The organism is Streptomyces sp. NPDC036813 (assembly GCF_055609245.1).
Genome location: NZ_JBVJPV010000014.1, coordinates 134554 through 189518, shown reverse-complemented (window position 1 = coordinate 189518; position 54965 = coordinate 134554). Strand labels below are relative to the sequence as shown.

Annotated in this window: 54 protein-coding genes (2 of these 54 only partly in view); 30 read left to right on the top strand and 24 right to left on the bottom strand. The window is 73.1% G+C overall.

The genetic code is table 11. The features are described 5' to 3' along the window. Both ACZ67Q_RS27700 and ACZ67Q_RS27695 read right to left on the bottom strand, forming a co-directional pair. Positions 1 to 896: the 5' portion of a DUF6397 family protein gene (locus tag ACZ67Q_RS27700; protein WP_471187307.1), read on the bottom strand. The gene continues 151 nt to the left of window position 1, outside the view; the window shows 896 of its 1047 coding nt (coding positions 1–896); it begins with the start codon at positions 894 to 896; its stop codon lies off the left edge, out of view. A gap of 125 nt (positions 897 to 1021) precedes the next feature. Beyond that, positions 1022 to 1435, bottom strand: a complete 414-nt coding sequence (locus ACZ67Q_RS27695) for a roadblock/LC7 domain-containing protein (RefSeq protein WP_471187304.1) — start codon at positions 1433 to 1435, stop codon at positions 1022 to 1024. Positions 1436 to 1528: 93 nt separating this feature from the next. Here ACZ67Q_RS27695 and ACZ67Q_RS27690 point away from each other — a divergent pair, with 93 nt between their 5' ends. Continuing rightward, the gene (locus ACZ67Q_RS27690; protein WP_471187301.1) at positions 1529 to 1957 is read left to right on the top strand and encodes a PPOX class F420-dependent oxidoreductase; all 429 of its coding nucleotides are present in this window, start codon (positions 1529 to 1531) and stop codon (positions 1955 to 1957) included. Positions 1958 to 2018: 61 nt separating this feature from the next. Here the strand turns inward: ACZ67Q_RS27690 and ACZ67Q_RS27685 are convergent, their stop codons facing one another. From ACZ67Q_RS27685 to ACZ67Q_RS27665, 5 genes are all read right to left on the bottom strand, one after another. Continuing rightward, on the bottom strand, positions 2019 to 2618 hold the full coding sequence (locus ACZ67Q_RS27685) for a GTP-binding protein (protein ID WP_471187298.1): 600 nt from the start codon (positions 2616 to 2618) through the stop codon (positions 2019 to 2021). 64 nt (positions 2619 to 2682) lie between these two features. Then, entirely contained in the window at positions 2683 to 3093 is a 411-nt protein-coding gene (locus ACZ67Q_RS27680) for a DUF742 domain-containing protein (RefSeq protein WP_471187295.1), read from the bottom strand. A 22-nt stretch (positions 3094 to 3115) separates the two neighbouring features. Continuing rightward, positions 3116 to 3553 (bottom strand): roadblock/LC7 domain-containing protein, encoded by a 438-nt coding sequence (locus ACZ67Q_RS27675; protein ID WP_471187292.1) that lies wholly within the window; start codon positions 3551 to 3553, stop codon positions 3116 to 3118. Beyond that, a complete protein-coding gene (locus ACZ67Q_RS27670; RefSeq protein WP_471187289.1) occupies positions 3550 to 6096 on the bottom strand; it encodes a sensor histidine kinase in 2547 nt (848 codons plus the stop codon). The genes ACZ67Q_RS27675 and ACZ67Q_RS27670 overlap by 4 nt, the downstream gene beginning before the upstream one ends. Positions 6097 to 6159: 63 nt before the next feature. Next, positions 6160 to 6933 (bottom strand): MHYT domain-containing protein, encoded by a 774-nt coding sequence (locus ACZ67Q_RS27665; protein WP_471187286.1) that lies wholly within the window; start codon positions 6931 to 6933, stop codon positions 6160 to 6162. A 161-nt stretch (positions 6934 to 7094) separates the two neighbouring features. On the opposite strand from ACZ67Q_RS27665, the gene ACZ67Q_RS27660 reads away from it, so the two are divergent. Next, positions 7095 to 7694, top strand: coding sequence for a class I SAM-dependent methyltransferase (locus tag ACZ67Q_RS27660; protein WP_471187283.1), 600 nt, complete (start codon positions 7095 to 7097; stop codon positions 7692 to 7694). A 4-nt stretch (positions 7695 to 7698) separates the two neighbouring features. Here the strand turns inward: ACZ67Q_RS27660 and ACZ67Q_RS27655 are convergent, their stop codons facing one another. After that, entirely contained in the window at positions 7699 to 8454 is a 756-nt protein-coding gene (locus tag ACZ67Q_RS27655; protein WP_471187280.1) for an alpha/beta fold hydrolase, read from the bottom strand. Positions 8455 to 8573: 119 nt separating this feature from the next. Between ACZ67Q_RS27655 and ACZ67Q_RS27650 the strand changes: the two genes are divergently transcribed. Next, entirely contained in the window at positions 8574 to 9098 is a 525-nt protein-coding gene (locus tag ACZ67Q_RS27650) for a PadR family transcriptional regulator (RefSeq protein ID WP_471187276.1), read from the top strand. Here the strand turns inward: ACZ67Q_RS27650 and ACZ67Q_RS27645 are convergent. Next, on the bottom strand, positions 9084 to 9980 hold the full coding sequence (locus ACZ67Q_RS27645) for an oxygenase MpaB family protein (RefSeq protein WP_471187273.1): 897 nt from the start codon (positions 9978 to 9980) through the stop codon (positions 9084 to 9086). The two genes, ACZ67Q_RS27650 and ACZ67Q_RS27645, sit on opposite strands and share 15 nt — an antisense overlap. Positions 9981 to 10097: 117 nt before the next feature. Here ACZ67Q_RS27645 and ACZ67Q_RS27640 point away from each other — a divergent pair, with 117 nt between their 5' ends. The 3 genes from ACZ67Q_RS27640 to ACZ67Q_RS27630 all read left to right on the top strand — a co-directional run bounded on the left by ACZ67Q_RS27640 (position 10098) and on the right by ACZ67Q_RS27630 (position 13179). Continuing rightward, the gene (locus ACZ67Q_RS27640; protein WP_471187270.1) at positions 10098 to 10394 is read left to right on the top strand and encodes a hypothetical protein; all 297 of its coding nucleotides are present in this window, start codon (positions 10098 to 10100) and stop codon (positions 10392 to 10394) included. A 147-nt stretch (positions 10395 to 10541) separates the two neighbouring features. Beyond that, positions 10542 to 11486: a hypothetical protein gene (locus tag ACZ67Q_RS27635; RefSeq protein ID WP_471187267.1), complete on the top strand. Its 945-nt coding sequence runs from the start codon at positions 10542 to 10544 to the stop codon at positions 11484 to 11486. 307 nt (positions 11487 to 11793) lie between these two features. Beyond that, positions 11794 to 13179 (top strand): tannase/feruloyl esterase family alpha/beta hydrolase, encoded by a 1386-nt coding sequence (locus ACZ67Q_RS27630; protein ID WP_471187264.1) that lies wholly within the window; start codon positions 11794 to 11796, stop codon positions 13177 to 13179. 62 nt (positions 13180 to 13241) lie between these two features. Here the strand turns inward: ACZ67Q_RS27630 and ACZ67Q_RS27625 are convergent, their stop codons facing one another. Continuing rightward, the gene (locus ACZ67Q_RS27625; protein ID WP_266832363.1) at positions 13242 to 13424 is read right to left on the bottom strand and encodes a hypothetical protein; all 183 of its coding nucleotides are present in this window, start codon (positions 13422 to 13424) and stop codon (positions 13242 to 13244) included. Positions 13425 to 13664: 240 nt separating this feature from the next. Here ACZ67Q_RS27625 and ACZ67Q_RS27620 point away from each other — a divergent pair, with 240 nt between their 5' ends. From ACZ67Q_RS27620 to ACZ67Q_RS27610, 3 genes are all read left to right on the top strand, one after another. Further along, the gene (locus ACZ67Q_RS27620) at positions 13665 to 16643 is read left to right on the top strand and encodes a DEAD/DEAH box helicase (protein WP_471187260.1); all 2979 of its coding nucleotides are present in this window, start codon (positions 13665 to 13667) and stop codon (positions 16641 to 16643) included. Then, a complete protein-coding gene (locus tag ACZ67Q_RS27615; protein WP_471187256.1) occupies positions 16640 to 17860 on the top strand; it encodes an SWIM zinc finger family protein in 1221 nt (406 codons plus the stop codon). Before ACZ67Q_RS27620 ends, ACZ67Q_RS27615 begins: the two co-directional genes overlap by 4 nt. Positions 17861 to 18282: 422 nt before the next feature. Next, entirely contained in the window at positions 18283 to 19629 is a 1347-nt protein-coding gene (locus ACZ67Q_RS27610) for an esterase-like activity of phytase family protein (RefSeq protein WP_471187253.1), read from the top strand. Positions 19630 to 19855: 226 nt separating this feature from the next. Here the strand turns inward: ACZ67Q_RS27610 and xylA are convergent, their stop codons facing one another. Beyond that, entirely contained in the window at positions 19856 to 21022 is a 1167-nt protein-coding gene (gene xylA / locus ACZ67Q_RS27605) for a xylose isomerase (RefSeq protein WP_471187250.1), read from the bottom strand. Positions 21023 to 21173: 151 nt separating this feature from the next. On the opposite strand from xylA, the gene xylB reads away from it, so the two are divergent. From xylB to ACZ67Q_RS27590, 3 genes are all read left to right on the top strand, one after another. After that, positions 21174 to 22613, top strand: a complete 1440-nt coding sequence (xylB, locus tag ACZ67Q_RS27600; protein WP_471187247.1) for a xylulokinase — start codon at positions 21174 to 21176, stop codon at positions 22611 to 22613. 28 nt (positions 22614 to 22641) lie between these two features. Further along, a complete protein-coding gene (locus ACZ67Q_RS27595; RefSeq protein WP_471187245.1) occupies positions 22642 to 23850 on the top strand; it encodes an ROK family protein in 1209 nt (402 codons plus the stop codon). A 716-nt stretch (positions 23851 to 24566) separates the two neighbouring features. After that, positions 24567 to 25166, top strand: a complete 600-nt coding sequence (locus tag ACZ67Q_RS27590) for an N-acetylmuramoyl-L-alanine amidase (RefSeq protein ID WP_471187527.1) — start codon at positions 24567 to 24569, stop codon at positions 25164 to 25166. 60 nt (positions 25167 to 25226) lie between these two features. Here the strand turns inward: ACZ67Q_RS27590 and ACZ67Q_RS27585 are convergent, their stop codons facing one another. Continuing rightward, on the bottom strand, positions 25227 to 25652 hold the full coding sequence (locus tag ACZ67Q_RS27585) for a MarR family winged helix-turn-helix transcriptional regulator (protein ID WP_471187242.1): 426 nt from the start codon (positions 25650 to 25652) through the stop codon (positions 25227 to 25229). A gap of 69 nt (positions 25653 to 25721) precedes the next feature. Here ACZ67Q_RS27585 and ACZ67Q_RS27580 point away from each other — a divergent pair, with 69 nt between their 5' ends. Beyond that, entirely contained in the window at positions 25722 to 26144 is a 423-nt protein-coding gene (locus ACZ67Q_RS27580) for a PaaI family thioesterase (RefSeq protein ID WP_471187239.1), read from the top strand. 230 nt (positions 26145 to 26374) lie between these two features. Beyond that, positions 26375 to 27541, top strand: coding sequence for a phosphodiester glycosidase family protein (locus ACZ67Q_RS27575; RefSeq protein ID WP_471187524.1), 1167 nt, complete (start codon positions 26375 to 26377; stop codon positions 27539 to 27541). 12 nt (positions 27542 to 27553) lie between these two features. Here the strand turns inward: ACZ67Q_RS27575 and ACZ67Q_RS27570 are convergent, their stop codons facing one another. The 6 genes from ACZ67Q_RS27570 to ACZ67Q_RS27545 all read right to left on the bottom strand — a co-directional run bounded on the left by ACZ67Q_RS27570 (position 27554) and on the right by ACZ67Q_RS27545 (position 32811). Continuing rightward, on the bottom strand, positions 27554 to 27748 hold the full coding sequence (locus ACZ67Q_RS27570) for a hypothetical protein (RefSeq protein ID WP_366840100.1): 195 nt from the start codon (positions 27746 to 27748) through the stop codon (positions 27554 to 27556). Positions 27749 to 27887: 139 nt separating this feature from the next. After that, entirely contained in the window at positions 27888 to 28751 is an 864-nt protein-coding gene (locus ACZ67Q_RS27565; RefSeq protein WP_471187236.1) for a phosphatidylinositol-specific phospholipase C/glycerophosphodiester phosphodiesterase family protein, read from the bottom strand. Between the two features lie 180 nt (positions 28752 to 28931). Continuing rightward, positions 28932 to 30014, bottom strand: a complete 1083-nt coding sequence (locus ACZ67Q_RS27560) for an acyl-CoA dehydrogenase family protein (RefSeq protein ID WP_471187234.1) — start codon at positions 30012 to 30014, stop codon at positions 28932 to 28934. Continuing rightward, positions 30011 to 31192: an acyl-CoA dehydrogenase family protein gene (locus ACZ67Q_RS27555; RefSeq protein ID WP_471187231.1), complete on the bottom strand. Its 1182-nt coding sequence runs from the start codon at positions 31190 to 31192 to the stop codon at positions 30011 to 30013. The genes ACZ67Q_RS27560 and ACZ67Q_RS27555 overlap by 4 nt, the downstream gene beginning before the upstream one ends. Continuing rightward, the gene (locus ACZ67Q_RS27550; RefSeq protein WP_471187228.1) at positions 31189 to 32154 is read right to left on the bottom strand and encodes an NADPH:quinone oxidoreductase family protein; all 966 of its coding nucleotides are present in this window, start codon (positions 32152 to 32154) and stop codon (positions 31189 to 31191) included. The genes ACZ67Q_RS27555 and ACZ67Q_RS27550 overlap by 4 nt, the downstream gene beginning before the upstream one ends. A gap of 84 nt (positions 32155 to 32238) precedes the next feature. Then, on the bottom strand, positions 32239 to 32811 hold the full coding sequence (locus ACZ67Q_RS27545) for a helix-turn-helix domain-containing protein (protein WP_471187225.1): 573 nt from the start codon (positions 32809 to 32811) through the stop codon (positions 32239 to 32241). An 84-nt stretch (positions 32812 to 32895) separates the two neighbouring features. Here ACZ67Q_RS27545 and ACZ67Q_RS27540 point away from each other — a divergent pair, with 84 nt between their 5' ends. From ACZ67Q_RS27540 to ACZ67Q_RS27520, 5 genes are all read left to right on the top strand, one after another. Further along, positions 32896 to 33849, top strand: coding sequence for an NAD(P)/FAD-dependent oxidoreductase (locus ACZ67Q_RS27540; RefSeq protein ID WP_471187222.1), 954 nt, complete (start codon positions 32896 to 32898; stop codon positions 33847 to 33849). Between the two features lie 589 nt (positions 33850 to 34438). Then, the gene (locus ACZ67Q_RS27535) at positions 34439 to 35977 is read left to right on the top strand and encodes an ATP-dependent DNA ligase (protein WP_471187219.1); all 1539 of its coding nucleotides are present in this window, start codon (positions 34439 to 34441) and stop codon (positions 35975 to 35977) included. Between the two features lie 2 nt (positions 35978 to 35979). Then, on the top strand, positions 35980 to 36438 hold the full coding sequence (locus ACZ67Q_RS27530) for an NUDIX hydrolase (protein WP_471187521.1): 459 nt from the start codon (positions 35980 to 35982) through the stop codon (positions 36436 to 36438). Between the two features lie 75 nt (positions 36439 to 36513). Then, positions 36514 to 37908 carry an NADP-dependent succinic semialdehyde dehydrogenase gene (locus tag ACZ67Q_RS27525; protein WP_471187216.1) on the top strand — a complete coding sequence of 465 codons (1395 nt, stop codon included), beginning with the start codon at positions 36514 to 36516 and terminating at the stop codon, positions 37906 to 37908. A gap of 16 nt (positions 37909 to 37924) precedes the next feature. After that, the gene (locus ACZ67Q_RS27520; RefSeq protein ID WP_361626307.1) at positions 37925 to 38158 is read left to right on the top strand and encodes a DUF6213 family protein; all 234 of its coding nucleotides are present in this window, start codon (positions 37925 to 37927) and stop codon (positions 38156 to 38158) included. Positions 38159 to 38222: 64 nt separating this feature from the next. Here the strand turns inward: ACZ67Q_RS27520 and ACZ67Q_RS27515 are convergent, their stop codons facing one another. From ACZ67Q_RS27515 to ACZ67Q_RS27505, 3 genes are all read right to left on the bottom strand, one after another. Beyond that, positions 38223 to 38885 carry a thiaminase II/PqqC family protein gene (locus ACZ67Q_RS27515; protein ID WP_471187213.1) on the bottom strand — a complete coding sequence of 221 codons (663 nt, stop codon included), beginning with the start codon at positions 38883 to 38885 and terminating at the stop codon, positions 38223 to 38225. A gap of 34 nt (positions 38886 to 38919) precedes the next feature. After that, the gene (locus tag ACZ67Q_RS27510) at positions 38920 to 40023 is read right to left on the bottom strand and encodes a glycoside hydrolase family protein (protein WP_471187210.1); all 1104 of its coding nucleotides are present in this window, start codon (positions 40021 to 40023) and stop codon (positions 38920 to 38922) included. 164 nt (positions 40024 to 40187) lie between these two features. Then, complete coding sequence (locus tag ACZ67Q_RS27505; protein ID WP_471187207.1) at positions 40188 to 41441, bottom strand: acyl-CoA dehydrogenase family protein; 1254 nt, start codon at positions 41439 to 41441, stop codon at positions 40188 to 40190. A 172-nt stretch (positions 41442 to 41613) separates the two neighbouring features. Between ACZ67Q_RS27505 and ACZ67Q_RS27500 the strand changes: the two genes are divergently transcribed. Continuing rightward, positions 41614 to 42261, top strand: a complete 648-nt coding sequence (locus ACZ67Q_RS27500) for a TetR/AcrR family transcriptional regulator (protein ID WP_471187204.1) — start codon at positions 41614 to 41616, stop codon at positions 42259 to 42261. Positions 42262 to 42282: 21 nt separating this feature from the next. On the opposite strand, the gene def is transcribed toward ACZ67Q_RS27500, so the two are convergent. After that, the gene (gene def, locus ACZ67Q_RS27495; protein ID WP_471187201.1) at positions 42283 to 42822 is read right to left on the bottom strand and encodes a peptide deformylase; all 540 of its coding nucleotides are present in this window, start codon (positions 42820 to 42822) and stop codon (positions 42283 to 42285) included. Between the two features lie 162 nt (positions 42823 to 42984). On the opposite strand from def, the gene ACZ67Q_RS27490 reads away from it, so the two are divergent. From ACZ67Q_RS27490 to ACZ67Q_RS27445, 10 genes are all read left to right on the top strand, one after another. Continuing rightward, the gene (locus ACZ67Q_RS27490; protein ID WP_361626325.1) at positions 42985 to 44223 is read left to right on the top strand and encodes a MurT ligase domain-containing protein; all 1239 of its coding nucleotides are present in this window, start codon (positions 42985 to 42987) and stop codon (positions 44221 to 44223) included. A gap of 17 nt (positions 44224 to 44240) precedes the next feature. Next, positions 44241 to 44969: a type 1 glutamine amidotransferase gene (locus tag ACZ67Q_RS27485; protein WP_361626328.1), complete on the top strand. Its 729-nt coding sequence runs from the start codon at positions 44241 to 44243 to the stop codon at positions 44967 to 44969. A gap of 190 nt (positions 44970 to 45159) precedes the next feature. Then, a complete protein-coding gene (locus ACZ67Q_RS27480) occupies positions 45160 to 46185 on the top strand; it encodes a 6-phosphofructokinase (protein ID WP_471187197.1) in 1026 nt (341 codons plus the stop codon). 102 nt (positions 46186 to 46287) lie between these two features. Continuing rightward, the gene (locus ACZ67Q_RS27475) at positions 46288 to 47238 is read left to right on the top strand and encodes a cytochrome c oxidase assembly protein (RefSeq protein WP_471187194.1); all 951 of its coding nucleotides are present in this window, start codon (positions 46288 to 46290) and stop codon (positions 47236 to 47238) included. A gap of 103 nt (positions 47239 to 47341) precedes the next feature. Beyond that, positions 47342 to 47524 (top strand): hypothetical protein, encoded by a 183-nt coding sequence (locus tag ACZ67Q_RS27470; protein ID WP_361626337.1) that lies wholly within the window; start codon positions 47342 to 47344, stop codon positions 47522 to 47524. 56 nt (positions 47525 to 47580) lie between these two features. Further along, entirely contained in the window at positions 47581 to 48084 is a 504-nt protein-coding gene (locus ACZ67Q_RS27465; protein WP_361626340.1) for an Lrp/AsnC family transcriptional regulator, read from the top strand. Positions 48085 to 48208: 124 nt separating this feature from the next. Continuing rightward, a complete protein-coding gene (gene ddaH / locus ACZ67Q_RS27460) occupies positions 48209 to 49030 on the top strand; it encodes a dimethylargininase (RefSeq protein WP_471187190.1) in 822 nt (273 codons plus the stop codon). After that, positions 49027 to 50247, top strand: coding sequence for an ornithine--oxo-acid transaminase (gene rocD, locus ACZ67Q_RS27455; protein ID WP_471187187.1), 1221 nt, complete (start codon positions 49027 to 49029; stop codon positions 50245 to 50247). The genes ddaH and rocD overlap by 4 nt, the downstream gene beginning before the upstream one ends. Before the next feature lie 219 nt (positions 50248 to 50466). Beyond that, a complete protein-coding gene (locus tag ACZ67Q_RS27450) occupies positions 50467 to 52926 on the top strand; it encodes a SpoIIE family protein phosphatase (protein WP_471187184.1) in 2460 nt (819 codons plus the stop codon). Between the two features lies 1 nt (position 52927). Next, complete coding sequence (locus ACZ67Q_RS27445; protein ID WP_471187181.1) at positions 52928 to 54154, top strand: PP2C family protein-serine/threonine phosphatase; 1227 nt, start codon at positions 52928 to 52930, stop codon at positions 54152 to 54154. 43 nt (positions 54155 to 54197) lie between these two features. Here the strand turns inward: ACZ67Q_RS27445 and ACZ67Q_RS27440 are convergent, their stop codons facing one another. Further along, entirely contained in the window at positions 54198 to 54536 is a 339-nt protein-coding gene (locus tag ACZ67Q_RS27440) for an STAS domain-containing protein (RefSeq protein ID WP_471187178.1), read from the bottom strand. Next, on the bottom strand, positions 54533 to 54965 hold the 3' end of the coding sequence (locus ACZ67Q_RS27435; RefSeq protein WP_471187518.1) for a SpoIIE family protein phosphatase. The gene runs 857 nt beyond the window's last position; 433 of the gene's 1290 nt are visible here — the last part of the coding sequence; its start codon lies beyond the right edge, outside the window; it ends in the stop codon at positions 54533 to 54535. Before ACZ67Q_RS27435 ends, ACZ67Q_RS27440 begins: the two co-directional genes overlap by 4 nt.

Genomic DNA, 54965 nt, shown 5'->3' with positions numbered 1-54965 from the left:
TTCCGTGGCGCCGTGTTCCGTGGCGCCGTGTTCCGTGGCGCCTCCCCCGCTGGCGCATCGCCCGCCGCTGACGCCGCGTCTCGTGGCGCCGGGGCAGGCGGTACCTGGGCGGGGCGGGGTGCCGGACGGAGGTCGCGGGCTTCGTCCATCGCCACGTTCAGGTCGTACCGAAGCCAGCCGATCTCGTGCGGGTCGTCAGCGGTCATGAGGCGCTCCGCCAGCAGCACGGCGGGTGAACCCGGCGCTCCGTGCACGGGCGGATCCGGGCGGAAGCGGTACAGGTGGGCGCGCTCGTGGGGGTCCGGGACGATTTCCGCGATCTGCTCCGGATCGAGCAGGGCGGCCACCGCTCCGGCCCGCTCCCAGGAGTCGTCGCCGGCCTGACGCCGCAGGAAACCCCCGTACCGGCCCCGCCAGTTGCGGGCGCGCAGGTCGACGCCCTCCCTGAGCCGGGCGAGCAGGTCCGGGGGAAGCGTGCGTCCCTTCAGCAGTGTGGTGTTCCCCTCCTCCGTGGCGAACCGGCTCAGTTCGTCGGCGAGGTAGTGCCAGACGACGGCCCGGTAACGATTGAGATAGAAGCGCACGGGCACGAGCAGGCCCGCCCGCGCCAGGCGCGTGAACCGGGTGGGCGCGACGCCCATGAGGGCCGCGCCCTCCGAGGTGCCCACCGTCCGCACGGCCGCGGTGAGGGTGTCGGGAAAGCCCTCCTGGCCGCGAATCCGTTCGACCTCCTCGGCCGACACCCGTCGGCCCCCGCCTCCTTCGTCGGGCACGGTGCGGATGCGGCCGAGGTGCACCGCCAGGTCGAACTCGCTGCGCTTCATTCCCAGTTCCCGTGCGGCCCGGCCGATGGTCAGGCTCTGCCGGTCCGCCGTGGTCAGGGTGGTGCCGGTCATGGTCGTCTCCCCCGTGGAGTCGGTGGCTCACGCCCGGTGCGCTCGCCGTGGGAAAAACCGTAGCCGCCGGGACCGACTTTCCGGCGAGCCTGTGGATAACTCCGCGGCGTCAGAAAAACCGCAGGTCACAGCTCTGTGGCGGGCTTGCGTTCGGGTTGCCTGACGTCGACGTCGAGGTGTTCGCCGACCCGGTTGACGAGCAGGGTCATCTCGTAGGCGATCTGACCGAAGTCGGCCTCCGCGCCGCTGAGGACACACAGGCAGCTGCCGCTGCCGGCGGCGGTGACGAACAGCACCGCGTCGTCGAACTCGATCATCGTCTGACGTACCCCGCCCGCGCCGAAGTGGCGTCCCGAGCCCTTGGCGAGGCTGTGCAGGGCCGACGAGACGGCGGCCAGATGCTCCGCGTCCTCCCGCCGCAGCCCCGTGCTGGCCCCCGTGACCAGGCCGTCGTTGGACAGCACCAGCGCGTGACGCACATCGTCCACGCGCTCGGTCAGGTCGTCCAGCAGCCAGCCAAGTCCCTGGTTCTGCGCCATGTTCACTTCTCCCCGTGTGGTGTCTCCCCCTGGCTGGGGGATCTGCCCGCCAGCCTTCCCCAGGACCGGCCGCCCGGCAAGCAGGATGGGGTCATGGCACAGAAGATGACCGACGACGAGTGGCGGACGTTCGTCTCCCACGGCACCCGCACCGGAAAACTGGCCACCGTCCGAGCCGACGGCAGCCCGCACCTGACACCGGTCTGGTTTCTGCTGGACGGCGACGAGGTGGTGTTCAACACGCACCGGGACAGCGTGAAGGGTCGCAATCTGGCCCGGGACGGCCGGGTTTCGCTGTGTGTCGATGACGACCGTCCGCCGTACGACTTCGTGGTGCTGCAGGGCCGGGCCCGGCTGTCGGAGGACCTCGCCGAGGTGCGCGCCTGGGCGACCCGGCTCGCGGCCCGTTACATGGGCGAGGACCGTGCCGAGGAGTTCGGGGCGCGTAACGGCGTGCCGGGGGAACTCCTCGTACGGGTCAGCGTCGACAAGGTGCTGGCGCAGAAAGCCGTGGCCGGGTGAGACGCCAACGGGCGCGGAGGGCCATGGCCGGGTGAGACGAGACGCCTCCCACCGCTACCGCTCACCCCACGGAATCGAGCAGCCGGGCGGTGTGCATCCGCCCGGCGTACTCGACCAGCCGGATCAGCACCTCCTTGCCGGAGTCCCGCTCCCGGGCGTCGCACAGCACCACGGGAACGCCCCGGTCCAGGTCGAGAGCGCGCGAGACGTCGTCGCAGCCGTAGTTGCGCGCGCCGGTGAAGCAGTTGACGGCCACCACGAACGGGATGCCGCGGTGCTCGAAATAGTCCACGGCCGGGAAACAGTCCTCCAGCCGCCGGGTGTCCGCGAGGACCACGGCGCCGAGCGCTCCCTGGGACAGTTCGTCCCACAGGAACCAGAACCGGTTCTGGCCCGGGGTGCCGAAGAGATACAGCGACAGTCCCGAGCGGATGGTGATGCGGCCGAAGTCCATGGCGACGGTCGTGGTCACCTTGTGGTCCACGCCGTCGGTGTCGTCGACCGACTGTCCTGCCTCGCTGAGCAGTTCCTCGGTGCGCAGCGGCCTGATCTCGCTGACCGCGCCGACCAGGGTGGTCTTACCCACGCCGAATCCGCCGGCGACCAGGATCTTCAACGCCAGAGCGGACTCGTCGGCGGGATCGGGGTGTTCGGTGACCATCGATCACTTCTCTCGGGAGGACCGGCAACGGTCGACGTTCGGGGTGGGTGGTGAGGGACGACGGTTACAGCGCGCGCAGCCCTGCGATGACCTCGCGCAGAATCCGTTCGTCGGGCAGCTGCGCGGGCGGGACGGGGCGGTGCACGGTGACGCAGCCGAGTTCCAGCAGGTCGCCGAGGAGGACCCGGACGACGCCGACGGGCAGGTCGGCACCGGCGGCGAGTTCGGCGACGGACTGCGTCTCGATGCGGCACAGGTCGATCAGGGCACGGTGCTCGGGGCCGAGCGGGGAGTCGTCGACGCCCGGGCCGGCGGGATCCAGGGTGACGAGGGCGATCAGGTCGAAGCGCACCCCGCTGGGCCCGGGCCGGGTGCGGCCGCCGGTCATCGCGTACGGCCGTACGAGGGGTCCCGCCTCGTTGTCGTACCACTGGCTGCCCGGTTCCGCCGGGACGCCGTGCCTGTCCTCGCTCATGGGCGGCGGTCGCTTTCCGGTCTCATCCGGCGGCCGGCGGGCGTGCAGCGACGCGCGGCGCCGTGTAGAGGTGCTCGCCGACGCGTTTGACCAGCCGCGCCATCTCATAGGCGATCAGACCGATGTCGGCGGTCGCGGCGGTGAGGACGGCCAGGCAGGAGCCGTCGCCCGCGGCGGCCACGAACAGGAAGCCGTCGTCCATCTCCACCATCGTCTGGCGCACGCCGCCGGCGCCGAAGTGCCGGCCCGCGCCCTTGGCGAGGCTGTGGAAGCCGGACGACACGGCGGCCAGGTGCTCGGCGTCCTCACGGCTGAGGCCGCTGGAGGCGCCGACGGCCAGACCGTCGTTGGACAGCACCACGGCGTGCCGTACGTCGCCGGCGCGCATCACGAGATCGTCCAGCAGCCAGTCGAGTTCGCCGGAGTGCCGGCCGCTCGCCGTGGTCGGGTCCTGGATCATGCGTGGTCTCCTTCGCTGCTGTCGGTGCCCGGCGTACGGCCGGCCGGGCGGCCGGGTTGTCTTCCGCCGCCGCGCGCCCATCCGGCGCGGTAGGCGGCCATGCGGTCCCGGACGAGTTCGGGGGTGCGCCGCTCGTCCTGGGGCGGCTCCTCCCCCGGCGGGTCCTGGCGCGGTCGTTCGCGCAGTTGGGGCGCGAGGCTCGCCTGCCGTACCCGGCGCGGGAGGTCGTCGGCCGCGCCGGACTGCTCGGAGGTGTCCCGTGGGCGGTGCAGGCGCAAGGTGGTCACTCCCAACGGAGGGGTGTCGCCGGCGGTCTCGGTGGCGAGCGGTTCGGGCGCGGCCAGAGCGGGCCGGCCGGGCGGGGGGACCGCTTCGTGGTGTGCGCGCGGGGCGGTGTCGCTCACGCGCGCGTAGTCGCGTGCGGCGGGCTGCCCGGTGTGCGCGCCCTGTCCGGAGGAGTGTCCCGGCGTGGCGTCGTGCAGGAGGGCCTTCGGCAGCAGGACCACGGCGGTGGTGCCGCCGTAGGGGGAGGTCCGCAGGTGCACCTTGATGTCGTGCCGTGCGGCGAGGCGGCTGACGACGAACAAGCCGAGCCGGTCGCTGTCGAACAGGTCGAGGGCCTCGGACTGCGCGATGCGCCGGTTGGCGTCGGCGAGCGTCTCCTTGCCCATGCCCAGGCCGCGGTCCTCCACCTCGACGGCGTACCCGTTGCCGACGGGTTCGCCGGTGACGCGCACGCGCGTGTGGGGCGGCGAGAACTGGGTGGCGTTCTCGATGAGCTCGGCGAGCAGGTGGGTGAGGTCGGCGACGGCAGTGCCGGCGACGGACGTCTCGGGCAGGCGGCGTACCTCCACGCGCGCGTAGTCCTCGACTTCGGAGACGGCCGCCCGGACCACGTTGGTCAGCGAGACGGGCATCCGCCAGGCCCGGCCCGGTGCGGCGCCGGAGAGGATGATCAGGCTCTCCGCGTGGCGTCGCATCCGGGTGGTGAGGTGATCGAGCCGGAACAGGTCACCCAGTTCGGTCGGGTCCTCGGCCCGCCGTTCCATGCTGTCGAGGAGAGCGAGCTGACGGTGGACCAGGATCTGGCTGCGCCGGGCGAGGTTGACGAAGACGCCGGAGATGCCGCTGGCGAGTTCGGCGCGTTCCACGGCGGCCCGCAGGGCGGCACGGTGCACCGTGCCGAGCGCTTCGGCGACCTGCCCGACCTCGTCCTCGGCAGGGGGGCCGGGCGGGGCCTCGGCCCGGATGTCGATCTCCTCGCCGGCCCGTAGCCGGCGCATGGCTTCGGGGAGTTCGAGGCGGGCGATCCGCAGCGCGCCGTTGCGCAGACTGACCAGTTCGACGACGAGGCCGCGGCCGATGCGCACGGAGATGACCAGGGAGGCGATCACGGCGAGCAGCCCGAGCAGGACGGCGGCCCCGGCCGGGGTGAGCAGCCCGCGGGTGAACGGGTCGGCCCGGTCGGCGACCTCGCGGCCTGCCCGTGTCTCGAGGGCCTGCATGCCCTCCTGCACACGCGTGTGCGCGCTGTTCCAGGTGGCGGCCGGGGGCAGGCTGCCGGCACGGGCGCCGGGTTTCGCGGCGAGGATCCTCTCCTCGGCGGCGTCGAGGGCGGTGTAGGCGCTTCCCCCGGCGAGGGCGCGCCAGGCGGTGGCCTCGGAGCCGCGCAGGTCGCTCGCTGCGGCCTCGGTGAGGGTATGGCGGGTGGCGGCGGCGCCGGTGAAGAGCCGCAGCCGCTCCGCGTCGAGGCGGCCCGTGGTCCGGACCCCGGTGAGGACGGCGTCCTCCTGGGCCAGTGCCTCGCCCGCGCGGGCGAACTCCAGCAGCACGCGCGCGTCGGAGCCGAGATCGGCGTCCTGGAAGCCGGTCAGGGCGCCGTCCACGCCGAAGGCGGCGCTGATGGCGTCGGTGTACCGCCGGAAGGTGTCGGTCCAGCCGGCCCTGCCGTCGAGCACCTCGGTGCGCAACGAGTGCAGCCCTTCGGCGCCGCGGACGAAGACGTCGAGGCGGCGCGAGACACCCGCCGGGAGTTCCTGGCCGTCCGCGACGGTGTTGTGGTCGCCGAGCCTGAGCTGCGCCACGGCCAGATCGGTGCGGGCGGCGAGGTCCTTGAGGGTGGCGGCGTCGCCGGCCGCGGGGTCGGTCGCATAGCGCACGGCCGCGGTGCGCTCGGCCTGCAGAGCGGTGACCGCCGCGGTGACGGGGGCGCGGACCTGGGCGTCGACGCGTTGCAGCTGGCGGAGCCGGGAGACGTCCTGGGCGGTGCTGACGGTGGCGTACGCCCACAGGGCGAGCAGGGAGACCACCGGCACCATCAGGAGGCAGACGATCTTGGCGCGCACGGTGCGCGGCCGGATCAGCCGGCGCCCGCCCCGCGCGGGTGCGTCGACCGTGGCGGCGGCCGCCGGAGCGTCGGGCGTCGTGGCACCCGCGGGCGCGACGGTGCGCTCGTCGGCGGGTGGCCCGGCGTGCGCGCGGCGGCCGCGCGCCCGGGGCGGCGCGGCGGCGCCGGCCGTAAGGGTCCTACGGGGTGTACGCATGGCCTCCTCGTTCGGGAGTGGGTCGGGCCGGTGGCGCGGGGGTCGGGCCGGGCAGGGTCGTGGCTAGGGGGCGACGCTCGCGACCGGCCGCTGGGCGGAGGCGGATGCCTCGCGCTCCCCCGCTGTCGGGGACAGCGCGACGAAGGCGGAGGTGATGAAGAGGTAGGACCCGAGGCCGACGGCGAGGGGGAAGATGAACTGCATCGCCGTGGCCCCGGGCAGCGCGGTGTCGGAGGGCGTGACGTGCACGCTGACCGCGAACATCGCGGTGTAGTGCATGCTGGTGACGGCCGCGCCCATGACCAGGGATGCGACGGAGACCGCGAGGGGTGACTTGATGTTGAGTCCCGCCCACAGGGCCGCGGTCGCCGCGACGACGGCGATCAGTACGGAAAGGGCTACACGCAGCGGGTCGTAGTGCACCTCGCCGTGCAGCCGAACGGCGGCCATGCCCAGGTAGTGCATGCTCGCGACGCCCAGTCCGGTGGTGAGCCCGCCGAGCAGCAGGGCGCGGGTGCGGTCGCGGCTGTAACCGACGGCGAACACTCCGCCGCAGACGACGAGCATGGCGACGAGCAGGCTGAGCACGGTCAGCGGCACGTCGTAGCGGATGTCGGTGCCGCTGACGGCGAAGCCGAGCATGGCCACGAAGTGCATGGTCCAGATGCCGGTGCCGATGGCCGAGGCGGCGGTGACGAGCCAGTTGCGCCGGGCGCGCCCGGTGGCGCCGAGCGCGCGGACGGTGCAGCGCAGCCCGAGGGCGGCGCCGAGGCAGGCCATCACGTACGACAGCACGGGGGTAAGCCAGCCGAAGGCGGCGTGGTCCAGGTGTCCCATGGCCCCGGGACGCTAGGGGGACACGGGCGCACAAAGGGGGCGCATTTCGAAAGCTGCTGGAATATGACGCAGAAGTGTGCCGGAACGATCGCATCAGGCTCGAACATGCGCGCAGCTGCGTCATCCGTGTCGGTGAGGGGCGATGAGGAATCATGCGATGCATGAGCGATGACCACACGCGTGTTCAGGAGTTCTTCACCGCACGTGCGGCCGACTGGGACAGCCGCTTTCCCGACGACGGACCGGCCTACGCCGCAGGGGTCGCCTATCTCGGGCTGCGCCCGGGTGATCGGGTGCTCGACGCGGGGTGCGGCACCGGGCGCGCGCTGACCCCGCTGCGGGCCGCCGTGGGCCCGACGGGCGTCGTCGTGGGTGTCGATCTCACGCCGGCCATGCTGCGGGCCGCGGCGCAGGCGGGACGGGACCAGGACGGGCTGCTGCTCCTCGCCGACGTGTCCGCACTGCCGCTGCGCTCGGCGTCCTTCGACGCGGTGTTCGCCGCGGGACTCGTCGCCCACCTGCCGCGACCGGCCGACAATCTGCGGGAGCTGGCCCGCGTGGTGCGGCCCGGCGGCGTGCTGGCGTTGTTCCACCCGATCGGCCGGGCCGCACTGGCGGCCCGACAGGGACGGCAGATCACCCCGGACGATCTGCGTGCGGAGCCCAACCTGCGTGCGCTGCTGGCCGGTTCTGGCTGGCACATGACGTCCTACGTCGACCGGGACGACCGCTTCCTGGCCCTGGCGGTCAAGGAGGGCTGAGCGATCACAGCCGCCCGGCGACCGCGGCGGCGAAGGCGTCGGGGTTGTCGAACATGACGTTGTGGCCGGCGTCGGGCACGGTCACCACGCGGACGCCCGCGGCCTCCAGCCCGGCGGCGTCCTCCACCTCTCCACTGCGCTCGCCCTGGAGGTAGAGCCGCTCCATCGGCAGCTCCTCCAGGAGCGTGCGCATCACCGGGTCCGAGCCACGTCGCAGGCCGACGGCGCTGCGGTGCAGCGCACGCGGATCGGCCAGCCGCATCGTCGCGGCCCACACGGGTCCCACCGTCTCCAGCACGCGTGCGTGGCCGCCGTCGGCGAACGCGTCCTCGTCGTAGGAGGCGATGCCGCTGCTGCCGGCACTGGACGGCGGGTGGCGGTCGAGGTTGGCCTCGGTGAGGACCAGCCGGGAGACCAGGTCCGGGCGGCGGTGGGCGAGCACCAGGGCGACCGAGCCGCCCATGCTGTGGGCGATCAGCTCCGCACCGGTGACGTCCGCCGCGTCCAGGGCGGCGCCGAGCGCGCCCGCGTGCTCTTCGAGGGTGTACCCGAAGTGTTCAGGCCGATCGCTGATGCCGTGCCCGGGCAGGTCGACGAACAGGCTGCGGCGCCCCGCCAGTTCGGGCCGGGCCGCGATGTGCGCGTGGTAGACGGTCGACGCCGCGCCCAGCCCGTGCACATACACGCGCGCAGGGTCCGCACCCGGCGTCTCCGTCCAGCGGATGTGGCTGCCCCTGCCGTCGAACTCGGCCTGCTCCATCAAGTCCTCCCTCGATCGCCGGTGCTCGGCACACGTGGGACCATACATCGTCATCGAGGTATAGAGAAAGCGATGTACTGCTTCACCGAGGTACCACGTCCATGGGGGAGAATGCGGGCATGCTGGAGCTCGCCATCCTCGGATTCCTCTACGACGCCCCGCTGCACGGCTATGAACTGCGCAAACGCATCACCGCGCTGACCGGGCACGTCCGTCCCGTGGCCGAGGGCACCCTGTATCCGGCGATCAAGCGCCTGGAGAAGGCGGGGCTCCTGGAGCGCACCACGCAACCCGGGTCGGTCGCCGCACCCCGCCACGTACTGACCCTGACCGGCGAGGGCAGGCACGAACTGCGCCGGCGCCTGGCGGAGCCGGGACCGCAGGACATCACCGACGAGAACCGCTGGTTCACGGTGCTCGCCTTCCTGCGGCACCTCGACGACCCCACCGCCCAGGCGGCCGTGCTGCGCCGCAGACTGACCTTCCTACAGCAGCCGGCGAGCTTCTTCTACGACGGTGACCGGCCGGTGCGCGCAGAGGAACTGCCGGATCCCTTCCGGCGGGGTGTGCTCACCATCGCGCGCGCCACGTCGGAGGCGGAAGTCACCTGGCTGCGCGAGACGCTGGCGTCACTGGGGGGCTGAGCCGCCGGTGTGCTGTACGGGGCAGCCGCGCAGGCCGGGAACCGGCCGCGTGCCCAGATCGTTCAACCGGTAGCCGTCGGGGTAGCTCTTGATCTCCCAGTTCTGGCGCGCGAAGTGCGGGGCGCGTCGCGGCGGCAGCAGTCGGACCAGGCGTCCCCGGGTCCGCACCGCGCGGCGCACCAGCGCCTGCGCGGCGGGGCCGGGCGGCGTGTAGCGGAAGGCGTGCAGCAGCGGCTCGTCGAGCAGGGCGAGCGTGGCGGTGCGCAGAAGGGGGGCGAGCGGACGTGGATACCAGGAGGCCATCAGGTCGAGCGTGGCGTCGGACACCCGGCGCGCGGCCTCGTCCCAGCCGAAGTGGGCCTCTTCGTAGGCGTCGAGGCAGGCTTCGAACTCCTCGAAGTCGGCGGGGATGTCCTTGATGCCCATGTGCCGGCCCAGGGTGCGGAAGTGTTCGCTGAAGGCGACGGTCTCGTGGCGGGAGAGCTTGCGCCAACCGTAGGCGTCGATCCAGCGTCGGGGCATCACGACGAAGGTGCACAGCACATAGCGCATGTCCTCGTTGCTGATGTCGTAGCTGCGGTGCATCTGGTTGACGCGGCGGATCGCCGTGCGACCCGGCGTGCTCGCGAAGCCGTGTTCGACGATCGCGTCGAGCAGGAGCGCGGTGTCGTCGTAGCGCTTCTGCGTGCGGTCCGTCAGTTCGGCCGTCTCCGCGAGGAGCCGCCCGATGCTCGGCACCGCGTAGGTGCGGTAGAGGGCCAGCTCCAAAGAGCGGGTGTAGTCCCAGGGGAACTCGTAGGCCGAGACCAGTCGGAGGATCTCTGTCGCCTCCCGGTACGGGTCCATGCGCCGGATCTGCCGAAGTCGCTCGTACCGCTTCACCGCAATGTTCCTCTTCTGCCGCCGAGGCTCCAACTCTACGTTCAACAGCAGCAGATGAAGGGCATGAGTGGAACGGCCGGTCGGTCGGGAAGCCCTCCCAGGGGAAGGACGGTCACCATGTTCGGCAAGGTGCGCAAGGCCAGTGCCACACTCCTCGGCTCGGTGCGGACGCGGACCGACACCGGGCGGGACACCCGCCCGCACAACCTGTTCGAGGCGGCCGCCGTGTACGTCTCGGCCAGGGCGGAGGACGACCAGGAGCGGGTGGACGAGGCGGCCGGCTGGGTGTCGCCGGAGGCGCTGTCCTTCGGGGTGAGCGAGCTGGCGTACCGGGCGGTCGTCGCGCTGGCCCGGGAGCGCGGCGAGTCGCCGCGGGAGGTGGCGCGGGCGCTGCTCGGGTTGCCTGCGGCCTGACGTGTCCGCGGGCGCCCGTCCGGGGCGGTCGATTCGCCCCCGTCCAGGCGGAAAACTGCAGCTCCGGGTGCCCTTGGGAGTCGTGACAAGCGGCTTGGGGGCGCACTAGGGTGCGCGCCGTTGGACGAAACCGATGGGGAGGCTGTGATGGCCGGGACCGACGAGGACGCCGTCGCCGCCGCGGACGATGCGCTCTATGTGCTCACGGCGGTGCTGCTGACGCCGGCGCAGTTCCCGAGTGTGCTCGGCGACGACTATCCGGAGGCGTGCGGCGCGCTCGGCCTCGCGCCGCTCGCCGACGGTTACGGCCTGGTGCTCGGCCAGGACGGCGCGGGCGCGCGCTGGACGGTCGTGACGGACGACGTGTCGCTGGTCGCCGTCGCCATCGCCTCGTGGGACTGCGGCATGGAGTACGACCTGTCGCCGGACGAGCGGTCGGTCGTCACCGCGCTCCCCGGCTGGCCGCTGTACGTCGCCGTCGCCGCACCCGGCCTCCCGGAGCCGCACGATCCCGATCGGGAGGACGGCGACGGGCCGGTGCTCGCCCCGCCGGACACGTCGATCTGGGGTCCGGCACAGCGTCGGCTCGGTGCGGACGAGGTCGCCCTGCAGTGGTCGGCCTGGCGGGACCAGGTCGACGACAGCAGCTTCGCGCGGCCGGACGGCGGCGGCGCCGGCGAGGACGCGGCGCCGGACCGCGCGGACGAAGGGGCACCGGCGGATGTGGTTTCCGTCGCCCCTGAAGCCGACGGAGCCGGTGGAGCCGACGGAGAAGGGCAGCCGGACGCGCGGCCGGCCGAGGAGGTGTCCGGGGACGTCTCCTCGCCGAGTGGCGTCCGGCGTGTGCTGGACGAGGTCCGTGCCTACGTGGACAGCCCTCCGCCGCTGGGCAGGGTGCGGTCCTCGTTCGCCCCGGGTGACGCGCGGACCCTGCGCGCCGACGGGCCGGGATGGTCGCTGGTGGCCCGGACCGACGACATCGCGTTCGTGCTGTTCGACGAGCGGCCGGGCGAGGTCGTACCGGTGGGCCGCGGGCCGGAACTGCCGGGGCTGCTGGAGGCCCTCGACAAGGTGGCCGTGCGTCCTCTCTGACAGCGCTCGCCGGCAGGGCGACAGCGCCCGCAGCAGCGGCAGCGGACAGCGGCACCGGTGGCCCCGTGGGCGCTTCACGCCCGACGGGACACCGCTGTGAACAGCGACTTCTGCGCATGGTGGGGCGCCTCATGGAGCGAGGCCTCCCCATGCATGGTGGGCTAACCCATGATGCAGAGGCTTTCCGTGGGGTACCGCACCATGGCCGGTGCGTCCCCGGGCCACCACGATGGGGCAGCCGCGGGCCGGCTCGACAGCCGCTGCCGCCCGCCCCGTCCCCGCTGTCCCCGCCGCCCCGGAGGCCGTGATGCGTCTGTCCCGAGGAATCCCACTTGCCGCCGCCCTGCTGGCGGCCACCGTCACCGGCCCCGTGCCCGCCGCCCACGCACAGACACCCGGGCACTGCGCGGGGCTGGAAGCGGTCCGGGTGCCGGGCGCCGAGCTCCAGCGCAGTGCCTGTCTGTCCGACCTGACCACGGCGGCGCTCGCCGGCACCCCCTATACCGACACCGCCGACCAGGCAGGGCTCACGGTCGCGGCCACCCGCACGCCGACCGGGGTGCCGGGGGCACAGATCGACGGATACTTCCCGGACACGTCCCATTTCAACGCCACGCACGGCTGGCGCCACGACGCGCAGTTCGTGATCCGGCTGCCCGACCACTGGAACGGCGGCCTCGTCGTGACGGGCGCACCGGGCACCCGCAAGCAGTACGCGACCGACAAGGCGATCTCCGACCAGGTCCTCGCACTCGGGTACGCCTACGCCGCCACCGACAAGGGCAACAACGGGGCCGACTTCTACCGTGACGGCACCCGGCCGGGCGACGCGGTCGCCGAGTGGAACACGCGCACCACGCAGCTCACCCGCGCCGCCCGCCGGGTGGTCGCCCAGCGGTACGGCCACGCGCCCCGGCGCACCTACGTCACGGGCATCTCCAACGGCGGCTATCTCACCCGCTGGCAGCTCGAGAACCATCCCGAGCTGTACGACGGCGGCGTGGACTGGGAGGGCGCGCTGTGGACCACGCGCGGCCAGAGCCTGCTCACCTCTTTGCCGGTGGCCGTGGCCCGGACGCTCGGCGCGGCACGGGACGAGGATCTGTACGCGGCGGGCTTCGCGCGGGGTTCGGAGTTCCTGTGGCCGTATCACGAGAAGGCGTACTGGGGCGTGACACAGAAGATCTACCGCGCGGAGTTCGACCCCGCCTACGACCCCGGTTGCCCCGGTCCCTCGGCCGGGACCACCGCGGAGCAGATCCTCGCACCGTGCGCCTCGGACGCCACGTACGACTACGCCTCGCGGCCCGCAGCCGTGCATCGCGCGGTGGCCCGTGTGGCGCTGACCGGCCGCATCGGCCGGCCGCTGATCACGCTGCACGGCGACCTGGACGCGCTGCTGCCCAAGGCGGCCGACTCGGACGTTTACGCGCGGATGGTGGACACGAGCGGACGCGGCGCGCTGCACCGGTACTACACGATCGCAGGCGGCACGCACGTCGACGGGCTCTACGACAGCTATCCGGACCGGCTGCGGCCCATCCTGCCCTGCTACCGCTCGGCCTTCGACGCGCTGGTGTCCTGGGTGGAGCGGGGCGCCGAACCGCCCGCGGACCACACGGTGGCGAGGCCCGCGAGCGGTGACCTGGTCGGCTCGTGTGCGCTGGGCGGTGCGGACACCGCGGCCCGGTAGGGCCTCAGCGCCCCAGCGCCTTGCGGGTGGCCCTCAGCGGCCCAGCGCCTTGCCGGTGGGCCTCAGCGGCCCAGTTCCTTGCGCGTGACCCGGCGCAGCCTGCGGCGCTGGGAGGGGTCCAGGGTCAGGTATGCGGCGGCCGGGACGCCGAGGACTATCAGCAGCGCTGCCCACCAGGGCAGCCAGATCAGCAAAAGGATCCCGACCGCCACACCCCCTGCGGCGATCTTCGCGTTCTTCGACATGTACGTCGCCTCCTTCGCGGCCGCTGCCGCTGTCTGTGGTGGAAACGGCCCCGCGTCTTCCACAGTTCCGGCCGCCGACCCTGACAAAGCCCTGAGGCGCGTCCCCTACGGGTCGGGGCCCGCCCGCCACCGCACTCATGGTGACCCAGGTCACACCTTGAGGGCACCGGCTGGGCGCGGCCGTGCTGTACCCTCGGCGACTCCGTCCCAGTAGTCAAATTTGAGGAGTGCGCTTCCGTCGTGCTGCGTCTTCCCTCGGCCGCCCCGCCGGCGCCCTCGCCCGCCCCCCACGAACTGGCCCGGTGCAGCGCCGTGTTCGTGCCCGGCGACCCGCCTCGTACCGGCGCCGTCGCCTTCTGGCGGCCGGACGGTGCCGCACCCCCGGCCCCGGCGCCGGGCTCTGTCACGGACCTGACCGTCGTGCTGCCCGGCGAGCAGGGCGTGGAACCGGTGAGTGTGCCCGCGCTGCTGCTGCCGGTGCGCACCGCGCTGCCGGTCCTCGCGCACGCGCGTGCCGCCGGACACGGACATCGCGCCGCCGCCTTCTGGGGCGCGGCCGCCGTTCTGGCCCTGCACTTCGCAGCACGCGGACTGCTGCTGCCGGGCCTCTCCGCGACCGGCCACGACGCCTGGCGCTCGGGTCCGCACACCGCCCAGGACCTCGAGGACATCCGCCGGCTCGCCGCCTCGATGCCCCCGGAGGCCCAAGCCATCCCTCTCGGCTCCTCACGGCCGCTGCGACTGCACGATCCCGAACGGCTCCTGCGGGCCTTCCTGGACGCGGTCGCCGACACGCTGCCCCGCTCGCCGGCCGCCGCCGCGGTGACCGACGGGCCGGCCTTCGCCGTGCACGAGCCGCAGCACGTGCCCGAACTGCGCGCCTGGGCAGCCGATGTCGCCGCCGGTCACGACGCGGGGCTGCGGCTGTCCCTGCGCGTCGAGGTGCCCGGGCTCACCGAAGCGACTCGGGACGGCACCGAGGTACCGCGTTCAGCCGCGTCGGGGCAGGTCGAGGCGGCCGAGGACACCACAGCCCAAGACGGCGCGACGCAGGACGACATGTCCCAGGACATCAAGGCGCTGCGCTTCCGGGCCGTCCCGCAGTTGCACAGCGTGCGCGATCCCGCGCGCGTGGTCGACGCCGTTGATCTGTGGGCGGCTCCGGAGGCCTTGGGCGAGGCGTTCGGTCCACGCGCGCGGATGGACGCCCTGGTCGCGCTGCGCCGCGCGACGCGGGCCTGGCCGCCGCTCGCTCCGCTGCTGTCGACGGCCGTCCCGGATGCCGTGGAACTGGCCGACGAGGAGGTGACCGACCTGCTCGGCGCGGGCGCGCGTGCCCTCGCCCAGGCCGGGGTGGAAGTGCACTGGCCCCGGACGCTGGCCCGCACGCTGACCACCCGGGCCGTCGTCGGACCGTCCGACGCCCCGAAGGCGCCCGACCACAGCTCCACGCGCGTGCCGTCGCTCCCGTCCGGCGGCGCGGCGCTGTCGTTCTCCTGGTGGTTCGGTCTGGGCGAGCAGCAGCTCACGCGCGACGAACTGGACCGTCTCGCCGAGGCCGGCCGCCCCCTGGTGCGGCTGCGCGACCAGTGGGTCCTGATCGACCCTCAGGAGGTGCAGCGGGCCCGCGCGCGACAGAAGCGCACCGTCACGCCCATCGACGCGCTCGGTGCGGCCCTGACCGGCGCGACGGAGGTCGACGGCCTGCGCGTCGAGGTCCGGGCCACCGGGTGGCTCGCCGCTCTGCGCGACCGGCTCGCCGATCCGGACGACACACAGGAGATCGCCCAGCCGGCCGCGCTGGCCGCCACGCTGCGCGGCTACCAGCGGCGCGGGCTGACCTGGCTGGCCCGGACCACCGCCCTGGGCCTCGGATGCTGTCTGGCCGACGACATGGGGCTCGGCAAGACGATCACCCTGATCGCGCTGCACCTGCACCGGCAGACCGACCCGGCGAGCGCCGGCCCCACCCTGGTGGTGTGCCCGACGTCCCTGATGGGCAACTGGCAGCGGGAGATCGAGCGGTTCGCGCCGGGCACGGCGGTACGCCCCTTCCACGGTCCGCGACGCGATCTGGAGGCCGTGGGGGTCGGCGAGTTCGTGCTCACCACGTACGGCACCCTGCGGCAGGACGCCGGGCGGCTGGCCGCCGTGTCCTGGGGCCTGGTCGTCGCGGACGAGGCCCAGCACGTGAAGAACCCCCACTCGGCCACGGCGCGCGCCCTGCGCACCCTCGGCGGGCACGCACGCGTGGCGCTCACCGGCACCCCTGTGGAGAACAACCTGTCGGAGCTGTGGGCGATCCTCGACTGGACCACCCCCGGTCTGCTCGGCCGCCTCGGCACCTTCCGCACCCGCTACGCGCAGCTCGTCGAGGGCGGCCGCGACCCCGCCGCCGCCCAGCGGCTGGCCCGGCTGGTGGGCCCGTTCCTGCTGCGCCGGCGCAAGTCGGATCCGGGGATCGCGCCCGAACTGCCACCCAAGACGGAGACCGACCGCGCGGTCGCCCTCACTCCGGAACAGGCGGGCCTGTACGAGGCCGTGGTGCGGGAGACCCTCGCGCGGATCTCGGAGGCCGACGACATGGCCCGCCGGGGGCTCATCGTGAAGCTGATGACGGCGCTGAAGCAGATCTGCAACCACCCGGCACAGTTCCTCAAGGAGGAGGACCCGAGGATCGCCGGGCGGTCGGGAAAGCTGGAACTGCTCGACGAGCTGCTCGACACCATCCTGGCCGAAGAGGCGAGCGTCCTGGTCTTCACGCAGTACGTGGGCATGGCCCGGCTCGTCGAACGCCATCTGGCCGACCGCGGCGTGGCGACGCTGTTCCTGCACGGCGGGACCCCGGTCGCCGAGCGGGAGGCGATGGTGCGGCGCTTCCAGGACGGTGAGGTGCCGGTGTTCCTGCTGTCGTTGAAGGCGGCCGGCACCGGGCTGAACCTGACCCGCGCCGAGCATGTCGTCCACGTCGACCGGTGGTGGAACCCGGCGGTCGAGGCGCAGGCGACCGACCGGGCGCACCGCATCGGTCAGACCCGGCCGGTACAGGTGCACCGGCTGATCGCCGAGGGGACCATCGAGGACCGCATCGCGCAGCTGCTCGACCGCAAACGGGAGCTGGCCGAGGCGGTCCTCGGCGGCGGCGAGGCGGCGGCCCTGACCGAGCTGACGGACGCGGAGCTGGCCGAACTGGTCGAACTGAGGGAAGGAGCGCGATGAACCACCATGTGACCGAGCGGGTCTTCACGGCTCTGCCGCCGGTGCACGGGCGGGGTTTCGCCCGGACCTGGTGGGGGCTGGCCTGGCTGAAGGCCCTGGAGGACACCGCCCTGGACACCGGGCAGGTGAAGACGGGGCGCAGGCTCGCGCGGGCGGGCGCCGTCGGCGCGGTGTCGGTACGGCCGGGCCGGCTCACCGCCGTCGTACGGGACCGGGACGGCGTCGGGTACCGGGCCGATGTGCTGCTGGCGCAGTTGTCCGAGGACGCGTGGGACCGGCTGCTCCGGATGGCGGTCGAGCGCGCGGGACACGTGGCGGCGTTGTTGGAGCGGGAGATGCCGCCGCATCTGGTCGAGGACGCGGCACACGCGGGTGTCGACCTGCTGCCGGGGATCGGTGACCTGGAGCCGCAGTGCGAGTGCGGGGCCTGGGACCACTGCGGACACACGGCGGCCCTGTGCCATCAGGTGGCCCGGCTGCTCGACGAGGATCCCTTCGTGCTGCTCCTGATGCGCGGCCGGTCGGAAGGGGCCGTGCTGGAGGCACTCCAGTCCCGTGACGCGGCGCCCGCGGAGGAGCCGGAAGGTGTGGACGCCGCGGAGGCGTTCGCCGCCGGGGCCGTTCTGCCGCCGTTGCCCGCCTCGCCGGAGCTTCCCGAGAAGCCGGGGCAGCCGCCCTCCCTGGACAGTGAGACGGCGGGCCCCGACCCGGCCGCGCTGGAGTTCCTGGCCGCCCGGGCCGCCGACACCGCCCATCGGCTGCTGGCACACGCGCCGGCCTCTCCGTCGACGCCTGCGGATCTCGAGCTGACGGCCGCCCAGGACGCCGTACGGCTGGCTGCCGGTGACCCACCGCCGGAGATGGCCCGCCGGCTGGCGGTCGCCTCGGGGAGGTCACCGCAAGCACTGGCCCGGGCGACTCTCGCGTGGCGGCTGGGCGGGGCGACCGGCCTGTCCGCACTGGAAGAGGAGTGGACGCTCCAGGGTGAGGCGCTGGCACGCGCGCGTGCCGCCCTGGACGCCGCGTGGGACGACGACGAGCGCCCGCCACTGACAGCCGAGGGCAATCGCTGGACGGTCACCGACGCACAGGTGCGTCTGGGCCGGGACGGCCGCTGGTGGCCGTTCCGCCGGGCACACGGCCACTGGATCCCGGCAGGCCCACCCGCCTCGGACCCGGCCACCGCCCTCACAGCGGCCCGATCCGACGGGCCATAGGCGGCACGCGACCCGCGGGCGCCGACGACGGCAAGGGGCGGGGGGCATCCGCCCGCAGGGTCCGGCACCGGCACCGGGCGCCCCTCGTCGGGAACAGCCGGCCGGAGCGAGGACGGAGCACCCCCACCCCGTCCTCGACCCACAACGCACCCCAGGCGCCACACCAGCCCACCACGCACCGCAACGGGCCGCCGCGCGCACAAAGGGGCGCACGGAACGGCGCGACCGACCCCCACCGGCCCGCAGCCGAAACAGAACCCGCCGCCCCAGGCGAACGCGACCAGCCACAACCCGATCCGCAACGGCCGCCGCGGCCCGTCCCGATGAGCGCTCGACGCTCGGTGTTCACCCCACGGCCGTGCGGCGTTAGGTACCGGCCCCAACTCTGGCGACAGTCAGTGAACTTGTCTCCAGGAGGCCCGATGTCCCCGTACGCCGCCGGCCGGCGCCGTGTCCACCGCTCCCTCGCGGCGGGCGTTCCCCTCGCCGTGCTGGCCGCACTCGCCGCGGCCCATCCGGCCGCGTCCGCTCCCCCCGGTGACGGTAACGCCCACGTCACGCGGACGGCGACGCTCGGCGACCTCCCGCTCGGTGAGTTCAGCAACGCGCTGCTGCCGGGCACGGTGGACGACGACCGCGGGGTGAACCTCGGCGGTATCGGCAGCGACATCTACCCGGCGGGCCGCAAGGGCGAGTTCTGGACGGTGACGGACCGCGGGCCCAACGGCCAGATCAAGGTGAACGGCAGCAAGCGCCGCACGTTCCCGGTCCCGGGCTTCGACCCGGCGATCGTGAAGATCCGCGTGCAGGGCGGCACCGTGCGGGTGCTGAAGGCCGTCCCGATCACCACGGCGTCCGGTCGCCCCGTCACCGGTCTGCCGAACCAGCAGGGCCGCGACGAGGCACCGTACTCCTACGACGCGAAGACGCCGCTGTCCTACGACCCGAACGGGCTGGACACCGAAGGGGTCGTGCGGGCGGCGGACGGGACCTTCTGGCTCGTCGACGAGTACGGGCCCTCGCTGGTCCACGTCTCGGCGGGCGGCGAGGTCCTCACCCGGTACGTACCCAGGGGTCTGCACCTGACCGGGACCGACTATCCCGTGGTGGAGGCCCTGCCGTCCGTCCTGCTGCACCGGAAGATCAACCGCGGGTTCGAGGGGCTGGCGCAACTGCCGGGCGGTGACCTCGTGATGGCGCTGCAGAGCCCGCTGTCGCTGCCGGACACGGCCGCGGGCGAGTCCTCGCGCACCACGCGGCTGCTGCGCTTCTCGCCGAGGAGGCAGGTGGTGACGGCCGAGTACGCCTACCGCTTCGACCCGGTCGGCGTGGTGGACCCGGGCGAGGACGACACCTCGGAGCTGAAGATCTCCTCCGTGGTCGCCGTGGGCGGTGACCGGCTGCTGGTCGAGGAGCGCACCGACAGGACGGCCCGGCTGCAGCTGGTCCGCCTGGAGCGCTCGGCGGACGTCCTCGGCGGCCGCTGGGACGACGACACGACGTCGCCGTCGCTGGAGCAGCTCGACGACCCGGCGGCCGCGGGCGTCCCGGTGCTGCGCAAGCGTCTCGTGGTGGACCTGGGCACGGTGGCCGGCGTGCCCGGGAAGATCGAGGGCGTCGCGCGCGTGGACCACGACACGCTCGCCCTGATCAACGACAACGACTTCGGGATGACCGACGGTACCGGCGCCTTCGACGCGCACGGCCGGCTGGTGGACAGCGGCGTGAAGACGACCGTGGTCTGTCTGCGCCTGCCGCACACGCTGTAGGCAGCGCCGCACGCGGCACCACCCGTCGGCAGGACACACCCCGCCACCGCCGCTCGGGGCGGCACACACGTGTGCCGCCCCACCACGCTCCGGCAGCCGGCCGCATGGCACCGGGCCACACATCCGGCGCTCAGCGCCAGGCCACCCCCGCCACACATCCGGCGCTCAGCGCCACGCCCCACATCCGGCGGTGAGCCGCATGCCGCCCCCGCCACACATCCGCCGGTCAGCCACGCGCCCCCAGCAGGTGGTCCATGGCGAGCTGGTCGAGGTGCTCGAAGGCCATGCCGCGGGCGGCCGCCGCCTCGACGTCGAAGTCCTCGAAGGCGGTGCGGTCGGCGAGCAGGGCCGCCAGGCCGTCGCCGGCGGTGGGCTGGGCGAGCTGGTCCAGCCGGGCGTCGCGCAGCGCCTGCTGCACCTCCGGGTCGCCACGGAACGCGGCGGCGCGCTCCTTGAGGATGAGGTAGTTGCGCATGCAGCCCGCGGCGGAGGCCCACACGCCGTCGAGGTCCTCGGTGCGCGGCGGCTTGAAGTCGAAGTGCCGCGGACCGGCGTAGCCGGCGCTCTCCAGCAGGTCGACGAGCCAGAACGCGGCACGCAGATCACCGGCGCCGAAGCGCAGGTCCTGGTCGTACTTGATGCCGGACTGGCCGTTGAGGTCGATGTGGAACAGCTTGCCCGCCCACAGGGCCTGCGCGATGCCGTGCGGGAAGTTCAGCCCGGCCATCTGCTCGTGCCCGACTTCGGGGTTCACGCCGTACAGCTCGGGGCGCTCCAGGCGCTCGATGAACGCGAGCGCGTGGCCGACGGTGGGCAGCAGGATGTCGCCGCGCGGCTCATTGGGCTTGGGCTCGATGGCGAAGCGCAGGTCGTAGCCCTGCTCGGTGACGTACTCGCCCAGGAGGTCGAAGGCCTCCTTCATCCGCTCCAGCGCCACGCGCACGTCCTTGGCCGCGCCGGACTCGGCGCCCTCGCGGCCGCCCCAGGCGACGTAGACCTCGGCGCCCAGCTCGACGGCGAGGTCGATGTTGCGGATGGTCTTGCGCAGCGCGTAGCGGCGCACGTCGCGGTCGTTGGCGGTGAAGGCGCCGTCCTTGAACACCGGGTGGGTGAACAGGTTCGTGGTCGCCATCGGGACCTTCATGCCGGTCGCGTCCAGCGTCTGCCGGAAGCGCTTGACGACCGCCTCGCGCTCGGTGTCGGTGGAGCCGAAGGGGATCAGGTCGTCGTCGTGGAAGGTCACCCCGTACGCGCCCAGCTCGGCAAGGCGCCGCACCGTCTCGACCGGGTCCAGGGCGGCACGGGTGGCGTCCCCGAAGGGGTCCCTGCCCTGCCAGCCGACGGTCCACAGACCGAACGTGAACCTGTCCTCGGGGGTGGGCTGGTAGTTCATGCCACGGCTCCTTGCTGTTGCTCTTGTCGCGCGCTCATGTCTCGTGCTCGCGACTATTTCGTCATGGCGCTTTACAAATTAGTATGCCCACGCACCAGGGGGAAAAGACAAGGGGCACGCCGTCCCCAGTCGCAGCGAGAGGGAGAGCACGATGTCAGCAGCCGAGGGTCCGCTCGTCGTCGGCGTGGACACGTCCACGCAGTCCACCAAGGCGCTGGTCGTCGACGCGTCCACCGGCCAGATCGTCGCGAGCGGCCAGGCGCCGCACACGGTCTCCTCCGGCGCGGGCCGCGAGAGCGACCCCCGGCAGTGGTGGGACGCGCTGTGCGAGGCGCTGCGCCAGTGCGGCGAGCCCGCGCACGAGGCCGCCGCCGTCTCGATCGGCGGGCAGCAGCACGGCCTGGTCACCCTGGACGAGCACGGGGAGCCGGTCCGCCCGGCCCTGCTGTGGAACGACGTCCGCTCGGCACCGCAGGCCCGTCGGCTCATCGAGGAGTTGGGCGGGACGAAGTTCTGGGCCGAGCGCACCGGAAGCGTGCCCACCGCGTCGTTCACGGTGACGAAGTGGGCCTGGCTCGCCGAGCACGAGCCGGAGGCGGTGCGCGCGACCCGCGCGGTGCGCCTGCCGCACGACTACCTGACCGAGCGGCTCACCGGCCAGGGCACCACCGACCGCGGCGACGTGTCGGGGACCGGCTGGTGGTCCTCCACGAGCGAGGCGTACGACGAGGAGATCCTCGCGCGCGTGGGCCTGGACCCGGCGCTGCTGCCGCGCGTGGTGCACCCCGGAGAGATCGCCGGCACGGTCCGCGAACACCACGACCTGCCGTTCTCCAAGGGCACCCTCGTCGCGGCGGGCACCGGCGACAACGCGGCCGCCGCGCTGGGGCTCGGACTGCGTCCCGGTACGCCGGTGATGAGCCTCGGCACCTCCGGCACGGTGTACGCGGTGTCCCGGCGCCGCCCCGCCGACCCCACCGGCACCGTGGCGGGTTTCGCCGACGCCCGCGGCGACTGGCTGCCGCTGGCCTGCACCCTGAACTGCACGCTCGCCGTCGACCGCGTCGCCGCCCTGCTGGGCCTGGACCGCGAGGCCGTCGAGCCCGCCGCCGGCGTCACCCTGCTGCCCTACCTGGACGGCGAGCGCACGCCGAACCTCCCGGACGCCTCGGGTCTGCTGCTGGGCCTGCGCCACGACACGACCGCCGGCCAGCTGTTGCAGGCCGCCTACGACGGCGCCGTGCACGCCCTGCTCGGCGCGCTCGACCTGGTCCTCGACGAGGACGCGGACCGCAGCGCCCCGCTCCTGCTGATCGGCGGCGGCGCCCGCGGTACGGCCTGGCAGCAGACGGTACGACGGCTGTCGGGCCGCCCGGTACAGGTGCCCGAGGCCCGGGAACTGGTGGCGCTCGGCGCGGCGGCCCAGGCGGCCGGCCTGCTCACCGGCGAGGACCCTGCCGCCGTGGCCCGACGCTGGGACACCGCCCGCGGGCCGGTGCTGGAGGCCGTGGAACGGGACGAGGAGACGCTGAGCAGGATCTCCGGGGTACTCTCCGACGCGTCCCCGCTGCTCGGGCGGGGGACTCGCTGACGACATCGACCGAGGACCGGCTTCCGGCATGACCGCACCGCTGCACGAGACCCACCCGGCGTCCCCGGGACGCGCGCTGCCCGACACGCAGCAGGGCATGCGCCGCCGCAACCTGTCCCGGGTGATGCACACGGTCAGCGCCCAGGGCCCGCTCTCCCGCGCCGCGGTCGCCTCCCGCATCGGCCTGACGCGGGCGGCGGTGTCCACGCTCGTCGACGAGCTGATACGCACCGGACTGCTGCAGGAGCTGGGCCCCGAACGGCCCGGACGGGTCGGCCGGCCGGGCTCGGCTCTCGCCGTCAGCGATCGCGGTCCCGCCGGGATCGGCGCGGAGGTAGGCGTCGACCATCTGGCCGTCTGCGCCGTGGATCTGCGCGGCCAGGTGCGGGCCCGGGCCGAACGGCACGGCACGAACCGGGACCGCTCCCCCGAGCCCGTCCTCGCCGAGCTGGCCGACCTGATCCGGCAGGTCGTCGCCGAGGCCGAGGGCGAGGGCCTGTGGCCTGCGGGACTCGCCGTGGCGGTGCCCGGCCTCGTCGCCCCGGACGGGCGCACGGTCGTGCGGGCCCCGAACCTCGACTGGCGCGACACCGACCTCGGCCCGCTGCTGCCGGGCGACGTCCCGCTGGTCGTGGACAACGAGGCCAACTTCGGCGGCCTGGCCGAGCTGTGGCTCGGCGAGAGCACACCCCGGGACTTCCTGCACGTCTCGGCCGAGATCGGCATCGGTGCGGCGGTGGTCGTGGACGGGCGGCTGCTGCGCGGGGCGCGCGGCTTCGCGGGCGAGCTGGGGCATGTGCCGGTCCACCCCGACGGCCCGGCCTGCGGTTGCGGCGGCCACGGATGCCTGGAGCAGTACGCCGGTGAGGAAGCGGTGCTGCGGGCGGCCGGCGTCGAGGCGGGCGAGGACCGGGTGGGGCTGCTCGCCGAGCGGGCCGCGGGCGGCGACGAGGCGGTGCGGCGGGCCCTTCGGGAGGCCGGCGTGGCGCTCGGCATCGCCCTGACAGGTGCGGTCAACCTGCTCGACCCCGAAGCCGTCGTGCTGGGCGGTGCGCTGGCCGGTCTCGCCCCGTGGCTGCTGCCGGCGCTGCGGGAGGAACTCGACCGGCGCACGGCCGGACGGGCCTGCCCGGTCTCGGTGTCCCGGCTGGGACCGCAGGGGCCGCTGCTGGGCGCGGCGCACTCGGTGGTGCGCGCGGTGCTGGACGACCCGGCACAGGTGGCGGAACGCGCCTGACCCACGGCGCCCCGGCGCCCGGCGAACGGGCGCCAGACGGCCCAGCGTGCCAGGCGGCCCGACGACTCGGCGCGCCCCGGCGACTCGGCAGCCCGGCCACCCGGCGCCCCGGCGACTCCGAGGCTCACTGATCCGGCTCGCCGATCCGGCGACTCCAAGGCCCGAGGACCCGGCCACCCGGCCACCCGGCCGCCGGCCGCCCGGCCACCATGCGACCCGGCCCCACCCGGCCAACCTGCGTGCGACCCACCCCCGCCACCGCCACCCACCGGCAGCTCCACGCCCCGCTCACCCGGCGCCCTGCGGCCCGACACCCCCGCGGACCGACACCCCCGCGGCCCAGTGGACCAGCAGCCCAGCAGCCGGACACCCCGGCGACTCAGCAGCCCAGCAGCCCGCCACCCGCCACCCGGCACCCGGCACCCGGCACCCCCAAGCCAGTTCGCCCGAACGGGTGATCACGTTGTCCCCAATGCCTGCACCGTCCACCGACCCGGCGCCGTCCTCTTCTGCCCGCACCGCGACGGTCGTACCGTGAAGTCGGTCGTCGCCCCGTCCCGCGCGGTGAACTCGCCTCCCGCCCCGCGCGCATGACGGAGCGTGACCCGATGGACGACCCGATGGACGACTCGATCAACGACCACAGGATCCTGAGCGCCGACCCCGGCCTGCCGTACGGCGGCCGGGCACCCTCCCCCCATCGAAAGGCATCGCTCATGGAACGGTCACGACCGCTTCCCAGCAGGCGACGGCTCCTCACCGGCGCCGCTCTCGCCGCCGCCTCCTCCGCCCTGCTCCCAGCCGCCCGGGCCGGCGCCCAGGCGCAGGCCGTCGACTACCCGCCCGCCGAGTGGCAGCCGGCGAGCAGCTCGAACTACACGGCGTCCAGCCGGCCGGCCTCCTATCCCCTGGACTACGTGATCATCCACGTCACCCAGGAGACGTACGCCACCACCCTGTCCATCTTCCAGAACCCCCAGAAGAAAGTGTCCGCCCACTACGTCGTGCGCTCCTCCGACGGGCACGTGGCCCAGTGCGTCCGGGAGAAGGACATCGCCTGGCACGCGGGGAACTGGGACTACAACACGCGCAGCATCGGAATCGAGCACGAGGGATGGGTCGACAAGCCGGCCTACTTCACCAACGCCCTGTACGAGCAGTCCGCGAGACTCACGGCGGCTATCTGCGACCGCTACGGCATCCCGAAGGACCGTGCGCACATCCTCGGCCACTACGAGGTGCCGGGCACCGACCACACGGACCCGGGACCGAACTGGGACTGGGTGCGCTACATCCGGCTGGTCAACTTCGCCTGACGGGACGGCACCAGGACGGCGGCACACTCCGGGACAGGGCCCGGCGCGGCGGCGCGCACCTCACCGCCCCCACTCCATCAGCCGCGCCAGCGCCGCCGCGGTCCCTGTGAAGCCCTCCTCGCCGAGCAGTTCCCGCAGTTCGGCGTTGGTGCGATCGATCTCCGGCCGGGCGGCCCGCAGCACCTCGCGTCCGGTGTCCGTCAGCTCCAGGACCACGGCGCGGTGTTCGCTGGGATGCGCTCGGCGCTCGACGAGGCCGGCCGTGGTGAGCCGTCCCACCAGGCCGGTCACGGCGGACTCGCGCAGGCCGAGGGTGCCGGCGAGTTCCCGCTGGGTGAGGCCCGGCCGATCACGGACGGCGAAGAGGGCACCGAGCTGTGCGGTCGTGATGCCGGCGGCCTCCAGCAGGCGCCGGTCGGCGGCGGTGCGCAGCTGGTGGGCCGCCCGCTGGAGCAGGAAGAACAGACGCAGGTCAGGCTCGGACATGGGTTGATCTTGACAGAGGGACGGGTCCGCGGCCAGGCTCACTTCACTACCGAAGTGAGGAGCCGCGAAGTGCATGATCTGTCCGGTCTGGAAGAGGCGCGCAAGGTGCTGGCGGAGCAGCCCTTCAGCGTGCTGCTCGGCGCCCGGCTGGTCGCCTTCGGCGACGGCGAGGCGACGCTGGAGCTGGACATCCGCGAGGACCTGCGCCAGCAGTACGGCTTCGTGCACGGGGGCGTGCTGAGTTACGCCGCGGACAACGCCCTGACCTTCGCCGCCGGCAGCGCGGTGGGCACCGGGGTGATCACCGCCGGGTTCACCATCGACTATCTGCGCCCGGCCCAGGGCGCGGTGCTGCGGGCGCACGCCCGCGTGGTGCGGGCCGGGCGGAGCCGGGTGGTGTGCCGGTGCGATCTCACCACGACCGGCGAGGACGGCACCGAGACACTGTGCGCGGTGGCCCAGGGCACGATCTCGGTGACCGGCGGGTCGTGACACCGAACGCACGGCCCCTGTCCTGAGCAGCAGCCCCCGACAGGCCCTGTTTTCTCACCCGATCTCGTGCAGTCGCCCCGTGTATGCCGCGCGGGCATGCGTCATCTGGTGCACTTCCCTGGTGTCCTGGAACAGTTGACGCGACTTCAGGGGGCCTGGTGACGGCACGTCAGAAGAGCAACCCACGGGGCAGATCGGTGCTGACGCTCCTCGCGGCGCTCGGCACACTGATGGGAGCGGCGCTGGCGGGCGCGGCGCCGGCCGGTGCCGCCGAGCCGGGGACGCCGGTCGCGCCGGGCGTGGTGTACGAGGAGTTCGACATCCAGGGTGCCAAGGGCCCCACGCACGCACATGTGCTGAGCGTGGACCTGCGAAACGCCAAGGTGCACCTCGGGCTGCTGTACCCGGGCGCGGTGGCCGCGCGGGCGCCCGTCTCGCGGCTGGCCGACGCCGAGGGTGCGGTCGCGGGCGTCAACGGCGACTTCTTCAACATCACCGAGACCCAGCACCCGGGCGTGGACGCGACCGGGGCGAGCGTGGGCCCGGCGATCGCGGCCGGGCACGTGCTGAAGGCGGCGGTGCCGGACGGGCAGCGGTTCGGGCCCGCACTGCCGCCCGGCACCACCACCGAGGACGTCCTCGGCACGGGTACCGACCGGCGGGCCCGCATGGGGCGGCTGAGCCTGCGCGGCTCGGTCCGCACCCCGCACGGCACGCTGCCGCTCGGCGGGCTGAACCAGTACGCCCTGCCGGTGGGTTCCGTCGGCGCGTTCACCGCCGAGTGGGGCGGTGCCTCCCGAAAGCGGGCGACCTGCGGAACGGACACCGAGCGGGCCGCACCGTGCAGCACCGACACCTACGAGGTGACCGTCCGTCAGGGACGGGTGGTCGCCGCGTCCGAAACACCGGGCGGTGGGCCCGTCGCACGCGGGACGACCGTGCTGGTCGGCCGGGAGGCCGGTGCGCAGTGGCTGCGGAAGCTGGTTGAGGGCGAGCGGGTGAGCGTGACGCACCGGCTGGTCGCCGCCGGGAGCGGGGTGCCGTACCACTTCGCGCTCGGTGGCTATCCGCTGCTCACCGGCGGGCGGCCGTTGCCGGGGCTGGACGACACCACGGCCGCCGTGCGCACCGCTGTGGGGCTTGCCGACGGCGGGCGGCGGGTGCTGCTGTTCGCCCTGGACGGCGCCGCCGAGTACCGGACGGGGCTGACCGTCGCCGAGGTGGCCGAGGCGTTGCGCGGGCTGGGTGCCCGCGAGGGGTTCAGCCTGGACGGCGGCGGGTCCACCACGCTGGTGGCCCGGGCACCGGGCGAGACGGCCGTGTCCGTGCGCAACCACCCCACCGGAGGCGCCGAGCGGCCCGTCCCGAACGGCATCGGTGTGTTCGTCGGCCGGTGAGGACCGGCGGGCTCACGGCCGCAGGCTGCCGACGATGTCGGCGGTGGCCGTGAGCCCGCTCTGGATGGTCGGCGCCATGCTCGTGCTGGCGAGGTAGAAGCCCAGCAGCAGGCAGACCAGCGCGTGACTGATCTTCAGTCCGCCGTTGCGGATGAAGATCACCGCCAGGACCAGGAGCAGCAGCACCACTGAGATGGAAATCGCCATCGTCGGCCTCCTCCGCCACGACGCCGCACGACGCGACGCCACGCCCTTGCACGCCCGTCCGTTTCACGGCGTTCGGCCGCAAGTGTGGCGTAGGCGAGGGATGACCCGGGTGGCTGACGTGTCCCCCGAACGGGTGGTGTCACCGGGTGCGGTGGGCGTCCAGGAAGGCTTCGGCTCCGGCGAGGTCGTCCGTGTTGAGGTAGTCGACGCCGGCGGCGAGCAGTTCCGTCCACAGCGCGTCCCGGGCGGGGCCGGGCGTGTCGGGGGTGGCCCAGAACCGCACCCGCTGCCCGCGTCCGTGCGCCTGGGCGACGATGCCGCGCAGCTTGGCGCGCTCGGGGTCGGGGAAGGCGCCGGTCCCCTGCCAGGTGAAGTTCAGCGTCCAGTTGTCGCTGATCAGCGGGACGAAGGAGGCGGGCGCGGCGCTGCCGAGGTCGGTGAGCCGGCCGTCGTAGAACGCGTGCCGGACGGTCTGTGCCTCCATCGGGGCGCGCGCCGCCCGGTCGCCGGAGACGACCGCGGTGACCGGCCCCGGGTGGACGCGGCCGTGGGCGTACGTCGTGAACAGGTGCCGGTAGCGGCTGAGATGGCGGTCGAGTTCCCGGTAGGTGGAGGAGCCCTCGGTCTTGATGTCGATGAGCAGCTGAAGCGGCTCGCGGTCACCGCGGTAGACCGAGCCGCCCTGGGCGTGGACGCGGGCGGCGAGCGGGGCGAGGTAGAGGGCCTCCAGGGTGCGGGACGGGTCGAGGTCGACCGTGTCGTGGGCGACGAGGAGCTGGTCGCCGACGAGGAAGATGTCCGCCTCGACGCTGCCGAAGCGGTGGTCGAGCGCGTCGAGGAGGGGGCGCGGGTGCTCGTAGTCGTTGTGGGCGTGAGCGTTCCACAACGGGTGCGCACCACGGCGACGCTCAGCGGCGAGCGACCGCGACGCGGGCAGCGCGACGGTGCCGGCGAGGGCGGCACCGAGAGTGGTGAGGGCTCCGCGGCGGGTGGTGAGGGCCATGCTCTGCCTCCCAGGAGGACCGGATCGAAAAAAGCCTCAGTGAGTATGAGGTCACGGGTCCGTCAAAGGCTCGGGCCTGGGCAGGAGTTGGCCGAACAGCCGCCCCTGGTTCACCGGCTTTCCTCGGGGCACACGAAAGAGCCCGCCCCTGGTGGGGCGGGCTTCACTCGGGGTGGTGCGTCAGGGGGCCCGGAGGTCGACGAGTACGGCCAGTGCCTCGCGGTGCGTGCCGGCCGTGCCGTAGGCGATCGCGTCGGCCTTGGCCCGCTTGAGGTACAGGTGGACGGGGTGTTCCCAGGTCATGCCGATGCCGCCGTGCAGTTGCAGCGCCTCCTCGGCGGCGTGCACGGCCACGGGCGCCGCGTACGCCTGCGCGACGGCGACCGCCACGTCGGTGTCCGTGTCCGTCGCGAGGGCGTCGGCGGCACCGCGGGCGGCCGCCCGGAGGTTGACGACTTCCAGCCACAGCTGGGCGAGGCGGTGCTTGAGCGCCTGGAAGCCGCCGACGGGCCGGTTGAACTGCTTGCGTTCCTTCAGGTAGCGCACGGTCTCGGTCAGCGTCCAGTCGGCGACGCCCAGTTGCTCGGAGGCGAGCAGTCCGGCCGCGGCGCGCAGGGCCCGTCGTACGGCGGGTCCGGCGTCGCCGATACGGCGGCCGGGGGCGCCGTCCAGCCGTACGGTCGCCACCGGCCGGGTCAGGTCCAGCGACACCTGGGTGGTGACGGTGGCGGCGTCCGCGTCCACGGCGTACAGAGCGCCGTCCTCGCCCGGCACGAGCAGGACGTCGGCGGCCGAAGCGTCGGCGATGCCCGTCAGCTCGCCGTGCAGCAGCCCGTCCTGCACACGTACGGCGGGGAACGCGGCGCCCGGCGCGAGGTGCAGGCCCACGGCGAGGGCACCGATGGTGCGGCCGGAGGCCAGGGCGCCGAGCAGCTCCGCGTCACCGCAGGCCAGCAGCGCCTCGGTGGCGACGACGGCACTGGTCAGGTACGGCACCGGCGCGACCGCGCGGCCCAGCTCCTCCAGCACGACGGCGGCCTCGCGGTGCGAGGCGCCCTGGCCGCCCTGCTCCTCGGGCACCAGCAGCCCGGCCAGGCCCATGGTCTCGGCGAGGGCCTTCCACAGGGCGCGGTCGTGCGGCGTGCCGGTCTCCACGCGGGCGATCACGTCGGCCGGGGCGCAGTGGTCGGTGAGCAGGTCCCGGACGGCGGCCCGCAGCGCCTCTTCCTCATCGGAGTACAGCAGGTCGGGCTGTGTGCTCATCGGGACAGGTCCTTCCAGGCGACGTCCTTGTCGGTGCGCGGCTCGGAGGGCAGGCCGAGGACGCGCTCGGCGACGATGTTGAGCAGGACCTCGCTGGTCCCGCCCTCGATGCTGTTGCCCTTGGAGCGCAGATAGCGGTACCCGGCGTCGCGGCCGGTGAAGTCGACCAGTTCGGGGCGGCGCAGTGTCCAGTCGTCGTACAACAGGCCTTCCGGTCCGCGCAGTTCGACTTCCAGGCCGCTGATCTCCTGGTTGAGGCGGGCGAAGGCGAGCTTCATGCCGGCACCCTCGGGGCCGGGCTGGCCGGCGACGAGCTGCTGGCGCAGGCGTTCACCCGTGAGGCGGGCGACCTCGGCCTCGACCCACAGCTTCAGCAGCCGCTGATGCAGGTCGTGGGTGCGCAGTCCGGGGCGTTCACGCCAGGTCGCCGCGACCTTGCCGATCATGCCGCCCTCGCGGGGCAGCGCCATGCCGCCGATGGCCACGCGCTCGTTGTTGAGCGTGGTCTGCGCGACCCGCCAGCCGTCGCCGACCTCGCCGAGGCGGTGGGCGTCGGGGATACGGACGTCGGTGAGGAAGACCTCGTTGAACTCGGCCTCGCCGGTGATCTGGCGCAGCGGCCGGACATCGACACCGGGGTCGGTCATGTCGCAGGCGAAGTAGGTGATGCCGGCGTGCTTCGGCACGTTCGGATCGGTCCGGGCGATCAGGATGGCCCAGCGGGCGTTGTGCGCGCCGGACGTCCACACCTTCTGCCCGTTGACCACCCACTCGTCGCCCTCGCGTACGGCGCGGGTGCCGAGCGCGGCCAGGTCGGAACCGGCGCCGGGCTCGCTGAACAGCTGGCACCAGACCTCCTCGCCGGTCCACAGGGGCCTCAGGAAGCGCTGCTTCTGCTCCTCGGTGCCGTACTTGAGGATCGTCGGCGCGGCCATGCCGAGGCCGATGCCGTTGCGGCGCGGGTCGTTGTCCGGGGCGCCCGCGGCGGCCAGCTCGGCGTCCACCACGCCCTGCAGGGAGCGCGGGGCACCGAGGCCACCGAGGCCCTCGGGGTAGTGGACCCAGGCGAGACCGGCGTCGAAGCGGGCGCGCAGGAAGTCCAGGCGGGCCGTCGTCGCGGGCGGGTGCGCGGCCAGCAGTTCCCGTGTACGGCGGCGCAGTTCCTCGGCGTCGGTCATGCCGCTCCCTCCGTCACCACGGCGATCCGGCCGGTGCTGCGGCCGTCCGCCACCTTCTGCACGCCTGCCGCGGCCTCGGCGAGCGGCACCCGCTCGCTCACCAGCGGCTTGATCGCGCCCTTGGCGGCCAGCTCGGTGAGCTGCTCGTGGCACTGGAGGACGAGCCCCGGGTTCTTGGTGTTGTACAGGCCCCAGTGCAGGCCGAGGATCGAGTAGTTCTTCACCAGCGCGTGGTTGAGGCCGGGGCTGGGGATGGTGCCGCTCGCGAAGCCGACCACGACGATCCGGCCCTCGAAGGCGACGACCTTGGTGGACTGGGTGTAGGCGTCGCCGCCGACAGGGTCGTAGATCACGTCGGCGCCGCGGCCGCCGGTGGCCTCCTTGACGGCGGCGACGACGTCCTCGGCGCGGCGGTCGATCACCACGTCACAGCCCAGTTCCCGGGCGACGGAGGCCTTCTCGGCGCCGCCCACGACACCGATGACGGTGGCGCCGGCGGCCTTGCCGAGCTGCACGGCCGCGCTGCCGACCCCTCCTGCGGCGGCGTGGACGAGCAGGGTCTCGCCGGCCTGGAGAGCGGCCCGGCGGTGCAGGCCGAACCAGCCGGTCTGGTAGCCGATGTGCAGGGCGGCCGCCTCCGCGTCGTCCAGCGCGTCGGGAGCGGGCAGCAGGGCGGCGGCGTCCGCGACGGCGTACTCGGCGAAACCGCCGTACGGCAGGGCCGGGTTGGCGATGACGCGGCGGCCGTCCTCGGTCTCGCCGCAGATCTCCACCCCGGGCGTGAACGGCAGCGGCGGCCGGATCTGGTACTGGCCCCGGCACAGCAGTGCGTCCGGGAAGTTGATGTTCGCGGCGCGCACCCTGAGCAGGACCTGGCCGTCGCCGGGCGTGGGGCGCTCCACGTCCGCGAGGCGCATCACCTCGCTCGGTTCACCGTTCTCGTGCACCTGCCATGCCTGCATGCGGGGCCTCCACAAGACTGCTTCGTCCGTCGGGTTCACCGCATACTAAGCGGTCGCTTGCCATTCAGGGAACAGTCTCGTGGGTCACCCCCGCTTCGGCCGCGCCCGGACGTGCATCCGCTCGCCCTGCGGGCCGAAGAGGCTGAGGAACTCCACCGGCCCCTCCCCCGTCGAACCGAACCAGTGCGGCACCCGGGTGTCGAACTCGGCGGCCTCCCCCGGCGCGAGCACGACGTCGTGCTCACCCAGCACCAGACGCAGCTTCCCGGAGAGCACGAACAGCCACTCGTAGCCCTCGTGCGTGCGCAGATCGGGCTGCTCGGCGCGCTGCGGCTCGACCATCTTGTAGGCCTGCAGCCCGCCCGGCTGCCGGCTCAGCGGGTACAGCGTCCGACCGCCGCGGGTGATCGGCTTCGCCCGCACCCGGGGGTCGCCGACCGGTGGTGCGCCGACCAGCTGGTCCAGCGGGACCTGGTGCGCCTGCGCGATCGGCAGCAGCAGCTCCAGGCTGGGTCTGCGCAGGCCGGACTCCAGCCGGGACAGCGTGGAGACGGAGATGCCGGTCGCCTCCGAGAGCGCCGCCAGTGTCACCTCCCGCTCCTTGCGGATCCTGCGCAGTCTCGGGCCGACGCCCGCGAGAACCTCGTCCGTCGTCATGCCTCCATTGTGTCTTGCCGAACCGGCAAAGACGTTTGTCGTTTCCGGATCGTCCGGGTCACCGTCGGGGCGGAGGTGGTCACCATGACCGACACAGGCACCATGACCGAGACGTATGAAGTGGTCGTCGTCGGGGGCGGCGCGGCCGGGCTGTCCGCCGCGCTGGTGCTGGGCCGGGCCCGGCGCCGCACGCTCGTCGTCGACGCGGGCGAGCCGCGCAACGCGCCCGCCGCTCATATGCAGGGCTTCCTGTCCCGGGACGGGATGCCGCCCGCCGAGTTCCTGGCCGTGGGCCGCGAGGAGATCGCACGGTACGGCGTCGAACTGATCCGGGACCGGGCGGTGGACGCGACGCGCGAGGACGGCGGGTTCGCCGTACGGCTGGCGAACGGCCGCACTGTGCGTGCCCGGCACCTGGTGGTGGCCACGGGTCTGGAGGACGAGCTGCCGGACGTTCCCGGCGTCGCCGAGCGCTGGGGGCGGGACGTGCTGCACTGCCCGTACTGCCACGGCTGGGAGGTGCGCGACCAGCCGTTCGGCGTGCTGGCGACGAGCGCGCTGAGCGCGCATCAGGCGTTGATGGTGTCCCAGTGGTCCAAGGACGTGACGTTCTTCCTGCACCGGGTGGCCGAGGACGACCTGTCCGGCGACGACGTGCGCCGGCTGGCGGCGGCGGGGGTGACGGTGGTGACGGGCGAGGTCGCGGGGCTGGTGGTCGAGGAGGACCGGCTGACCGGTGTACGGCTCGCGGACGGAGGGGTGCACGAGCGGTCGGTGCTCTTCCTGGCGCCGCGCGCGGTGCCGCGCACCGATCTGCTCCGGCGGCTGGGGGCCGAGCTGCGGGAGACCCCGTTCGGCTCGTATCCGGTGATCGACGAGCGCGGTCTCACGACCGTCGCCGGCCTGTGGGCGGCCGGCAACGCGTCGGGCTTCGCCGAGCAGGTGATCAACGCGGCGAGCCGTGGGTACCGCGCGGGTGCGGCGATCAACGGGGAGATCCTTTTCGCGGACCTGGACGCGGTGCCGGTTCGGGGGTGAGGGCGATGCCTGCGGGCGGGGGCGGCTGCCTGCGGCGCGGGGTGCCGTTCGGGTGCCGGTGCCTGCGGCGCGGGGTGCCGTTCGGGTGCCGGTGCCTGCGGCGCGGGGTGAGCGATCCCGTGCCTGCGGCGCGGGGTGAGCGATCGGGTGCCGGTGCCTGCGGCGCGGGGTGAGCGATCGGGTGCCGGTGCCTGCGGCGCGGGGTGAGCGATCGGGTGCCGGTGCCTGCGGCGCTGGGTGGGCGATCGGTGCGGGTGCCTGCGGCGCTGGGTCGTGTTCTGGGTGCGGGCCGGTGGGGTTGGTCGCCGCCGTTCCCCGCGCCCCTTTTGTGCCTGCGGCGGCCCGTGCGGGTGCGTGGGCGGTTGCTGTCGCGCCTGCGGTGCGTTGTCGGGCGGGGCCGGGGTGGGGGGTGTCCGTCCTCGGTCCGGCCGCCCGTTCCTTGGTACGGCGACCTGTGCCGGTGCCGGACGCTGCGGGCGGACACCCCCCCGGCCCCTTCCCGCCGTCGGCGGCTGCGGCCCGTCGTCGGTGCCTGGCCGGCTGTGGGGCCCCAGGTGTGAGCCGGTCCTCCCCGGTGCACCATGACTGCATGCTGTTGCAGCGACTTGCCCAGGTGTCCCAGGAGGTTGCCGCCACGGCCTCGCGGTCGCGGAAGGCCGCCTTGCTGGCCGGGCTGTTCCGGGACGCGGAAGCGGCGGACGTGCCGATCGTCATTCCCTACCTCGCCGGGCGGTTGCCGCAGGGGCGGCTCGGGATCGGCTGGAAGGTGCTGAGCCGGGCCGTCGAGCCCGCTGCCGAGCCCAGCCTGACCGTGCGCGAGGTCGACGCTCGGCTCAGCGAGCTGGGCAAGGTGTCCGGGGCCGGGTCGCAGGCCGAGCGGGCCCGGCTGGTCGAGGAGCTGATGGGCGCGGCCACCGAGGACGAGCAGCGCTTCCTCGTCGGTCTGCTCACCGGCGAGGTCCGTCAGGGCGCCCTCGACGCGCTCGCCGTGGAGGGGCTGGCGGAGGCGACGGGCGCGCCGGCGGCGGACGTGCGGCGGGCGGTGATGCTGGCCGGGTCGCTGCAGACGGTCGCCGAGGCGCTGCTGGCCGACGGTCCGGCCGCGTTGGAGCGATTCCGGCTGACCGTCGGGCGTCCGGTGCTGCCGATGCTCGCGCACACCGCGTCGTCGGTCGCCGAGGCGGTCGGCAAGCTGGGTGCCTGCGCCGTCGAGGAGAAACTGGACGGCATCCGGGTGCAGGTGCATCGCGACGGCGACGACGTACGGCTGTACACGCGCACCCTCGACGACATCACCGACCGGCTGCCTGAGCTGACGCGGGCGGCGCGGGAGCTGCGCGGCGAGCGGTTCGTGCTCGACGGGGAGGTCATCGCCTTCGACGCGGACGGCAGGCCGCGCTCCTTCCAGGAGATCGCCGGGCGCGTCGGCTCCCGGGTGGACGTGGCGACCGCCGCCGGTGCGGTGCCCGTCTCCCCCGTCTTCTTCGACGTGCTCGCGGTGGACGGCCGTGATCTGCTGGACCTGCCGTTCGCCGAACGGCACGCGGAGCTGGCGCGGCTGGTGCCCGAGCCGATGCGGGTGCGGCGGACCTTGGCGCAGGGGGACGAGGACGTCCCGGAGGCGGAAGCCTTCCTCGCCGAGACCCTGGAGCGCGGTCACGAGGGCGTCGTCGTCAAGGCTCTCGACGCCCCCTACAGCGCGGGCCGGCGCGGCGCCTCCTGGCTGAAGGTCAAGCCGGTGCACACCCTGGACCTGGTGGTGCTGGCCGCCGAGTGGGGCCATGGCCGCCGCACCGGCAAGCTGTCCAATCTGCACCTCGGCGCCCGCACCGCCGACGGTGGTTTCGCGATGCTCGGCAAGACGTTCAAGGGCATGACGGACGCGATGCTCGCCTGGCAGACCGAGCGGCTGACGGAGCTGGCCGTGGAGCACAAGGGCTGGGGCGTGACCGTACGCCCCGAACTCGTCGTCGAGATCGCCTACGACGGACTGCAGCGCTCCACCCGCTACCCGGCCGGCGTCACGCTGCGCTTCGCCCGCGTGCTGCGCTACCGCGAGGACAAACGCCCCGAGGACGCCGACACCGTCGACACCCTGCTCGCCGCCCACCCGCAGGTGCACCCGTGACGGTGAGGCACAGCGCGGGCCTGCTGCTGTTCCGCCGCAAGCCCGGCGGACTCCAGGTGCTGCTCGGGCACATGGGTGGCCCGTTCTTCGCGAAGAAGGACGCCGGCGCGTGGACCGTCGTCAAGGGCGAGTACGACCCCGACGAGCCAGCCTGGGACGCCGCGCGCCGCGAGTTCCGGGAGGAGCTGGGCGTCGCCCCGCCCGACGGGGAGGCCGTCGCGCTCGGCGAGGTGCGGCAGAGCGGCGGGAAGGTGGTCACGGCGTGGGCGGTCGAGGGGGACCTCGATCCGGACGCCGTCACGCCCGGCACGTTCGTCATGGAGTGGCCGCCGCGCTCGGGGCGGATGCAGGAGTTCCCGGAGCTTGACCGGGTGGCGTGGTTCGGGCTGGAGCGGGCGCGCGAGGTGATCGTCCGCGCCCAGACGGCGTTTCTCGACCGCTTGGCGGAGCACTCGACCTGAGCAGATGCGTACGCGTTGCGGTCGCCCCGGCCGCGCGCGAAGGTCTAAGCACACCCGCTCCGAGGGAGGTCGGTCATGCCCATCGCAACGGTGAATCCTGCGAACGGTGAGACGCTCAAGACGTACGAGGCCATGGACGAGGAGGAGATCGAGCGCCGGCTCCAGCTCGCCGAGGCCACCTTCCGCACCTATCGCACCACCTCTTTCGCCGACCGTGCCCGCCTGCTGACCAAGGCCGCCGACCTCCTTGACGCCGACCAGCAGGACGCCGGTCGCATGCTGACCACGGAGATGGGCAAGCCGATCAAGCAGGCCCGGGCGGAGGTCGCCAAGTGCGCGAAGGCGATGCGCTGGTACGCCGAGCACGCGGAGGCCCTCCTCGCCGACGAGGAGCCCGGCGAGACGGATGTGAAGGACTCCGGGGCCACGCGTGTGCGGGTGCGCTACCGGCCGCTCGGTCCGGTGCTGGCGGTGATGCCGTGGAACTTCCCGCTGTGGCAGGTGGTGCGGTTCGCCGCGCCCGCGCTCATGGCGGGGAACGTCGGGCTGCTCAAGCACGCCTCGAACGTCCCCCGGACGGCCCTGTACCTGGAGGACCTGTTCCACCGTGCGGGCTTCCCCGAGGGCTGCTTCCAGACGCTGCTGATCGGATCCGCTCAGGTCGACGACGTCCTGCGGGACGAGCGGGTCAGGGCGGCGACGCTGACCGGCAGCGAGCCGGCGGGCCGGGCGGTCGCCTCCACCGCCGGTGAGATGATCAAGAAGACGGTGCTGGAGCTGGGCGGCAGCGACCCCTACATCGTGATGCCGTCCGCCGATCTGGACCGGGCCGCCGAGGTCGCCGTCACCGCGCGCGTGCAGAACAACGGCCAGTCCTGCATCGCCGCGAAGCGGTTCATCGTGCACACGGACGTCTACGACGCGTTCGCGGAGAAGTTCGTCGCCGGGATGCAGGCGCTGAAGGTCGGCGACCCGATGGACGAGGACACCGACGTCGGGCCGCTCGCCAGCGAACAGGGCCGGGACGACCTGGAGGAACTGGTCGACGACGCCACCCGCAGCGGGGCGAGCGCGCTGTGCGGCGGTCATCGGCTGCGCCGGCCCGAACTGCCCGGCTGGTACTACCCGCCGACCGTGCTCGCCGGGGTGACGCGGGAGATGCGCATCCACCGCGAGGAGGCGTTCGGGCCGGTCGCCACGCTGTACCGGGCGAGCGACCTGGACGAGGCGGTACTGATCGCCAACGACTCACCCTTCGGGCTGAGTTCGAACGTGTGGACGCGCGACGAGTCCGACGTCGACCGGTTCGTCCGGGATCTGGAGGCGGGCAGCGTGTTCGTCAACGGCATGACGGCCTCGCACCCGGCGTTCCCGTTCGGCGGGATCAAACGATCGGGGTACGGGCGTGAGCTGTCCGGGCACGGAATCCGCGAGTTCTGCAACATCACCACCGTGTGGCAGGGTGCGTGAGGCTACGATCCCGGATGTGAACCGCGAAGTGACTCTGCCTCTGATCGTCGACGACCGCGGGAACCTCCAGGTGACCGCCGCCGACGTGAGCAAACTGCTCCGCACGGTCGGCACGCGGTGGGTGCGGCTCGTGGAGGCCGGGGAGAGCGGGCTCGACGAGGACACGGTGGCGGCGCTGACGATCGAGCTCGCGAAGCTCGCCGACCGGATCGACGTGGCGTGCATCGCGCACAGCAGCGGCGCGCCGTAGGGCTTCTTCAGGCCGGCTGTCCGGGCTCGGACCGGCCGGCCTGGCTCAGACCGACTGTCCGGGCTCAGACCGGCCGGCCGAGCGCCGCCCAGAACATCGCCTCGTACGCCTGGAGCAGCCCGCCGTGGCGGTATGCCTGGTCCGGGTCGAGGCGTCCCGCCGCCAGCCCCGCCCGCACGGCGGCCTCCGCCTGCCGGTCCAGATCGGGAGCCGGCGCGGCGAAGAAGTCGAAGAATCCGCACGCCTCGTCCGCGAAGCCGTAATGACGCCGCAGCCCGTCGGCGATGGTCGCGCAGTAGCCGCCCCACGCCGAGAAGTTGGCGCTGAGCGCCAGCACCGCGTCGGCCGGTTCGGCATTGAGCGCGAGCCAGGCGACGTAGGCGGGATAGGCCTGGCAGCCGGGCCGTGGCCGGTACGCGGCCGAGCGTGCCGCGTCCACGCCGCACGCCTCGGCGAACGCCGCGAGCCGTTCCTCGGCCAGGGCTTCGCCGTCGGCGAGCAGCCGGAAGAACGCCGCGGACTCGGGATCCCCCGCCGCGCGTTCGGCCAGGTGACCGAAGGCGCGGCGGTCGGCGGGGATCACCAGTGCCTGCTCCAGGGCGAGCGCGGCCAGGATGTCGCGGCTCGCCTCGCCGCGGGCGATCAGCGGCACCAGGGTGTTGGACGCCCGGTCGGGGGCGAGCGCGCGCGTGGTCGTCTCCAGCAGGTCCCGGGCGGTGCCGGTCATGGCGTCCTTCCCCGAGGACTCCCGAGGGAGCCGCTCAGCTGCACGAGTAGCTGACGGGCGGGATCCAGCGCTTGCCGTCGCCGGGTGTGCCCTGGGTGGGGTGATAGGAGAGCGGGGCCAGCAGCGTTCCGGCCTGGGCCTCGTTGCGGGTGCCGCGCCACAGGTCGACGATCTGCCAGGGCTGCCCGTCGAGGACCGTGACGGTACGGGGCTGACCGCCGCAGGAGGTGCCGTTGATGACACGCCGGCCGTAGACGGGGGCGCCCCAGCCGACGTTGCCGGGCGCGGTCCATCCGGAGTACAGGGAGGGCGCGGTGGCGTAGCTGGTGGGGGTGCCGGCGCAGTAGCCGCAGCCCTGGTCGGAGTAGGTGAGCACGTAGGTGCGGTGTGCGGCGTTCCAGAAGCCGCCGGGGCCTTCGATGTGGGTGAGGCCAGCGACGCCCTGGACGCCGACGCCGGTGCCGCCGTCGCCCCGGGTGTTGAGTTCCTCGATGTTGAGGGCGGTCTCCCCCGGCATGGTGCACACGATCGCCGGGCGGGTTCCGGTCCGTTCGATGATGCCGAAGTCCCCGTTGCCGGCGCAGACGTCGAGCGTCGGCTTGGTGTAGGTGCCGTTCGCGGCGGCCGGGCCGCAGGGGCCGGCCGGCCCGGCGCAGGTCATGACGTTGTACGCGTTGACCTTGTACTGGGTGTGGTGGCGCGGCGCGTTGAACCACAGCAGGAAGGCGCCGTCGTTCAGGCCCCAGCCGGTGCGCTGGATCATGCGCGGGTTGAAGCAGCCCTGTCCGGTCCCGCCGCACGTGGCCTGCCAGCTGCGCTTCGCGTACGGGTCCTCGGAGTCGGGGGCGAACAGCGGCTTGGGCGCGCTCCACGGGCCCTGCGGGCGGCTCGCCGTGGAGACGCCGAATCCGCACCAGGGCGTGTTGTTCACGTACCACTCGAAGCCGCAGGCGTACATCGAGCCGTACATGTAGTACCGGTTGCCGAAGCGTTTGACGGTGGCGTCGTGCAGGTCGAGGCCCTCGATCACGAAGGGGCGGGGGGCGGCTGCACCGGCGAGCGCCGGGGAACCGGCGCCGAGGAGCGCGGCGGCGGCGAGGATGACCGTGGCCAGGATGGCGCGGACACGAGCGGGCACGCCTGACCTCCTTTCGGGAGGCCCGACCCTACCGGCGGAGAACGCTGACTGATCGTCATGAACCGGCAACTGCACCCGTTCCAGCGATGTGCCAGGGCGCGGTGCACCGGGAAAGCCCCCCGGCGGTGCCGGGGGGCTTTCGAGGGGTGTGCGCTGACGGGTGGTCAGCGGATCGGCATCCCGGCGAGGGTGCGGGCGATGACCAGGCGCTGGATCTCGCTGGTGCCCTCGAAGATGGTGTAGATCGCGCTGTCGCGGTGCATGCGCTCCACCGGGTACTCCCGGGTGTAGCCGTTGCCGCCGAGGATCTGGATGGCCTGGGCGGTGACCTTCTTGGCGGTCTCGCTGGCGAACAGCTTGGACATGGAGCCCTCGGCCGCGGTGAAGGGCTTGCCGTTGACGGCCATCCAGGAGGCGCGCCACACCAGCAGGCGGGCGGCGTCGATCTGGGTGCGCATGTCGGCGAGCTGGAAGGCGACGCCCTGGTTGTCGATGATCGGGCGGCCGAACTGCTCACGCGTCATGGCGTAGTCCAGAGCGACCTCGTACGCGGCCCGCGCGGTGCCGACCGCCATCGCTCCGACGGCCGGGCGGGACGCCTCGAAGGTGGCCATCGCCGCGTTCTTCACCCTCCCCCAGCCTCCGGCCGGGGGGACCCCCACGCCGCCCTGCTTGGCCTTCTCGCGGGCCCGGGCCAGCCGCTCGTCCAGCTTCTCCTTGCCGCCCAGCAGGCAGGAGCCGGGCACGCGCACGTTGTCGAGGATGACCTCGGCGGTGTGCGAGGCGCGGATGCCGTGCTTCTTGAACTTCTGGCCCTGGGCGAGGCCCGGGGTGCCCGGCGGGATGATGAAGGACGCGTGGCCCTTGGAGCCGAGCTCCGGGTCGACGACGGCGACGACGACGTGGACGTTGGCGATGCCGCCGTTGGTCGCCCAGGTCTTCGTGCCGTTGATCACCCACTCGTCCTTGGCCTCGTCGTAGACCGCCCGGGTACGCATGGAGGCGACGTCCGAGCCGGCGTCGGGCTCGGAGGAGCAGAACGCGGCGACCTTGACGTCGCCGGCGTCGCCGTACATCTGCGGGATCCAGGTGCCGATCTGCTCCTCGGTGCCGTTGGCGAGGACGCCCACGGCGGCGAGGCCGGTGCCGACGATCGACAGGGCGATGCCCGCGTCGCCCCAGAACAGCTCCTCCATCGCCATGGGGATGCCGAGGCCGGTGGGGTCGAAGTACTGCTGCGCGTAGAAGTCGAGGGAGTAGATGCCGACCTTGGCGGCCTCCTGGATGACCGGCCAGGGAGTCTCCTCACGCTCGTCCCATTCGGCGGCCGCGGGGCGGATCACGTCGGCGGCGAAACCGTGGAGCCAGTCCCGGACCTCCTTCTGTTCGTCGTTGAGCTCCATGGTGAACTCGGCCATGTCCCCTCCAGCGGCGGCGCACGTGCGTGTTACTTGCGGTAACAGGAGTCTGTTACCGGCGGGTAGGAAAAGTCAACTCCCGATGACTCCTCGGCAGCCCGTTCGAGGGGATGCGCGCGGACAGTGTTAGTTTGCGCAGGCGTCACCGATTCAGGACGGGTGGGGAGAGCACATGGACACCACGCAGCGGACCGAGCAGCAGCGGTCCGCCGACCGCCGGCGGCGGGAGCTGCTGGAGGCAGCCGACCGGGTGGTGCTGCGCGACGGCCCCCAGGCCTCGATGAACGCCATCGCCGCCGAGGCCGGGATCACCAAGCCCATCCTCTACCGGCACTTCGGCGACAAGGGCGGTCTGTACGCGGCACTGGCGAAGCGGCACACGGACGCCCTCCTCGACTCGCTGCGCGCGGCCCTGGACGCCCCGGCCGAGCGCCGGGAGCGCGTGGAGTCCACCCTCGACACCTATCTGGCGGCGATCGAGGCACGCCCGCAGGTGTACCGGTTCCTGATGCATCCGGCCGAGGGCGGCGGCGCCCAGGGCGACCAGGGCTTCGATGTCGGCAAGCACTCGGCGCCCCTGCTGCGGCGGATGGGCGAGGAGCTGGCCCAGGTCATCGAGGAGCGTGTCGACCTCGGGCCGGACAGCCGGCAGCTCGCCCGGGTCTGGGGCCACGGCATCGTGGGCATGATGCACGCGGCCGGAGACTGGTGGCTCGGCGAACGCCCCTGTGACCGACGGCAGTTGGTCCGCTCCCTGGCCGACCTGCTGTGGGGCCGCCTGGCAGCGGCCGGGGACAAGGCGGGCGGTCCGGGCTTCTGACGGTGCCGGGGGAAACGGCCGTCAGCGGTACCAGGAGGCACGGGCCACCTGGCGCATGAGTCTGCGCCTGCGCCACCCTGTCAGGTGGTCGGCGTACAGCGTCCCCTCCAGGTGGTCCACCTCATGCTGCAGACAACGGGCGAAGAACCCCGTCCCGTGCACGGTGACCGGCTCCCCGGTCACCGTGCACCCCTCGACCACCGCGTGGTCGTACCGCTCCACCCCCGCCTCGAGCCCCGGCAGGGACAGACACCCCTCCGGGCCGCGCAGCGAAATCCCGTCCGCCTCGACCAGCCGCGGGTTCACCACATGTCCCAGATGCCGGACATCGTCGTCGCCCGGGCAGTCGTAGACGAAGACCCTCAGGTCCTCCCCGACCTGGTTCGCGGCCAGCCCCACCCCCCGCGCCGCGTACATCGTCGCGAACAAGTCCTCCACCAGCGCGGCCAGTTCCGGGCCGAAGTCGGTGACCTCCCGGCACGGCCGGCGCAGAACCGGGTCCTGGAGCAGGGTCAGGGGCCGGACGCGCCCGCGGGCGCCCGGGATCGAGCCGTGTCGCATGGCGGAAAGGGTACGGTCACCGGTAGCCCCCGCCCGCCGCGCAGGTGTGGGCCGTGGTTCGGGAGTGCGAATGGATCTCGATAGGCTGATGCCCACACCACGTGGCCGTCAGGCTTCAAAGGCTTCGAGGCGCGGCGCGTACGCAAGGAGGATCGAGAACTGATGGCAGGCAACTCGGACCCGCTCACGCCGCGGGCCAAGCTGGCCGTGACCGCGGGCAAGGCGGTCGCGGCGGCATCGCGCGCAGCGGGGCGCGGCAGCGGTTCGGTGATCGGCGGCCGGGTCGCCCTCAGGCTCGACCCCGACCTGCTCGCCAAGCTCGCCCAGAACCTGGACGTGATCCTTGTCTCGGCGACCAACGGCAAGACCACGACCACCCGGCTGATCGCCGAGGCGCTGCGCGCGGCCGGGCCGGTCGTCTCCAACGCGCTCGGCGCGAACATGCCGGCCGGCATCACCTCCGCCCTCGCCGGCGGTTCGGACGCCCGGTACGCCGTGATCGAGGTCGACGAGAAGTACCTCGCGGGCGTCGCCCGGGACACCGAGCCCAAGTGCATCGCGCTGCTCAACCTCTCCCGCGACCAGCTGGACCGCGCGGCCGAGACCCGGATGCTCGCGGAGAACTGGCGCGAGGGTCTGGCCGGCACCAAGGCCGTCGTCGTCGCGAACTGCGACGACCCGCTGGTGGTGTGGGCCGCTTCTTCCTCCCCCAACGTGATCTGGGTCGCGGCCGGGCAGATGTGGAAGGACGACGCCTGGTCCTGCCCGTCCTGCGGCGGTGTGATGCAGCGCCCCGGCGACGACTGGTTCTGCGGCGAGTGCGGCTTCCGCCGCCCCGCGCCCAGTTGGGCCCTGCACGGCGAGCACGTGCTCGACCCGCACGGCTCCGCCTGGCCGATCCATCTGCAGCTGCCCGGTCGCGCCAACAAGGCCAACGCCGCCAGCTCCGCGGCCGTCGCCGCCGTGTTCGGGGTGCCGCCCCAGGTGGCGCTGGAGCGCATGTACCAGGTGCAGGCGGTCGCCGGACGCTACGACGTGGTCCAGTTCGAGGGCCGTGACCTGCGGCTGCTGCTGGCCAAGAACCCGGCCGGCTGGCTGGAGACCTTCTCGCTGATCGACCCGCCGCCGACCCCGGTGATCCTGTCCGTGAACGCCCGTGGCGCCGACGGCACCGACACCTCCTGGCTCTGGGACGTCGACTACACGCGGCTGACCGGGCATCCGATCGTCGTGATCGGCGACCGACGCCTGGACCTCGCGGTGCGCCTCGAGGTGGCCAACCAGCAGTTCCAGGTCTGCGACAACCTCGACCAGGCCGTGCAGCTGTGCCCGCCGGGGCGGATCGAGGTCATCGCCAACTACACCGCCTTCCAGGACCTGCGCCGCCGCGTCGGCAACTGAGAGTTCAGGGGACTTTTGTGAGCGACAACAGCCTGCGGGTCGTGTGGGTCTACCCCGACCTGCTCTCCACCTACGGCGACCAGGGCAACGTTCTCGTCGTGGAGCGCCGGGCGCGCCAGCGCGGCCTGGACGTGGCCCGGCTCGACGTGCGCAGCGACCAGCCGATCCCGACCTCCGGTGACATCTACCTGGTCGGCGGCGGCGAGGACCGCCCGCAGCGGCTCGCGGCCGAGCGGCTGCGCCGCGACGGCGGGCTGACCCGGGCCGTGGACAACGGCGCGATCGTCTTCTCGGTGTGCGCCGGCTATCAGATCCTCGGCCACGAGTTCATCAACGACCTCGGCCAGCGCGAGCCGGGCCTCGGCCTGCTCGACGTGGTCTCGGTGCGCGGTGAGGGCGCGCGGTGCGTCGGCGACGTGCTCGGGGACATCGACCCGCAGCTCGGCCTGCCGCAGCTGACGGGCTTCGAGAACCACCAGGGCGTCACGCACCTCGGCCCCACCGCCCGCGCCCTCGCGCAGGTGCGCTTCGGCAACGGCAACGGCACGGGCGACGGCACGGAGGGCGCGTACAACGGCACCGTGTTCGGTACGTACATGCACGGGCCGGTGCTGGCCCGCAACCCGCTGATCGCGGACCTGCTGCTGAAGCTGGCGCTCGACGTCAACGCGCTGCCGCCGGTCGACGACCGCTGGTACGAGGCGCTGCGCGGCGAGCGCATCGCGGCGGCACAGCAGCCCGCCTAGCCTGCGTGCGACACCCCGGTTTCGGCCGGGGTTCACCAGCCCGTCTGACGCCTCGTCCGCACAGGTGAGCGGGGCATTCCAGCAGGCGGACGCGTGGTGCTCCCCCGCCCCCCTGAGCCGCTAGGGTGGCGGGGATCGAGCCGGACAGCGCGGTCCGGTCCAGCCCTGGTGGAGAAGGTTGTTTCGGGCTATGCGCATTGGTGTCCTCACGTCCGGCGGTGACTGCCCCGGTCTGAACGCCGTCATCCGGTCCGTTGTGCACCGCGCCGTCGCCGACCACGGCGACGAGGTCATCGGTTTCCGGGACGGCTGGAAGGGCCTCCTGGAGTGCGACTACCTCAAGCTGGATCTTGACGCGGTGGGCGGCATCCTCGCCCGCGGCGGCACCATCCTCGGCTCCTCCCGGGTCCAGCCCTCGCATCTGCGCGACGGCGTGGAGCGGGCGAAGGGGCATGTCGCCGAGCTGGGCCTCGACGCGATCATCCCGATCGGCGGCGAGGGCACGCTCAAGGCGGCGCGGCTGATGTCCGACAGCGGGCTGCCCATCGTCGGCGTGCCGAAGACCATCGACAACGACATCGCTGTCACGGACGTCACGTTCGGCTTCGACACGGCGGTCGGCGTGGCGACGGAGGCCCTGGACCGGCTGAAGACCACCGCCGAGTCCCACCAGCGGGTGCTGGTCGTGGAGGTCATGGGCCGTCACACGGGGTGGATCGCCCTGCACTCCGGCATGGCGGCGGGCGCCCACGCGATCGTCGTCCCGGAGCGCCCCTTCGACATCGAGGAGTTGACGGCGCGGGTCGGCGAGCGGTTCGACGCGGGCAAGCGGTTCGCGATCGTCGTCGCGGCGGAGGGGGCCAAGCCCAAGGCCGGCTCCATGGACTTCGACGAGGGCGGCAAGGACATCTACGGGCACGAGCGGTTCGCCGGGATCGCCCGTCAGCTGTCGGTCGAGCTGGAGCGACGGCTCGGCAAGGAGGCGCGGCCGGTGATCCTCGGGCATGTGCAGCGGGGCGGGACGCCGACGGCGTACGACCGGGTGCTGGCGACGCGCTTCGGCTGGCACGCGGTGGAGGCGGTGCACGCGGGTCGCTTCGGGCAGATGACGGCTCTGCGGGGCACCGACATCGTGATGGTCCCGTTGGCCGAGGCCGTCGAGACGTTGAAGACGGTTCCGGCGGAGCGGTACGCCGAGGCGGAGTGCGTTCTGTAGGACCGCGGCTTTCCCGACCCCGGTCACGAGCGTGGCCGGGGTCCGCCGTACTCTATGAGCCGACTCAAAGCGCACAACCCCCCACGAATCAGGAGCCGGCGGATGGAGCACAGCGGGCACGGCATGGTCATGGATCTGCCGCCGTTCACGCTGGGACGTGGCCTTCAGTGGTCGGCGGACCCCTTCTTCCTCGTGGCCTGTCTGCTCGGGCTGGCGCTCTACGGCTGGGGAGTCCTGCGGCTGAAGCGGCGCGGCGACGCCTGGCCCGTGAGCCGGACCGTGTCGTACGTGATCGGTGTGCTGACCGTCGGCCTGGTGATGTGCACCAAGCTGAACGACTACGGCATGGTCATGTTCTCGGTGCACATGGTGCAGCACATGGTGATCAGCATGCTGTCGCCGATCCTCGTCCTGCTCGGCGCGCCGATCACCCTGGCGCTGCGCGCGCTGCCGACGGCCGGCCGGGGCCGCAAGGGGCCCCGTGAGCTGCTGCTGATGCTGCTGCACAGCCGGTACATGCGGATCATCACGCACCCGGCGTTCACGATCCCGCTGTTCATCGCCAGCCTGTACGCGCTGTACTTCTCGCCCCTGTTCGACTTCCTGATGGGCTCCAAGACGGGGCACGTCGCGATGATGGTGCACTTCCTCGCGGTCGGCGTGGTGTTCTTCTGGCCGATCATCGGCGTGGACCCCGGTCCGCACCGGCCGGGGCATCTGATGCGGATGCTGGAGCTGTTCGCGGGCATGCCGTTCCACGCGTTCTTCGGCATCGCGCTGATGATGGCGTCGGCGCCGATGGTGGAGACCTTCAAGAACCCGCCGGCCTCGCTCGGTATCGATGCGCTGTCGGACCAGAACGCGGCGGGCGGGATCGCCTGGGCGTTCAGCGAGATCCCCTCGGTGCTGGTGCTGATCGCGCTGCTGTTCCAGTGGTACGGCTCCGAGCAGCGGCAGGCCCGCCGCACGGACCGTGCCGCCGACCGGGACGGCGACAAGGAGCTGGAGGCGTACAACGCCTATCTGGCGTCGCTCAACGCGCGCACCGACTGACGCGCGCCGAACCGTCCGCACCGACTGATCGGTGCAGCGCCGGGCACCGTAGCGCCGATCGGGGGCACCATTGAGGGGAGCCGACCTCGAGGAGGGTGTCGCGATGCCCGGTTCCGTCCCTGGTTCCACGCCCGGTTCCACCAAGGCCATGGGGGCTGTCACCCTCGGCGGCCTGGTCGTCGTGACGGCGTACACGGTGGCCCTCGGAAGCAACGGCTGGCTGTGGTTCGGCTGGGTCGTGCTGGGCCTGATCACCCTGGGGATGGCCGCCACCCGCACCACCTGAACGCCCGCCGGCGGCGAACGCCCGGCCGCTCCTCACCCGCTGGATACAGTGCGGACATGAACAGCAGGCCCACCCCGTTCGACGACCTCGACCGGAAGATCATCACCGCGCTGATGGACAACGCGCGCACGAGCTTCGCCGAGATCGGCGCGGCCGTCGGGCTGTCGGCGACGGCGGTGAAACGGCGTGTGGACCGGCTGCGTGAGACCGGGGTGATCACCGGGTTCACGGCGACGGTGAAGCCGTCGGCGCTCGGCTGGCGCACGGAGGCGTACGTCGAGGTGTACTGCGAGGGCGCGGCCCCGCCGCGGCGGCTGGCGGAGGTGGTGCGCAACCACCCGGAGATCACTGCGGCCATGACGGTGACCGGCGGGGCGGACGCCCTGCTGCACGTGCGGGCTCGCGACGTGGAGCACTTCGAGGAGGTGCTGGAGCGGATCCGTACGGAGCCGTTCATCCGCAAGACGATCAGCGTGATGGTGCTGTCCCATCTCATCCCGGAGTCTCCCGAAGCGGGCGCCAGCCAGGTCGCCCCGGACGGCGCAGCAGACGTGCGTTGAGCGGCTTCACAACGCAGTGATCCTGCGCGAACACGCAGCTGTCGTTGCTTGTCGGCCGTCCGCGTCAGTTTCTACCTTGGTGTCAACCCTCAGTCGACACCCCAGGAAGCGGAGGGACCCCTCTGTGACCGACAGCCGTGTGCCGCGCCGGCGGCGCTTTCTCGTCTGCGAACCCAGACACTTCGCCGTGCAGTACGCGATCAACCCCTGGATGCATCCCGACACACCCGTCGACGTCGACCTCGCCCAGCGGCAGTGGCAGGACCTGATCGGCGCCTACCTCGCCCATGGGCACACCGTGGAGGCGGTCGCCCCCGTCCCCGGCCTGCCCGACATGGTGTTCGCCGCGAACTCCGCGGTCGTCGTCGGCGGCCGCGTCTTCGGCTCGCTCTTCCACGCGGCCGAGCGCCGCCCGGAGTCCACCCACTACGACACGTGGTTCAAGACGGCCGGCTACGACGTCTACCGGCCCGAGAACGTCTGCGAGGGCGAGGGCGACCTCGTCTGGACCGGCCGCTACGTGCTGGCCGGGACCGGGTTCCGTACGACCCGGGAGGCGCACTGCGAGGTGCAGGAGTTCTTCGGGCACCCCGTGATCAGCCTCACGCTCGTGGACCCGCGCTTCTACCACCTGGACACGGCGTTGTTCGTGCTGGACGACGGGCCCGAGGAGAACATCGCGTACTACCCGGAGGCGTTCTCGCCGGGCAGCCGTGAGGTGCTTCAGCGGCTGTACCCGAACGCGGTGCTCGCCACCGAGCAGGACGCCCTCGCCTTCGGTCTGAACTCCGTGTCCGACGGCCGCCACGTCTTCATCGCCCCGCAGGCCGAGACGCTCGCCGCCCGGCTGGACGAGCACGGCTATGTCCCCGTTCCCGTCGACCTGTCGGAGTTCCGCAAGGCAGGTGGCGGCATCAAGTGCTGCACCCAGGAGATCCGCTCATGAGCGCACCCGCCCCCGTCCGTACCTCCGCCGAGCTGATCGGCGCCGAGGAGCCGGTCCTCGCGCACAACTACCACCCGCTGCCCGTGGTCGTCGCCCGCGCCGAGGGCGCCTGGGTGGAGGACGTCGAGGGGCGCCGCTATCTGGACATGCTGGCCGGTTATTCGGCGCTCAACTTCGGTCACCGTCATCCGGCGCTGATCGAGGCGGCGCACCGGCAGCTGGACCGGCTGACGCTGACCTCCCGGGCCTTCCACAACGATCAGCTGGCGGAGTTCGCCGAGCGGCTCACCGCCCTGACCGGCCTGGACATGGTGCTGCCGATGAACACCGGCGCCGAGGCCGTGGAGAGCGGCATCAAGGTGGCCCGCAAGTGGGCGTACGACGTGAAGGGCGTCCCGGCCGACCGGGCCACGATCGTGGTCGCGGCGGAGAACTTCCACGGGCGGACGACGACGATCGTCGGGTTCTCCACGGACGAGACCGCCCGCGACGGTTTCGGGCCCTTCGCGCCGGGCTTCCGGATCGTGCCGTACAACGATCTCGCCGCGATCGAGGCGGCCGTGGACGAGACAACGGCGGCGGTGCTGATCGAGCCGATCCAGGGCGAGGCCGGGGTGATCATCCCGGACGACGGCTATCTGGTCGGCGTGCGGGAGCTGACCCGGCGTACGAACACCCTGTTCGTCGCGGACGAGATCCAGTCGGGGCTGGGCCGCACCGGCCGCACGCTCGCCGTGGAGCACGAGAACGTCCTGCCCGACGTGCTGCTGCTCGGCAAGGCGCTCGGCGGCGGGATCGTACCGGTGTCGGCGGTGGTGGCGACCCGTGAGGTGCTCGGGGTGCTGCATCCGGGTGAGCACGGTTCGACCTTCGGCGGCAACCCGCTCGCGGCGGCGGTCGGTACGGCCGTGATCGGCCTGCTGGAGTCCGGCGAGTTCCAGCGCCGGGCCGCCGAGCTGGGAGAGGTGCTGCACGCGGGCCTGTCCGCGCTGGTCGGGCGCGGGGTGCTCGGCTTCCGCGCACGCGGGCTGTGGGCCGGGGTCGACGTGGACCCGGCGATCGGCACCGGGCGCGAGATCAGCGAGCGGCTGATGCGGGAGGGGTTCCTGGTCAAGGACACCCACGGCTCGACGATCCGGCTGGCCCCGCCGCTGACGATCACCCGCGAGGAGCTGGACTCGGCGCTCGGCGCCCTGGAGAAGGTCCTCGCGCAGTGACGTGACCTGACACGCGGGGTGACCTGGGTCCATAGCACACGGTGACCGGGCCCGCCCGGTGGCCCGAGGGGTCGCTCGCTTCGGCGGGCGGCCCCTCACGCAGCGACACGAGCAGCCGTCCCTGTTCCTTCCGCAGTGGCCCCGGAACCCCCTTTCGGGCAGGGTGAAGGGAACGGGGCGAGAGGTGGTGGACCACTGTCAGCGACGGAGAGGTCGCCCGTGGGTGCTGACGAGGAGCCGGACGTGGTCGGCCGGCGGTTCGACGTGGCGGATGCCGCGCCGGTGCTGCTCGACGCCCAGGGCCTCGTGACCGGGTGGACCCGCGGCGCCGAACGGCTGCTCGGTTACCCGGCCCCGGAAGTGGTCGGCAAGCAGCTCGCCGACCTGCTGACCGGCGCGGACGCCGAGCGCGCGCCCGAGGTGCTGGAGCACTGCCGGGTGGACGGCGGCTGGGCCGGGCTGCTCACCGCCCGCTGCAAAAGCGGCCCCGCGATCCGGCTCATGGTGCGCGTCACCGCCGCCGAGGAGTCCCGCGGCCCCTCCCGCTGGCTGGCCCTGCTGTCGGAGGTGTCCGGCCCCGGCTGGGACATGAGCCGCACGGTGCTGGAACAGATGGTCACCGGCTCCCCCATCGGCATCGCCATCGTGGACACCGATCTGCGGTTCGTGTGGTCGAACGAGGCGCTGGCCCGGTACGGCGGCCTCCCCGCCGAGCAGCGCCTCGGGCTGCGCCTGGCCGACGTGCAGCCGGGCCTGGACGCGGCGGCGATCGAGGAGCAGATGCGGCGCGTGCTGGCCACCGGCGAACCGGTCACCGGCTACGAGCACGTCGGCCGCGTCCGTGCCGCCCCGCTGCGCGAGACCGCGCACATGATGTCGTTCACGCGGCTCGAGGACGAGCACGGCCGCCCGATGGGCGTGTACTACACGGTCGTGGACATCAGTGAGCGGCGCCGCGCCCAGCAGCGGCTCGCCCTGCTGGACCGGGCCGGCGAGCAGATCGGCCGCAGCCTGGACCTCATGCGCACCGCGCAGGAGCTGGCCGACGTGGCGGTGCCGGCGCTGGCCGACTTCGTCGCCGTGGACCTGCTGGAGGACGTGCTGCACGGCGGGGAACCGGCGGGCGCGCCGGCGCCCGGCCAGGAGACGGTGACGCTGCGCCGGGCCGCGCACCGCTCGGTCTCCCCGAACGCCCCCGAGGCCGTCGTCGAGATCGGGCACGTCGCCTCCTACCGGCCCGGTTCCGCGCCGGTGCGGTGTCTGGCCACGGGCCGCTCGTGGCGGGAGGCACGGCTCGACCCGGCCGACCGCCCGTGGGCGGCGGAGGCGCCCGGCAGCCGGGAGGCCACCTTCGGCGAGCTGGCGGTGCACAGCGGGATGGTGGTGCCGCTGCGCGCGCGGGGCGTCACCCTCGGCATCACGACGTTCTACCGCCGCTACCGCCCCGAGTCCTTCGACGCGGCCGACCTCAGTCTCGCGGAGGACTTCGTCTCCCGGGCCGCGGTCTGCCTCGACAACGCCCGCCGCTACAGCCGCGAACGCGACGCGGCGCTCGCCCTGCAGCGCAGCCTGCTCCCGCACCGGCTGCCCGACCTGGACGCGGTGGACGTGGCCGCCTGCTACCGCCCGGCCGACGAGCTGACCGGGCTCGGCGGCGACTGGTACGACCTGATCCCGCTGTCCGGCGCCCGGGTGGCGCTGGTGGTGGGCGAGGTGCCCGGCCACGGCATCGACGCGGCCGCGGCGATGGGCCGGCTGCGTACCGCCGTACGGACTCTGGCCGCGCTCGATCTGCGGCCGGAGGAGGTGCTGGCCCACCTCGACGACCTGGTGGCGCCGCACCCGGCCCGCGAGGAGGGCGGGGAGGCCGGCATCGAGGCCGGTGACAGCGCGCAGTCCGTGGGCTCCGGCTGCGTCTACGTCGTGTACGACCCGGTGGACGGGCGGTGCGCCATGGCCGCTGCCGGGCATCCGGCACCGGCCGTGGTGCTGCCGGACGGCGCGGTGTACTTCGTGGATCTGCCGCAGGGGCCGCCACTGGGGGCGGGCGGGCCTCCGTTCGAGTCGGTGGAGATGGTGCTTCCCGAGGGCAGCACGCTGGCGCTGCACACGGACGGCCTGCTGACCGACGGCCGGCGGGGAGCGGGACGGGCCGATCGCGCCCGGCTGCGGGAGGCCCTGCGCGCGGCGGCGCCCTCCCTCGACGTGCGCTGCCAGGCCCTGGTCGACGCGCTGGTGCCGGCCCGCCCGCACGACGACGTGGCGCTGCTGATGGCCCGCACCAAGCGGCTGAGCGGGCGGCAGGTGGCCGGCTGGGAGCTGCCCCGCGATCCGGCGGCGGTCGCCGACGCGCGCCGCACGGCGTGCCGGCAGCTGGCGGACTGGGGTCTGGACGAGCTGGCGTTCACCACGGAACTGGTCGTGAGCGAGCTGGTCACCAACGCCATCCGGTACGCCGGGGGCCCGATCCGGCTGCGGCTGATCCGGGAGCGGACCCTGGTCTGCGAGGTCTTCGACGGCGGTGCCACCGCGCCGCATCTGCGCCATCCGCGCACCACGGACGAGGGCGGGCGGGGGTTGCTGCTGGTCTCGCAGCTCACGCAGCGCTGGGGCACGCGGTTCGTGCCCAACGGAAAGATCATCTGGGCGGAGCAGCCCCTGGCGGGTGCGGAGGCGTGACGTGCCGGACGCGATCGACTACAAGGCTGTCTTCCAGGCCCTGCCGGGAGCGGTGTCCATCCTGACGCCCGAGCTGTTGTTCGCCGACGCCAACCGGGAGTTCCTGCGCGGCGCCGGGCGTAGCCGTGAGCAGGTCGTCGGCCGTCACTTGTTCGACGTCTTCCCCGACAACCCCAACGACCCGTCGGCGACCGGGCGGCGCAATCTGGCCGCGTCGCTGCACCGGGTGCTCACCACCGGGGAGCGCGACGCGATGGCTCTGCAACGCTACGACGTCGAGAGCGCCGAACGGCCGGGCGAGTGGGACGAGCGCTACTGGAGCCCGGTCAACGCGCCGGTGTTCGGCCCGGACGGCGAGGTGGTGCTGCTCGTGCACCGGGTGGAGGAGGTCACCGAGCTGATCCGGGCGCGCGGCGGCAACTCGGGCAGCCGGGGGCGGGTGCTGGAGGCCGAGCTGTACAGCAGGGCCAGGGAGCTTCAGGCGCTGAACGAGCGGCTGAGGGACGCGCACGCCCGGGAGCGTGAGGTGGCGCTCGCGCTCCAGGAGGCGATGCTGCCGGCGCCGCGGCAGATCCGGCACCAGGGCACTGCGGTGCGCTACCGTCCGGCGGTCGGCGCGCTGAACGTGTGCGGGGACTGGTACGACCTCGTGGACCTGGTCGGCGGCCATCGTCTCGGCGTCTCGGTGGGCGACGTGGTCGGCCACGGGCTGGAGGCGGCCGGGGTGATGGGCCAGCTGCGCAGCGCGCTGAGCGCCGCCTCCCGGGTCGCCGCGGGGCCGGCGCAGGCGCTGGACGTGCTGGGCCGGTACGCGGGCGTCGTGAACGGCGCGGAGTCGGCCACGGCGGTCACCACGTTCGTCGACTTCGACGCCCGCACCATCACCTACAGCAGCGCCGGCCATCCTCCGCCGGTCCTCGTGCACGGCGACGGGCGGGTGGAGTTCCTCGACCAGGCCACCGATCCGCCGCTGGACGCCCGGCCCGACCCGGTGCCACGAGTCCAGGCGGCCACGGCGTACACGGACGGCGCCACGCTCGTGCTGTACACCGACGGGCTGATCGAGCGCCGCCGGGAGGACATCGACACCGGTCTGGCCCGCCTCGCCGATTGCCTGCGCCGCCATCGCGGGGACGCTCCGGAACGCCTCGCCGACGCCATCCTGCTGGAGTGCCTGCCGCGCGGCGGCGCCACCGACGACACGGCTCTTGTCATCGTGCGGCTGTGAACGTCCGTCCCACTGCGAGGCGGCCGGAGGCCGGTGGACGGCGTCACGAGGTGACGGCGGTCTCCCGGTCGGGGTGGATGGGGAAGATCTGGTCGAGACCGACGATCTTGAGGACGCGCAGCGTGTGGGCGGGTACGGCGGCGAGAGCGACGTCCGCCTGTGCGGCCTGGGCGTGGTGGCGTGCGGCGATCAGGGCGGTGATGCCGCTGGAGTCGCAGAACTCCAGGCCGGTGAGGTCCAGGACGAGGCGCTGTCCGGGGCGCAGCGCGAGCGCGGCGACCAGCTGGCGCAGCTCGCCGGCGTTGGCGTAGTCCAGTTCGCCGCGGACGGCCAGCACGGGGCCGGTCGCGGCGGTCTCCGTCATGATCTTCAGCGGGCTCATCGTCTGTCCGCGGGGTGGGAGTCGGCGGCGGGGGCGCCGAGGGCGAGCAGGGCGGTGTCGTCGTCGAGGCCGTCGCCGAAGCTGTCGAGCAGTCCGGTGAGGGCCTGGATGAGGGCGGGTGCGGGCCGGCCGGCGTGGCGGGCGGCGAAGGCGAGCAGGTTCTCGTCCCCGTACAGGCTCGTGCGGTCGTCCCCGGTCCGGGCTTCGGTGAGCCCGTCGGTGTAGAGCAGGAGGGTGTCACCGGGGTCGAGGACGGTCGTGGCGGGGGTGAAGGGTGCCGACGGCAGGACGCCGACGAGGACGCCGCCGGGCGTGGGCAGGAAGCCGGCCGTGCCGTCGGCGCGCAGGACGACGGCCGGAGGATGGCCGCCGGAGGCGAGGTGGACGGTGACCTGTCCGGCCTCGGGGCCGGGTTCGAGGGTGCCGAAG

Coding starts and splice junctions, on each gene's coding strand:
- ACZ67Q_RS27695 (WP_471187304.1), bottom strand. CDS start 1,435: ATGGCGCAGAACCAGGGACTTGGCTGGCTGCTGGACGACCTGACCGAG.
- ACZ67Q_RS27690 (WP_471187301.1), top strand. CDS start 1,529: ATGGCACAGAAGATGACCGACGACGAGTGGCGGACGTTCGTCTCCCAC.
- ACZ67Q_RS27685 (WP_471187298.1), bottom strand. CDS start 2,618: ATGGTCACCGAACACCCCGATCCCGCCGACGAGTCCGCTCTGGCGTTG.
- ACZ67Q_RS27680 (WP_471187295.1), bottom strand. CDS start 3,093: ATGAGCGAGGACAGGCACGGCGTCCCGGCGGAACCGGGCAGCCAGTGG.
- ACZ67Q_RS27675 (WP_471187292.1), bottom strand. CDS start 3,553: ATGATCCAGGACCCGACCACGGCGAGCGGCCGGCACTCCGGCGAACTC.
- ACZ67Q_RS27670 (WP_471187289.1), bottom strand. CDS start 6,096: ATGCGTACACCCCGTAGGACCCTTACGGCCGGCGCCGCCGCGCCGCCC.
- ACZ67Q_RS27665 (WP_471187286.1), bottom strand. CDS start 6,933: ATGGGACACCTGGACCACGCCGCCTTCGGCTGGCTTACCCCCGTGCTG.
- ACZ67Q_RS27660 (WP_471187283.1), top strand. CDS start 7,095: ATGAGCGATGACCACACGCGTGTTCAGGAGTTCTTCACCGCACGTGCG.
- ACZ67Q_RS27655 (WP_471187280.1), bottom strand. CDS start 8,454: ATGGAGCAGGCCGAGTTCGACGGCAGGGGCAGCCACATCCGCTGGACG.
- ACZ67Q_RS27650 (WP_471187276.1), top strand. CDS start 8,574: ATGCTGGAGCTCGCCATCCTCGGATTCCTCTACGACGCCCCGCTGCAC.
- ACZ67Q_RS27640 (WP_471187270.1), top strand. CDS start 10,098: ATGTTCGGCAAGGTGCGCAAGGCCAGTGCCACACTCCTCGGCTCGGTG.
- ACZ67Q_RS27635 (WP_471187267.1), top strand. CDS start 10,542: ATGGCCGGGACCGACGAGGACGCCGTCGCCGCCGCGGACGATGCGCTC.
- ACZ67Q_RS27630 (WP_471187264.1), top strand. CDS start 11,794: ATGCGTCTGTCCCGAGGAATCCCACTTGCCGCCGCCCTGCTGGCGGCC.
- ACZ67Q_RS27625 (WP_266832363.1), bottom strand. CDS start 13,424: ATGTCGAAGAACGCGAAGATCGCCGCAGGGGGTGTGGCGGTCGGGATC.
- ACZ67Q_RS27615 (WP_471187256.1), top strand. CDS start 16,640: ATGAACCACCATGTGACCGAGCGGGTCTTCACGGCTCTGCCGCCGGTG.
- ACZ67Q_RS27610 (WP_471187253.1), top strand. CDS start 18,283: ATGTCCCCGTACGCCGCCGGCCGGCGCCGTGTCCACCGCTCCCTCGCG.
- xylA (WP_471187250.1), bottom strand. CDS start 21,022: ATGAACTACCAGCCCACCCCCGAGGACAGGTTCACGTTCGGTCTGTGG.
- xylB (WP_471187247.1), top strand. CDS start 21,174: ATGTCAGCAGCCGAGGGTCCGCTCGTCGTCGGCGTGGACACGTCCACG.
- ACZ67Q_RS27595 (WP_471187245.1), top strand. CDS start 22,642: ATGACCGCACCGCTGCACGAGACCCACCCGGCGTCCCCGGGACGCGCG.
- ACZ67Q_RS27590 (WP_471187527.1), top strand. CDS start 24,567: ATGGAACGGTCACGACCGCTTCCCAGCAGGCGACGGCTCCTCACCGGC.
- ACZ67Q_RS27585 (WP_471187242.1), bottom strand. CDS start 25,652: ATGTCCGAGCCTGACCTGCGTCTGTTCTTCCTGCTCCAGCGGGCGGCC.
- ACZ67Q_RS27575 (WP_471187524.1), top strand. CDS start 26,375: ATGGGAGCGGCGCTGGCGGGCGCGGCGCCGGCCGGTGCCGCCGAGCCG.
- ACZ67Q_RS27570 (WP_366840100.1), bottom strand. CDS start 27,748: ATGGCGATTTCCATCTCAGTGGTGCTGCTGCTCCTGGTCCTGGCGGTG.
- ACZ67Q_RS27565 (WP_471187236.1), bottom strand. CDS start 28,751: ATGGCCCTCACCACCCGCCGCGGAGCCCTCACCACTCTCGGTGCCGCC.
- ACZ67Q_RS27560 (WP_471187234.1), bottom strand. CDS start 30,014: ATGAGCACACAGCCCGACCTGCTGTACTCCGATGAGGAAGAGGCGCTG.
- ACZ67Q_RS27555 (WP_471187231.1), bottom strand. CDS start 31,192: ATGACCGACGCCGAGGAACTGCGCCGCCGTACACGGGAACTGCTGGCC.
- ACZ67Q_RS27550 (WP_471187228.1), bottom strand. CDS start 32,154: ATGCAGGCATGGCAGGTGCACGAGAACGGTGAACCGAGCGAGGTGATG.
- ACZ67Q_RS27545 (WP_471187225.1), bottom strand. CDS start 32,811: ATGACGACGGACGAGGTTCTCGCGGGCGTCGGCCCGAGACTGCGCAGG.
- ACZ67Q_RS27540 (WP_471187222.1), top strand. CDS start 32,896: ATGACCGACACAGGCACCATGACCGAGACGTATGAAGTGGTCGTCGTC.
- ACZ67Q_RS27535 (WP_471187219.1), top strand. CDS start 34,439: ATGCTGTTGCAGCGACTTGCCCAGGTGTCCCAGGAGGTTGCCGCCACG.
- ACZ67Q_RS27525 (WP_471187216.1), top strand. CDS start 36,514: ATGCCCATCGCAACGGTGAATCCTGCGAACGGTGAGACGCTCAAGACG.
- ACZ67Q_RS27515 (WP_471187213.1), bottom strand. CDS start 38,885: ATGACCGGCACCGCCCGGGACCTGCTGGAGACGACCACGCGCGCGCTC.
- ACZ67Q_RS27505 (WP_471187207.1), bottom strand. CDS start 41,441: ATGGCCGAGTTCACCATGGAGCTCAACGACGAACAGAAGGAGGTCCGG.
- ACZ67Q_RS27500 (WP_471187204.1), top strand. CDS start 41,614: ATGGACACCACGCAGCGGACCGAGCAGCAGCGGTCCGCCGACCGCCGG.
- def (WP_471187201.1), bottom strand. CDS start 42,822: ATGCGACACGGCTCGATCCCGGGCGCCCGCGGGCGCGTCCGGCCCCTG.
- ACZ67Q_RS27490 (WP_361626325.1), top strand. CDS start 42,985: ATGGCAGGCAACTCGGACCCGCTCACGCCGCGGGCCAAGCTGGCCGTG.
- ACZ67Q_RS27480 (WP_471187197.1), top strand. CDS start 45,160: ATGCGCATTGGTGTCCTCACGTCCGGCGGTGACTGCCCCGGTCTGAAC.
- ACZ67Q_RS27475 (WP_471187194.1), top strand. CDS start 46,288: ATGGAGCACAGCGGGCACGGCATGGTCATGGATCTGCCGCCGTTCACG.
- ACZ67Q_RS27470 (WP_361626337.1), top strand. CDS start 47,342: ATGCCCGGTTCCGTCCCTGGTTCCACGCCCGGTTCCACCAAGGCCATG.
- ACZ67Q_RS27465 (WP_361626340.1), top strand. CDS start 47,581: ATGAACAGCAGGCCCACCCCGTTCGACGACCTCGACCGGAAGATCATC.
- rocD (WP_471187187.1), top strand. CDS start 49,027: ATGAGCGCACCCGCCCCCGTCCGTACCTCCGCCGAGCTGATCGGCGCC.
- ACZ67Q_RS27440 (WP_471187178.1), bottom strand. CDS start 54,536: ATGAGCCCGCTGAAGATCATGACGGAGACCGCCGCGACCGGCCCCGTG.